We start from the raw sequence: 57,500 nt of genomic DNA on the forward strand, positions 1-57,500 counted from the left end.
AGGCGGTTCATGGCAATGGCCAGCGCCTCGTGGGCTTCCGGACTCAGAGCGCCAATACTCATGGCGGCGCTGTCAAAGCGTGGATACAGTGCCTTGGCTTCTTCTACCTTGGCCAGTTCAATGGCGGCGTCTGTACCTTTTACGCTGAAAAGGTCACGCAGCATGGCCACCGGACGCTCGTCCACCAGGCGGGCGAACTCTTTGTATTTGCTATAGTCGCGGCCATGGAGGGAGGCCTGCAGGGTGTTAACCACATCCGGGTTGAAGGCGTGGTATTCGCCACCTTCCACGTACTTGAGCAGACCGCCCTGAGGCAGTGCAACATGGGGGCGGAAAGCTGCCAGATGCAGTTGCTTCTGATCCTTGGCCAGATGATCGAAACCAACGCCTTCGATACGGCTCACCACGCCTTTGAAGCAGAGCTCAATCACGTCACGGGCAAGACCGATGGCTTCAAATTGCTGGCTGCAGCGATAAGAGGCCACTGTGCTGATCCCCATCTTGGACATGATTTTGCGCAGTCCCTTTTCGATACCGTAACGGAAGTTCAGCATCAGGGCGACCATGTCGTCGGCGTCGTTGCGCTTGGCCATATCTGCGATTGATTCATACACCAGATAGGGGTAGATGGCCGTGGCACCAAAGCCCAGCAATACCGCAAAGTGGTGTGGATCGCGGGCAGATGCGGTTTCAACAATGATGTTGGTGTCGCAGCGCAGGCTCTTGGATACCAGCATCTGCTGCACAGCACCGACGGCCATGGCGGCAGGGATCACCTGACGGTTTTTGGCCACTGCGCGGTCTGAGAGAACCAGCAGTGTGGTGCCGGTACGGGCCAGACGCTCCGCATCGTCGGTGATACGGCGGATGGCATTTTCCAGTCCTTCGGCTGGGTCGTAGTTCAGGTCGACAATATTGGCTCGGTAATAGGCTTTATCGAGCGACATCAACTGATTGAAGTCGGAGTACAGCAGTACCGGAGAGTTAAACATCACCCGGTAGGCTTTGCCCGTGGTTTCGTTAAACAGGTTTTGCTCACGGCCAACGCAGGTGGCCAGCGACATGACGTGCTTTTCACGCAATGGATCGATAGGCGGGTTGGTCACCTGGGCAAACTTCTGACGGAAGTAGTCGTACAGGGAACGCTGCTTTTTCGACAGCACTGCCATAGGGGTATCGTCACCCATGGAGCCCACGGCTTCTTCGCCCTGACGTGCCAGAACCCAAATCACCTGCTCAAGTTCTTCACGGCTGTAGCCAAACAGTTTTTGATACTGCAACAGGGTGTCACGGCTGAATTCGCTGGCACCGTGCTGCTCGCTGGTCATCTCTTCGGCCGGTTTCAGGGTGCGGCTGTTTTTCGCCATCCACTCCTTGTAGGGGTGACGGCGTTTGAGGTCGTTATCAATCTCAAATGACTGGTACAGACGGCCGTTAAGGGTATCGAGCACCAGCAGTTCGCCTGGGCCCACGCGGCCTTTTTCGACCACTTCATCGGGCTGGTAGTCCCAAATGCCCACTTCAGAAGCCAGGGTCAGGATGCGGTCTTTGGTGATCACATAACGGGATGGACGCAGGCCGTTACGGTCCACGGCGCAGGCAGCGTGGCGGCCATTGGTCATCACAATGCCGGCCGGGCCGTCCCAGGGCTCCATATGCATGGAGTTGAAGTCGTAGAAGGCTTTCAGCTCTTCGTCCATCTCTGGGTTACTTTGCCATGCGGGCGGGATCAGCAAACGCATGGCGCGGTACAGATCCATACCGCCGGAGAGCAGCATTTCCAGCATGTTATCCAGTGAGGACGAGTCGGAGCCGGTTTCGTTTACAAAGGGCGCGGCCTGCTGCAAATCGGGCAGCAGTGGCGAGTTGAATTTGTACGCACGGGCACGGGCCCATTGACGGTTGCCGGTGATGGTGTTGATTTCACCGTTGTGCGCCAGGTAGCGAAATGGCTGTGCCAGTGGCCACTTGGGCGAGGTGTTGGTTGAAAAGCGCTGGTGGAACAGACAGATGGCGCTTTCCAGACGAATGTCTGCAAGGTCTGGATAGAAGGCAGGCAGATCGGCGGGCATCATCAGGCCCTTGTACACAATCACCTGACCGGAGAGGCTGGCCACATAAAAATCTGGGTCGGCAGTCATTTGCTGCTCGAGGCGACGACGGGCCATGTACAGACGACGTTCCAGATCCTTTTCACGCCAGCCGATGGGGGCGTTGATCAGCACCTGTACAATGCGGGGCAGGCTGGATTTGCCGATATCACCCAGCACGTCCGGGTTAACCGGCACTTCGCGCCAACCGGCAATGCACAGGGTTTCTTTTTCCAGCTCACGCTCGAGCAGGAAACGGGTAGCGGCGACGCGCTCTTCATCCTGGCTTAAAAAGAACATGCCCACGGCAAATTTACGGGAAAGGTGCCAGTCGTTCTCGGCGGCAATGGCCTCAAAGAATTTGATCGGCAGCTGCATGAGCAGGCCACAGCCGTCACCGGTGCGACCATCTGAGGCAATACCGCCTCGGTGTTTCATGCGATCCAGTCCCGTAATGGCGGTACGCACAATGCGATGGCTGGCCTCTCCGTCCATCTGGGCTATCAGACCGAATCCACAATTGTCCCGCTCGAAACTGGGATGATACAAGCTCATACAAATCCCCCACCTAAAACCTCTGATTGATACTGCTCGGGGAATCACGCAAAAAAATAATAGATATGCACCCGAATCTCTCAAATTATCCTGAGAATTTACAAAGGTCAAACCTAAAGATTGCATAAAGTATGGGTAAAAAATCATGTTTCATACACTTATGATAATCAATTTACGTTAACGTCAACTGATAAGTTTGTCGTATAACATTATGAATAATAGCAATTTTAAAAATGTACACATTTCTGATTTACCAAAATGTAACAATGTGAGCCATTGTCTTTTGTTTGGGAATAGTGATTTTTTTTGCAAATACAGTCGCTCGCTGGTGCAGCTTGGTGGTTGACTAACTATTCAAAAAGCGTGATTAAGTTCCGTTTTGGGGATTTGATTTGGCGATGTGCATCACAAAAAGGTATTAAATAGGCTGTAATTGACCTGGATCCGGATCCTGTCAAGGGGAAGCGGCTAGAGTGCCCGCATATTTTCTTTGATGTGTTCTAATTAGCGGAGTTTGGCGTGGCCCAATCTGTATCTGTGTCTCCAGGCCTTGATGCACTGGTGAATACCTTTGGCAATGATTGTCGGAAGCGCTATGGCCGCCGGGTCCGAAAACTGACGCTGGATGCCCATTTCACCTGTCCTAATCGGGACGGCAATCTTGGCATCGGGGGGTGTACTTTCTGTCATGTGCCTTCCTTTAACACTGACGATGGTGAACGCTACAACATTAGCGCTCAGCTGCAGCGTCAAATGACCGGACAGGAAGATGAACTCTTCTTTATCTACTTTCAGGCTTATACCAGCACCTACGATGAAGTCTCAGTTCTGAAGGCTCGCTATGATGAGGCGCTGTCACTCGGTAAGGTGGCCGGGTTATTTGTCGGCACCCGGCCGGATTGTGTACCCGATAAAGTATTGGACTTGCTCGGCAATTACCGGGACAGAGGTATTGAGGTATGGCTCGACCTTGGTTTGCAGTCCGCCCGGGATGAAACCTTGCGGCGCGTAAATCGGGGCCATAGCTTTTCCGCCTATGAAGACGCTGTGATACGTGCCCGAGCCCGGGGTATCAAAGTTTGTACTCACCTTATTTTGGGGCTACCCGGCGAGGGACATGACGACTATCTTTTCAGTCATCAGCAGGTGTTGGAATTGGGGGTGGATGGCTTGAAACTGCATCCGCTGCATGTTGTGGAAGGCAGCACCATGGCCAAGCAGTGGCGCGCCGGCCGCCTTCAGACTCTGACGCTCCAGCAGTATGCTGACAGCGCTGCAGAGCTTATTTGCCGTACCCCTGCCCACATTATTTATCATCGGGTGACCGCACATGCCCGTGCGCCCCTGCTGCTGGCACCCGAGTGGTGTGGTCATAAGTGGTTGGGGCTGACTGCAATTACTGATCGTTTGGTAACATCCGGTGGCCAGGGCAGCCTGACTTCGTTTCCATTTCTCAAAAAGGCAGTGACGTCCGGAGGCTGAATCAAGCAAACTCATGCAATGCTATCTGACTGACCCTAAATCAAAAGTCTATAAAACAGTGGCACAGAATGATAAACGGTTAAATATTTGTTAATTTTAGGAAATAACAAACGATGTCAGGCTGCAGACGGTTGCACCCAAGGTCAGAGAGGGTATTATGTGCCCTATCAACGTTGGCTGATTAGCCGGTAAAAACTTCACTGACTTTAATAGGGGGCCATGATGGCTACTGCTGAACTGGACATGATCCTGGATCTCAATACGCTGGAACAATACTGCAGTGCTATCGGTGCCGGGACCCTGCTTAAGAGTGTTGTATTGTTTGAGCAGTTAATGCCTGAGTATGTCGGTAACCTGGTGAAAGCAAAAGAATCTGGTGATAAAGAGACTCTTTGTTCAGAGGCCCACAAATTCAAAGGTGCTGCAGGTAGTGTGGGACTTAAGCGCATTCAGCAATATGCTCAGTTGCTTCAGCATGGTGAAGATGCTGCATGGGATGCAGGCCACAATGAATGGTTACAGGCAATCTCAAACAATGCTTTTGAAGACCTTGCTGCACTGAAAAGTTTTCTGCAAACCAAAGCCTGATCAGGCTTGCATCGAGCGCTCGTCTTTGACCACATAGGGCTTGGCGGGCGCCAATTCAATCCGGCCTCTGCCATTCTCTTTAGCCCGGTATAACGCCTTATCTGCGTCTTCAATCAGTCTTGACTCTGGTTGATGGAAGCTATGAACCGTAGACGCAATGCCGATACTGACCGCACAGTGTATATTCCCTTGTGCTGTGATCACAGGTTTGGCCCGGATAGTATTGAGTATCAATTCTGCGATATGCAGCGCTCCCTGGCCGTGGGTATTGGGTAGGATAATGGCAAATTCTTCTCCGCCGTAACGGCACACGGCATCGGATGGCCGTTTAAGAACATAGTAAAGACGCTTGGCCACCACTTTCAGAACTTCATCACCCACCCGGTGGCCGTATCTGTCGTTAACCGTTTTAAAATGATCTATATCGATAAGTAACAAACTGATTGGGGTGGATTCTCTCGCGCTTCGTGAGAGCTCACTTTTAAACCTCTCATCAAAAAACTGCCTGTTTCTCAGTCCGGTGAGAAAATCGATGGCGTTTTTCTCCTGTAGTAATTTGTGTTGCAATTCCAGTTCACGTTGTTGATTTAGTAGCAATTCATAACGCTCTTCCAATAAATATGCCTCTTTATGGCGCACGATTTCTTTAAGTGTGGCTTTGGCGTTGAGTTTATGAGACGTGGGCTGATTAAGCTTTTGGCAAAGATAAAGCAATACCAACGTAGCCATTAGCAGTGGCAACGACGTGATAAAAGTAATGCTTTCAAGCTCTGGTCCAGACGACAGGGCGTTGGCAATAATAGCTGTAAGCAACTGCAATCCGGCAAGCAATAGCCACTCGCTTTCCTGCCTTTTCATAAATAGCTGCAGCAGAGCAAGTGAACTGATAAAGCATCCGGCCAATAGCACGGATAAGATTTGTGTTTGAGAAATGATGGGTAAAATCAGCGCCGCCACAGAGACTGTTATGGAGAAAAATGTGATTATAATCAGTGTTGTTCTTAATGATGGGATGAGCGCTGCACTGTAATAAAGTCGGTAATTTACCAGGGCTTGGGTGAGTGCAAGGCTTAATGGCCAAAGTGGGAGCAATGTATTGATGCTGGTTTGAGGGTACAGAAACGGAAGCAGGGCAAACAAACTTAGCAAAGCAATCGCAGTGAGTGGGGTTCGCGTCTTTGGTACCAGGCTTAATAATCCCAGTACCAGTAATAGGGCCAATTCTGAGCCGAGCAACAATAACATTACTGTGCTTTGTTGTTGGGTCCAGCTTATCCACCAGGATGTTTTCCAAAGAGTTTGGGGAAGATGTTTGCCTTGCAGATACAGGCTGACTTTTTCGCCTGCTTCAAGTTTTATGCTGACCTGATGCGCAGGCATGGGAAATGGTGCCTGAGTCATCCGTAATTCTGCAAGGTCCGTGCTATCGGCTCTGTGCAGGAAAAGTTTTGGAGTTGTTTGCCACAGTGGCTGTGTCAGTATGAAGGATAGTGTGTTCCGGGATTGATTATGTAGCGAAAGAGTTTGCCATGGTGAACCGTCCTCATTACGCAACGTATGGGATGGCAATTTGAGCGTTTCAGACTTGGGTGACGGCAGTGTTTGGTACAGTGGCGTTAAAGGCAGTTGCCTGTTGGCACCGGACAGATTGATAACCTCACCAAGTGAGGGCAAGGAGAAACACAACAGCAGCAAGGACAAAATCCCTTTCAGCCCCGACATTTGAGGATCCCTGTTCAAATAATCCCGTTAAGTCTAGTGCATCCTTATGGCTTAGCAAATTACAGGGCAGATATTGTTCACAGAACTGATTGCCGTGCTTATACAGCTGCGTTTAACTTGTGTTAGAGTTTCTTGGTTGATTCAATTCATTCCTGCGGTGGTAATCGATAAAATGAAACATCTTCCCAGTCTTAAGAATCTCTACTATCTGGTAAATCTCTATCAGGAACAAAATTTTAATCGCGCCGCCAAGATAAGTAATGTTAGTCAGTCTACGCTCTCAAGTGGTATCCAGAATCTTGAGGAACAATTGGGGCATCAGTTAATTGAGCGAGATCATAAATCATTTATGTTTACCGCCATTGGTGAAGAGGTGGTCGGACGGTGTCGAAAAATTCTTACCGATGTAGATGATTTGGTGGAGCTTGTGCGTAATCAGGGAGAGCCAATGACCGGAGAAATTCGGTTGGGGTGTATCCCTACCATAGCGCCATTTTTACTGAGCAGAGTGGTGCGCCACTGCCAACAGAATTATCCAGAGTTAGTGCTGTTGCTTAAAGAAGATACTACCGAGCGGCTGCTGGAAGCGTTAAGCAAGGGAGAGTTGGATCTCTTACTGCTGGCATTACCTGTGGACACCAGCGGATTTTTCAGCATGAAGGTAGGCATTGATCCGTTCAAAATGGTGGTTCACAGAGAACTGTCTGATGCAATGCATGACCCTGTGGATTATCAGACGTTACCCGATGAAAGCATTTTCTTGTTACAAAGTGAGCATTGCATTACTGGCCACGCAATAAGCGCTTGTCAGTTGGGGGATTCAAGTAAAATAAACCCCTTTGCAGCAACCAGTTTGCATACATTGGTGCAAATGGTGAACAGTAAGTTGGGAACCACGTTTTTGCCACAAATGGCCATAGACGCGGGTATTTTGAATGACACCGAATTGAAGGTAATGGATCCGCCTGGCAGTTCGCCTTATCGGGATATTGGCTTGGTCTGGCGGCAAACTACCAGCCGAATTCGTACTTTCCGAACCCTGGGACTGGAAATCGAGGCATTGCTGGGTAAGGAAAAGACCCGGGATTAAAATATTAATGCCATCCGGCTGATTAATCAGGCTGCCGTTTTGGTGTCACACCAAATACTTCAATGGAGTGTTGTTTGCCCTTGAGTTTTACCGGTCCCATGGCGGACAGTTGATAGTCGCTGTCTTCAGCTTCGAGTCGATTGGCAAGCGCTCCGGAGATAAGCATACGCTGCCCCAGTGGATTGCACTGATCTTGCAACCGCGCCAGGGTATTCAATACGTCGCTGAAGAAACTGATTTCCTGTTTTTGTACGCCAACCACGGCTGCTACTACCTGGCCACAGTGAGCAGCAGCCTTAAATTTTGGTACAAAACCATAGTGTTCTTCGAAATACTGCCGTTGCCAGTTGAGTTGTTGGCTAAATTCCCAATAGATGTTCATACATCTGTCGTCTTTCACCCCTTCATGGAGCGGCCAGTGAATAAGCACGGCATCGCCCATATAGCGATAAATCTCAGCTTCGTTGCTGGCAACAGTGTCTGAGAGCAGGCTGAAACTGTCCTGGATTAAACGGCTGAACCGATAATCCCCCAGCGATTCTGCATGGGTGGTACTGGCAACCATGTCCAGATAAAGGAAGAGCCGTTGTTCGTATCTGGGCTTGTGGTATTTTCCGAGTCCGATATTGAAAAGCACTCGGGGGCCTACCAGCAACGCCATCTGCTCCAGAAAGGCAAGCCCCATTCTGACTACCACCAAATAGACAATCAAAGCCTGAAATGAAGGGCTGTAGAGCACATGCACGGTCAGCATTTGCCTCAGAGTTGTCATGTGGTTCTCAATGGCCCACATATTCAAAAACTGGGTGATATAAGCAAGGGTAGTGGCGCCAAGCAGTAAAAATAGCCCTTTGAATAATACCGAGAATAAATAGGGTAAACGATTGATTGCACTGAAGTCGGCAATCAGATTCGACATCCAGTGCAGGCTACCGAAAATGATGCCCATGTAAATCGCAAGAGTCGCCAAATCGGCTGAACCAACGGCCCACTGAGGCAGATCCTGTGTTTGGGCGTATCGGAAGAAAACGAACGCAGCCATGGCAATGCCCCAGGCCAAAATGGCAAACAATAGCTTTTTAGCCTGACGACTCGCTCTCACGACAGTTTCGGTATCCGATAAAGGTATTACAAAGAAAGGGGTAGTTTATAGAAAACCTGTGCCTCATTACCAGCCTTTGTCGTGATCTTAATCAAGGCTTGCGGCTATATTGGGCATAGCGTCGGTCAATAACCAAATGCTTGGCGTAATATTGCGCTGGTGAATGGGATTTTAAGATAAAAACCCCTTGGGTTGGTTAAACCTACGGTACCATCTTCCATAATACATTCGGTTTTGGCTGCTGCATTGGCTGCTTTTGGGCGCAGTTGCAATACTTCTCCATGGCGTGCCGTGAGGGTACTGACTTGGCCCAGGGCGATTAATTCAAGAATTTCTTCCCAATCTTGCCTGAGCAGTTGTTCTTCATCTTGATTTGGGCTCCAAAGCACCGGTGTACCTACGCGTCTTGCAGCCAACGGAATGTTTCTGTCTCCTTCAACCGGGATCCACAGTACCCGTTCAAGTTTGTGTTTTACCAGACTGTGCTCCCATCTCATGCCGCTTACATTCATCAATGGGGCTACACAGACGTAAGTTGTTTCCAGTGGTTTGCCCTGTGCATCGATGGGAATGGTTTTGAGCTCAACTCCCAGATGTAGAAAATCCTGCTCCGGGCGTGATCCTGCCTGTGCACCTAACTCCTGCTCGATCAACTGCCCGATCCAGCCTTTATCACGCTTTAGATTATTCGGTACGGGCAAACCCAGACCCGCCGCCAATTGGCCAATGGAAAGTCCCGCCATTTGGTAGGCGCGGCAAAGAAGTTCTTCGAGAGTTTGTGGCGATCGTGCTGTGGTCATAGGCGGATTTTAACCCCTTTGGGGATAAGATCAATCTTGGTTGTTTTTTGTCCTCCCGTTTTCGTTGGATAAGTTTTAATGTGTGTTTTTATATTAATGTGCTGATATTAAAGAAAATAAATTTTTCGTAATAGTGTGTCGAAGAATTGGCAAAAAGTTACCCGCTGTCTGCCCCATCTTTCCTCACATATTTATCCACAGATTTATGGGATAACTTGAAATAAATCGTGCATTACCCCACTTAAAATGACCTGTCAATGAAAAAAAAACGCCATTTTGTTCTGTTTTTGACGGCTGCCAACCTTATTCATGTGTATAAAATTGACTTTGCTTCAGCTGGTATTAGTCACATTATTCAGCTGCTTTTTTTTTGTGCGATCTTCAGGGTGTGGCTGTTTCTTTATTGAGGTAATGATAAAAATAACTTTAATAACATGCAGATGAGCTTTGATTGTTGCCATTTGGATCTTTATGGATCTGGGTTAATAATGAACACATTCCGGTTTTGTTACCAGTTGCCTACAGAGATATCCACAGTTTTTGTGGATATGATCGGTTTACTGTTGCAGCCTCTGTTGATAATCGTCCCGGTCGTAAAAAATTATCCAAAGCTTTAGCCTAAATAGGAGTTTGCTGCCAGCTTGGCTTTGTGAAACAATCCTTTCATTACGATTTGTCTATTTTGGAGTCCATGTGATTGATAGCGACGGCTTTCGCGCAAATGTGGGCATCATAATCTGTAACTCTTTTGGCCAGGTAATGTGGGCCAGGCGATTCGGACAGCACTCATGGCAATTCCCTCAGGGTGGGTTAGATGATGGTGAAAGTGCGGAAGATGCTATGTATAGGGAGCTTTATGAGGAAGTTGGTTTAAGGCCCGAACATGTGCAAATTTTGACGTCTACCCGCTCATGGCTCAGGTATCGTTTGCCCAAACGTCTGGTTCGTCAGGACAGCAAGCCTGTATGCATAGGCCAAAAACAGAAGTGGTTTTTACTGATGCTCAAGAGTCCGGAAAATGCCATTAACTTCAATTCGACTGGTCATCCTGAATTTGATGACTGGCGATGGGTCAGTTATTGGTATCCGGTACGTCAGGTGGTTTCGTTCAAACGGGACGTTTACCGTAAGGTGATGAAGGAGTTTGCGCCAACCGCCCTGGCTTTACAGACCCGTGAACAGCCAAGGGGCAAGCGTATTAAGGGACGTTAGCTATAAAGGCGCGCCGACAGTCGAGGGGGATCTGCCAGTGCTCAATACGTTAAGGGATATTACACAATCTGTGGCTTCGGCGCATACGCTCGAATTGGCGCTGGAGTCACTGGTAGCTCAGACCAAGGCTGCCATGGATACAGAGTGTTGTTCTGTGTATATCCTGGAGAAGCAGCAACTGGTGTTGTCGGCCACCGATGGTCTGGAAAAAAACGCTGTTGGTCGGGTGCGAATGCCTGTCACTGAAGGGTTAGTCGGTTTGGTTGCTGAACGTGAAGAAGCTATCAACCTTGCCGATGCTCACCTCCATCCCAGATTTAAATTATTTCCTGAAGCCAATGAAGATGAATACCGTGCTTTTTTGGCTGCTCCCATCATTTATCAGAAGCAGCTGCTTGGCGTGATTGTGGTTCAACAAGCCCAGGCTCGTCAGTTCAATGAAGGTGAAGAAGCCTTTTTAATGACACTGGCAGCCCAGCTTGCCATGGCAATTCGTGGCCTCAAGCGGCGGGCTGAAGTGCATTCCCTCGATGAGCAGATACTTTTTACCGGAACCAGTGCATCTCCTGGAGTGGCTATCGCTCATGCCCTGGTGTTGGGTGGCGAGATTTCGTTACGTCAACCTGATCTCAAGGGGAAAAGCAGGGATGCAGAATCGGAACGGCTTCGTATCGCAATAAGCCGGAGCCGTGATGCGCTCTCGGCGCTTGCACAGCGTTTTGATGGTGATCAGGATGATGAACTCAATTCGATTTTTACCTCCCTGCAATCTCTGCTGGAAGACGAAAGTCTGGGCGGCGAGTATCAGCGTGAGGTAGCCAATGGTTGGAGTGCTGAATCAGCAGTCAGCAGGGTGTCCCTGCGTTACATTGCCCAATTTGAGACCATGGAAGATGCATATCTACGTGAGCGGGCAAGCGACATTCGGGAATTGGGGCAACGGGTACTACGGCAACTTATTGAGCCGGGGCGAATGGCATTAGATCCCGACAAGCCGGTTATTTTGGTGACCAGGGAAGCTGATACCGGGATCTTGGCTGAGTTTCCTCGGCAGAAGCTGGCTGGCATTGTGACAGAGCTTGGTGGTGTGAACTCGCACGCTGCGATACTGGCGAGGGCATTGGGAGTGCCGGCCATTATCGGCGTTGAACAGGTATTACAGGCTAATCTGGATAAAAAGTTATTGGTGCTCAACGCAAGTAGAGGCCTGTTGATGGTGTCACCATCTCCGGCTGTCGTGGATGAATATCGAAATCTGATCAGTGCGCAGAGGGCGCTGGCAAGGCAATATGCCGATGAGCTGAATGAGCCTGCGATAACCAAAGATGGTCATCGGATACACCTTTATTTGAATGCGGGGCTGATGAGTGGAGTGGCCACTGAAATCGCTGATGGTGCGGATGGAATAGGTCTGTATCGCAGTGAAATTCCCTTTATGTTGCAACAGCGGTTCCCCTCTGAATCTGAACAGGTCAAGGTGTATCAAAGCGTGCTGCAGTCTGCCGCGGGGCGGCCTGTAGTGATGCGAACGCTGGATGTGGGCGGTGATAAGCCCTTACCTTATTTCCCCATCACCGAAGAAAATCCGTTTTTGGGATGGAGGGGAATACGCTTGTCGTTGGATCATCCTGAGCTGTTTTTGGTGCAACTGCGCGCAATGATGCAGGCCTCGGGAGATGGTGACAATCTTAAAATTCTGCTGCCGATGGTGAGCAGTATTGATGAAATTGACGAAGCACTTTTGTATCTTGAACAGGCGTTTAATGAACTTAAAGCAGATATAAACCCTTCACTGAAACGTCCACCTATTGGTGTGATGTTGGAAGTACCTGCACTGCTGTTTCAGTTATCCGAGGTGGCAAAAAGGGTCGACTTTGTATCCGTTGGCAGTAATGATTTAACTCAGTATTTGCTTGCGGTAGATCGCAATAACCCCAGAGTCAGCAGCTTGTTTGACTCATTCCACCCCGGGATCTTACGGGCCCTCAGACAGGCCTTGGTCGATTGCCGTCAGCTCAATCTTGAGGTCAGTGTGTGTGGTGAACTCGCAGGGGAACCCATGGGGGCGCTACTGTTGGTCGCTATGGGTTACGATCAGTTGTCCATGAACCAAGGTAGCCTTGCCCGCGTCAATTATTTGCTGCGCAGGGTGGAGCGACGTGAGCTGGAGGCTTTGTTGGAATTGGTATTGCAAATGTCCAATGGCAATGATGTGCGTGAACTGGTGCGGGAATACCTGGATACCCGTAATCTGATATCCCTTCTCGGCTAAGCTTATGTGGGTTATCCGGCCAATAAAAAAGACAGAAAGGTTTGCTGGTGGATAAAGTGCTTTGGGTGGTTGGCTGGTGCGTACTCCTGGGGGGGCTTGTAGGCTTCATGGCTGGCCTTTTGGGGATTGGCGGTGGCCTGATGATTGTACCGGCGCTGCTGTATCTTTTACCAAGGGTTGGTTTCGGCGCTGAGTTTTTGCCACATGTGTCTATAGCCACTTCTCTTTGTGCGATTATTCTTACTTCCTTGTCATCAGCCAAGGCTCATCATGGCCGTGGGAATCTTGATTTTGGGCTGTTGAGAGTGCTGGCACCGGCGGTACTGCTTGGTGCTTTGGCGTCTGGATTTGTTTCCGAGAGGATCCCCGCTGACACCCTTCGGCAGGCGTTTGCTGCATTTGTGATCCTGATGGCAGCACAAATGGCTTACCCTGTAAAAACGGAGTCGATACGTTCATTGCCGAATGGTAAAGCTCTGTTTATTATTGTGTTTATTATCGCTTTGATAGCTGGGCTGATGGGGATCGGCGGTGGTGTTCTGCTTGTGCCCCTGCTCACCTTTTTTGGTGTCGTCATGAGGGTCGCAGTGGGCGTTTCCTCCGGTACGGGTTTACTTATTGCTATCGCCGGCAGTCTTAGTTATGTCGTTGCGGGTTGGAATGCAGAGGGTCTTCCGGAATATACCCTCGGTTATATCTATCTGCCTGCATTGATTGGTATTGTATGCACCTCTGTACTTACTGCGCCTTTGGGCGTCAAGGCGGCAACTCACTGGCCCACTGCAGTACTAAAAAAAATCTTTGCGTTGCTGCTGATCTTGATTGGCATACGTCTTGTGATGGGCTAACGCATTCGTCCTCTATTTGAATTTGCGTAAACAGGAAGCGCGCTGATGAAGCAATATCTTAATTTAATGCAGCACATTCTCGATAAGGGCACTGACAAGAGTGACAGAACCGGAACCGGTACCCGTTCAGTGTTTGGTTATCAGATGCGCTTTGATCTTAACGAAGGTTTTCCGCTGGTCACCACCAAGAAGTGCCATCTTCGCTCGATTATTCATGAATTACTTTGGTTTTTGCAGGGTGATACCAATGTGGCTTATCTGCGTGAAAATAAAGTAAGTATTTGGGACGAGTGGGCCGATGGAAATGGCAACCTCGGGCCGGTTTATGGCGCCCAGTGGCGCAGTTGGCCAACACCGGATGGCCGCCATATCGACCAGATAACCCAGGTGATTGAACAGATTAAGTCCAATCCTGACTCACGCCGCCTGATTGTGTCGGCCTGGAATGTGGGTGAGCTCGATAAGATGGCACTGGCGCCCTGTCATGCGTTTTTCCAGTTTTATGTGGCTGATGGCAAGCTCAGCTGCCAGCTGTATCAGCGCTCCTGCGACGTGTTCCTGGGCTTGCCATTTAACATCGCCAGCTATGCCTTGTTGACCATGATGGTGGCACAGCAGTGCGATCTGGATCTGGGCGACTTCGTCTGGACCGGAGGCGATACCCACCTGTACAGCAATCATATGGAACAAACCCGGTTGCAGCTCTCCCGTGAGCCACGTGCACTGCCCACAATGACCATTTTACGTCGTCCAGAGTCGATTTTTGACTATCGCTTCGAAGACTTCGAACTCAGCGGTTATGACCCTCATCCCCACATCAAGGCTCCAGTTGCCATCTAGTTGATTAAACTTTCGCCTGATACTTCGGAAATATCGAGGTATCAGGCAGAAACATACGATTATGTTTGTTAGTCTGATTTCGCTACACTCAGGACATTAGGTTTCTTTGGGAGTAACGAAATGGATAAGGCTATTCGTAATTTTTTGAGCCAGGAGTCTGCCGGTGGCATCTTGCTGCTGGTGGCCGTTGCACTGGCAATGTTGCTCGCCAACTCACCGCTTGCCGGCCTGTATCAGGGTTTTCTGGACACCGAAATGCAGGTGCGTTTTGGCGCGTTGGACATCAATAAGCCGCTGCTGCTGTGGATTAATGACGGCCTGATGGCGCTGTTCTTCTTGCTCATTGGTCTGGAAGTTAAACGCGAGCTGCTGGAAGGCGCGCTGTCGAGTCCGGCCAAGGCGTCGCTGCCTACCTTTGCCGCCATCGGCGGCATGCTGGTGCCTGCGGCCATTTATCTTTTCTTCAACTATGCTGACCCCGCTACCAAGGTAGGCTGGGCTATCCCGGCTGCCACCGATATCGCCTTTGCGCTGGGTATTATGGCGCTGCTGGGTAATAGGGTGCCTGTGGCGCTGAAGGTGTTTCTGTTGGCGCTTGCCATAATTGATGACCTTGGCGTAATTGTGATTATCGCGCTGTTTTACAGCACAGATTTGTCGATGTTGAGCCTCATTATTGCCGCTGTGGCCGTTACCGGTCTGGTGGCGCTTAACCGTAAGGGTGTGACTGCACTCACCCCCTACGGTGTGCTCGGTATCATCCTCTGGATTGCCGTGCTCAAATCCGGCGTACATGCGACCTTGGCCGGTGTGGTGATTGCTTTCTGTATTCCGCTGCGGGCAAAAGATGGCAGTTCGCCGTCTGAGCATTTGGAGCACAGTCTGCACCCCTGGAGTAACTTCCTCATTCTGCCTGTGTTTGCCTTTGCCAACGCCGGCGTGCCACTGGGTAATGTGGGACTCGATAGCCTGACTTCTCCCGTGCCAGTGGGCATTGCGCTGGGCTTGCTGCTGGGTAAACCTATTGGGGTGATGGTATTTAGTTACATCGCGGTGAAATTGCGTCTGGCTGAACTGCCTCAGGGCATTGGTTGGCGCCAGATTGCCCCTGTGTCGGTGATGTGCGGTATAGGCTTTACCATGTCAATGTTTATCGCTTCACTGGCATTTGAACATGGCGCAGAAGCCTATGGGGATCTTGCGCGTCTTGGTATTCTGCTCGGTTCGCTGTTTGCAGCAGTTATCGGTTACTTCTGGTTGTCTAAAGTATTGCCTCAAGCGGGAGAAAAAGCATGAAGATGAAATTAGTCTCTGTAATTACTCTGTCTTTGCTATCGGGGGGCGCCGCAGCCTCGTCTATGGATAAGTGTCTAAAAGACAGTAAGGGTGAAGCCTGTCAAAGCTACCTGGGGGGCGTGGTAGATGGAGCCCTGATGTATAAAACCAGCGCCCTTGGAGCCAGGCCTCAAAGCGATGGTTTTGAGAGCCGGGCCCTTAAATACCGAGGAGGAAGCCGCTTTCAGGATGCCAATCGACGTTTTTGTGCAGACCGAATTCCGGACCGGCAGGTATTGCTTGAAGGCCTTTCTGAGGCGGTGAATTCCGGGGAAGTACAGGACCAGAACGGTTTGACCCAGGCAATGTACAGTCTGCTTGATTGCCAGCGCCTCAAATAAGGACGCCTGATCCAGATGCAGCACCTCAATTATAACCATCTGTATTACTTCTGGATGGTTCAGAGTAAGGGGTCGGTGGCCAAGGCCGCCGAGGCCCTGTGTCTTACGCCTCAGACGGTAACCGGTCAAATCAGGGCGCTGGAAGAGCGTCTTGGTGGGGCTCTGTTCAAGCGGGTTGGCCGCCAGCTGGAGCCAACCGAGCTTGGCGAGCTGGTATATCGCTATGCCGACAAGATGTTTAATCTGAGTTACGAGCTTTTGGATATTCTCAACTATCGTAAAGATGCCGCCATGCTATTTGAAGTGGGTATTGCCGATGTGTTATCCAAGGCGCTTTCAAGCAGGGTGTTGCTCAGTGTGTTACCTACCGATGGCAGTATGCGTCTGGCCTGTTATGAAGCTACCCATGAGACTCTTATGACCCGGTTGCGCGAGCACAAGTTGGATATGATTTTGTCTGACTGCGCCGGTGAGTCGATCAAATATCCGGAAATCCTGTCTAAAAAGCTTGGCGAGTGTGGGGTTAGCTTTTTCTCTGCAATGGATTACAGTAAGCCGTTTCCTGCTTGCCTGGAGCAGGATAAGTTACTTATTCCGGGTAAGCGGACCAGCCTTGGGCAACAGTTGCATCGCTGGTTTGCAGAAAAGAATCTTGAAGTCCGTATTCTTGGCGAATTCGATGATGCCGCTATGATGAAAGCATTTGGATTTTTCGGACAGGGTATTTTTGTCGCACCTTCCATTTATAAGCAGGATATTCTCGGACACGGAATGCGGCTGCTGGGAGAAACCCAGGATGTACGTGAGGAGTACCACGTCATATTCGCTGAGCGGATGATCCAGCATCCTGCAGTGAAAAGGCTATTGGAAACCGACTTTACTGATCTGTTTGCTGGAAGGGACAGTCAGGTGCAAAAGTTTTGAGTCGCTGGTCATAGCGCCGTCGATCCTGATAGACTTAGCCGCAGTTTTTCCGAGGTTAAAGGAAGCATCAAGTGACTGAAGTTATGAGTATCGCCAGGGTTCGCTGGGCCTGTCGTCGCGGTATGTTGGAGTTGGACGTGTTGTTTCAGCCCTTTGTTGAACAGTACTACGAAGCCTTGAGCGACGCAGACAAAGCGATATTTGTGCGCCTGCTTGAGTGTGAAGACCCTGAGCTGTTTGCCTGGTTTATGGGCCATGAAAAGTGCCAGGATCCTGAGCTTGCCGCCATGGTGATCAAGGTTCGTGGACGCGAGGCGCCATAGATTTTCACTCCGAGCCTCCCGGGATCAGTATTTCAGCTTGCTGATCCTGTGGTCGCTTTTCCTTACCAGCTTGCTCGCCTGGCCTGCCTATTTATCTCTGTCTCTGAGAGTGTTGCAAATCGCTATATTTATCCTTATCAGCGGCTATTTTGTGTGCCGATTGCTTCATCTGAAGCATTGGCGCTGGCAATTCAGTCTTGATGCCTTTGGCTGCCTCGAAGACGCGCGGGGCAGGCATACTCTTAACCGTCACTGGGTGACGCCCTTTATGTGTCTGATGCTGATAAACAATCAAGACGGCGGGCGCCGTCTTGAATGTGTGTTTGCTGATATGCTCAGCGATGGCGATTATCGCGACCTGTGCCGCACCTTACTTAGCGCTCGGGGCTCAGAATAGTCGGGCCTGAGTGCTCGAGCTTTTCGGGATGATCCAGATTGCAATGCAGCCCCCGGCTCTCTTTACGTGCCATGGCGCAGCGAATAATCAGTTCAGCCACCTGCACCAGGTTGCGCAGCTCCAGTAAATTGTTGCTGACACGGAAGTTGGAATAGTACTCCTGAATTTCCTGTTGCAGCATGGTTACGCGCCTGAGCGCCCGCTCCAGGCGTTTATCGGTTCGCACAATGCCAACGTAGTCCCACATAAACAGGCGCAGCTCGTGCCAGTTGTGGGCAATCACCACTTCTTCATCAGAGTTACTCACCCGGCTCTCATCCCAGGCGGGTAAGGAGCCCGGCATAGGAATTTTCCCGATCAGGCTTTCGATATCCATGGCGGCAGCGCGGGCAAACACCAAGCATTCCAGCAGCGAGTTACTGGCCAGACGGTTGGCTCCGTGTAGGCCGGTGTAAGCCACTTCACCAATCGCATACAGACCATTGAGATCGGTCTGGCCGTGCAGGTCAGTCATCACCCCTCCACAGGTGTAGTGGGCGGCTGGCACAATTGGGATAGGCTCTTTGGTGATATCCAGCCCTAATTCCAGGCAGCGGCTGTGGATGGTAGGGAAGTGCTTGATGATGAAGTCGGCCGGTTTGTGGCTGATGTCGAGATACATGCAGTCGACACCCAGGCGCTTCATTTCATAGTCGATGGCGCGGGCAACGATGTCGCGGGGAGCAAGTTCGGCGCGCTCGTCAAAGTCCGGCATAAAGCGGCTGCCATCAGGACGGCGTAAATACGCCCCTTCGCCACGCAATGCCTCCGTGAGGAGGAAGTTTCTGGCTTCTGCATGGAACAGGCACGTTGGATGAAATTGGTTGAATTCCATGTTGGCAACACGGCAGCCAGCACGCCATGCCATAGCGATACCATCACCGCTGGCCACATCCGGGTTGGATGTGTACTGATACACTTTTGAGCTGCCACCGGTGGCTAATGCTACAAAGCGAGCCTTTACCGTTTCGACCTGCTCAAGACTGCGGTTCCACACATAAGCCCCCAGTACCCGGTTACCAGCGCGCCCCAGTTTGCGACTGGTAATCAGGTCAATAGCGTTGTAACGCTCGAGAACCTGAATGTTTGGATGAGTTGCTGCCAGCTCCTGCAGCGTCGTTTGAACAGCTTTGCCCGTTGCATCAGCGGCATGGAGAATACGTCTGTGGCTGTGGCCACCTTCTCGGGTCAGGTGATAGGGCTGTGCCTCATTGGTGATGTGCTCTTCCTTATCGAAGGGGACTCCGCACTTAATCAGCCATTGCATCGCACCTTTGGCGTTTTCTGCTGTAAAAGTGACAACTGCTTCATCGCAAATCCCTGCTCCGGCGACCAGGGTGTCGGCTACATGGGACTCAATGGTGTCACCTTCATCGAATACCGATGCGATACCACCCTGGGCATAGTAGGTCGATCCCTCACTCAATGGCCCTTTGGATAACAAAATAACCTTCGCTTTTTCAGCAAGATGGAGAGCCAAGGTCAAGCCAGCGGCGCCGCTGCCAATAACCAGAATGTCTGACTGGTGTTCAACTGCTTGTTTCATCGGGTATCATGACGGATTCAAATGTCCCGCTATGATAAACAAAGTTGGGATTTTAGGGTACTTGCCCCGATCAGGGTTTTTTTAATAAAAATTGCAGAACTTTTTCAAGACACGCTGGTCTACATAAATAGTTATGATTCGAGCGACTGAAAAATCAGTGTGTTAGATTTGGGAGAAGTCGGCTCGGATGAGTGGACAAAAAAGCGATCAAGAGCTCGTAGAGCTGGTTCAGCGCGGAGATAAAAACGCCTTTAATCTACTGGTGTTGCGATACCAGAGCCGGGTAATCAACCTGATATCAAGGTATGTGCGTAATCAGGCCGATGTGGCCGATGTAGCGCAAGAGGCCTTTATCAAAGCATACCGGGCACTGGCCAACTTCCGTGGCGAGAGTGCGTTTTATACCTGGCTGTACCGCATCGCGGTCAATACGGCGAAAAACCATTTGGTATCTCAGGGGCGCAGGGCACCTGCCAACGATGTGGATGCCGATGAAGCCGAATATTATGACGGCAGCGATGCATTAAAAGAGTTTGCCTCACCGGAGCGGCTGATGTTGTCTGACGAAATCAAACGAGTGGTGTTTGAGACGTTGGAAGAGTTGCCCGAGGAGTTGAAGATGGCCATTTCTCTGCGTGAGCTCGATGGTATGAGCTACGAGGATATCGCTAACGTGATGGAGTGCCCTGTAGGTACCGTCCGCTCGCGAATTTTCCGTGCAAGGGAAGTGATAGACAGGAAGCTGCAGCCACTGCTGGAATCCTGAGGAGCCTCGGCTCCATCAGCCATGTTTTACACCCTTTAGAGAGACTTAAAAATGGAAAAGATCGGACAGGAATGGGTATCTGCAAGTGTTGATGGCGAAACCGATCGCCAGACTCTCGCTGAGCTTGCTGCGGATACAGATTCTCGTGCTCAGTGGCAACGTTACCATTTAATTGGTGACGCCATGCGCGGTGATATACCTGAAAGCCTGCATCTTGATTTATCCTCCCGAATCGCGGCTGCCCTGGAAGCTGAACCTGTGATATTGGCTCCGCAAACTACGCAAACTAATAGTGGCGCGCAACAGCAGAAAGCGCTGGTCGTGCCCTTTATGCGCCAGCTAGGCCAGTATGGCATCGCGGCGGCTGTGGCCTTGATGGCAGTGGTTGGCGTGCAACAATATCAGGGTGCTGAGGAGACAGATCCTTTGCCCGTGCTCAACACCCGTCCGCTGATGGGGGCTGCTACCCCGGTAAGCCTGCAAACCGGCCCGGTAGTAAATCAAAGTCAGGGGGCTGGCAATGAACAACTTCTGGAGCAACGTCGCCGTATTAACGCTTATTTGCAGGATCATATGTTGCAGCAGAGATTGAACAGTGGTGTGGTTGTGGATGACAATAGCGAGGTGCCCCCAGTACCCGTTAATCGCTGAAGGAGTTAGCTTGCGATTCATTCTCCTGGCCCTTGTGGCCCTGGTTCTGCCCGCAGCGGCCGAGGACCTTTCCGCTAAAGCCTGGCTCGAATCCATGAGCCGGGCGCTCAATCAAGAACAATTCAAGATGTCGGTCATTCACCTGCAGGCAGATCATATTCGTCCTATGGTTTACCTTCATGGCAAGGTGGCTGGTGAGGAAGTGGCCTTTCTTGAACATCTGAATGGCCCTATTAAAAATGCGGTGCGCATAGGCCATACAGTGACCTTTATCGATCACGACCAACCCGCTTTCAGCGTTAATGCAGATCGGATCCAGGGGCTATGGCCCACTGTATTTGCCGGCAATATCAGCGACATCGAATCCGGATACCAGTTTGTACTGGGTGGCCGTAGTCGCATTGCCGGGCGTCCCGGGCAGCTTATCCGTTTTATTCCCAATGACACGCACCGTTATCCGTTGCAGGTTTGGCTCGATATGGAAACCTTTCTGCCGCTGCGATATGAACTGCTGACGGAAGAGAAGGAACTACTTGAACAGATTATGGTCGTCGAACTGATTGTGCTTGAGGAGCCCGCACCCTTGCTGGTCGAAGCCGTGAAGCAGGATTGGCCGCCCGTCATAAGCCAGTTGGACAGACACGATGGCCAAAACTGGACCTTCAGCTGGTTGCCGGAAGGGTTTCGCATTGTCGCGCGGGATCATCATCGCTTGATGGGCTCACAGGAGCCGGTTGAATATGTGGCACTCACCGACGGTGTCGCCAATATTTCGGTGTACGTGGGCCGTGCGGGTTCAATCCCCATGCCCGATGAGCTTCTTACACGTAATGGTCTTGGGCTGGTGACTGAAAAGGTCGGCAATGCGGAGGTGGTTGCGGTTGGCAGGGTACCCATGGCTACCTTAAGCCGCATTATTCGCAGTCTGGCACTGGATAACCCTTCATGATGGAAGAACTGGCCCGGGTAGTTCGGGTCGAATCCTCCGGATGGCTGACGGTCGAGGTGGAAGTCAAAACCGCCTGTGGCCACTGCGCTGCCAGCGAAAACTGTGGTACTGGCGCAATAGCCAGTGCCTTTGCCGGTAAAACCCAGCAGTTCGCCATCAAAAGCACTGAAGCCTTCGAAGAAGGCGAGCTTATTCGCCTCGGTCTGCCGGAATCCAGCCTGCTCAAAGCCGCAGCGCTGGTGTATATGTTGCCGCTGGCCGGTTTGCTGCTGGGGGCCGTGGGCGGAAAAATGGCTGGCTCCGCTTTAAGTTTTGGCAGCGAATCCGCCAGTGTGGTGTTTTCGTTGCTAGGGGCTATTGTTAGCTGGTTTTGGGGCAAGCGGCTTGCCAAAAATCTTGAGCATCAGACTCAACCTGTCATTCTCGCCCGCCTGGGTAAAGCGCTGGAACCCACTTGCCTGACCAAAGCTGTCTGACTTTCCCGCGGATCAGATTGGTATTGCCCCCGTTATCGGGTACAATTTCGCACCTTTGATTTTGTCTTCCATTTTTAGTTTGGTCATTACCGAAGAATGAAACACATTAGAAACTTCTCCATCATTGCCCATATCGACCACGGCAAGTCCACCCTGTCTGACCGTCTTATTCAGGTTTGTGGTGGTCTGACGGACCGTGAGATGGCCGAACAGGTCCTTGACTCCATGGATCTTGAGCGTGAGCGCGGCATTACTATTAAAGCCCAGAGTGTGACTCTGGACTACACCGCTAAAAATGGTGAGACCTATCAGCTGAACTTTATTGATACCCCCGGTCATGTGGACTTTTCCTATGAAGTATCACGTTCACTGGCTGCCTGTGAGGGTGCATTGCTGGTGGTGGATGCCGGTCAGGGGGTAGAAGCCCAGACCCTGGCCAACTGTTACACAGCGCTGGAAATGGATCTGGACGTGGTTCCGGTTCTTAACAAGATAGACTTGCCTCAGGCTGAGCCAGAGCGCGTTGCCGCCGAAATTGAAGATATTGTTGGTATTGAAGCCCGTGATGCAGTGCGCTGCTCTGCCAAGACTGGTTTGGGTGTGGAAGATGTGCTCGAAACTATCGTTGCACAAATCCCTCCGCCAAAGGGCGATCCAGAGGCGCCGCTGCAGGCACTGATCATTGACTCCTGGTTTGACAGTTACCTCGGCGTTGTGTCGCTGGTGCGTATCAAGAACGGTGTGCTCAAGAAGGGCGATAAGTTTAAGGTGATGAGTACTGGCCAGGCTTATAACGCGGATCGCGTCGGTATCTTTACACCGAAGATGCATGACAAAAACGAGTTGAAAACCGGTCAGGTAGGCTATGTTATCGCCGGTATCAAAGAGATCCACGGCGCACCCGTGGGTGACACCCTGACGCTGGCCAAGCACGGTGCTGAAAAGCCGCTGCCGGGTTTTAAGAAGGCTAAGCCTCAGGTATACGCCGGTGTGTTTACCATCTCCACTGATGATTATGAGAGTTTCCGTGATGCGCTGAACAAACTCAGCCTCAATGACGCATCTTTGCAGTTTGAGCCTGAAACTTCCTCAGCACTGGGTTTTGGTTTCCGTATAGGATATCTGGGGCTGCTGCACATGGAAATCATCCAGGAGCGTCTGGAGCGTGAATACGATCTGGACCTTATCACCACGGCGCCGACTGTGGAATACGAGGTGGTTCTGACCAACGGCGAAACCGTGTATGTGGATAACCCATCCGATCTGCCGGCAATTAACTACATCGAAGAGATGCGTGAGCCTATCGTTCAGGCCAACATTCTGGTGCCGAAAGAGTATCTGGGCAACGTTATTACCCTGTGTGTGGAAAAGCGCGGTGTTCAGAAGAACATGGTGTACCACGGCAATCAGGTGGCACTGACCTATGATATTCCCGCTGCCGAAGTGGTGATGGACTTCTTCGACCGTCTGAAGTCAACCAGCCGAGGTTATGCCTCGCTGGAATATAACTTCATTCGCTTCGAGCCGGCAGACATGGTGCGTCTGGACGTGCTTATTAACGGCGATCGCGTTGATGCGCTGGCGATGATTATTCACCGCTCTAATATCCGCCACAAGGGCATTGCGCTGGTGGAAAAGATGAAAGAGCTGATCCCAAGGCAGATGTTCGATATTGCCATTCAGGCAGCCGTGGGTAACCAGGTGGTAGCCCGCTCGACCGTGAAGGCGCTGCGTAAAGACGTAACCGCCAAGTGTTACGGTGGTGACGTGTCACGTAAGAAGAAACTGCTGCAGAAGCAAAAAGAAGGTAAGAAGCGGATGAAGCAGTTGGGTAACGTGGAGGTTCCGCAGGAAGCCTTCCTCGCGGTACTCAAGCTTAACGATTGATCACATTCTTTTGCTTGCACCTCTAAGCCCTGCTTAGTAAAACATCGACAAGGCGCCGCAGTTTGCGGCGCTTTGGTTAGCAAATCCCGGGAGATGAATGTTCAGGGGTATGCTCACCAAAGCGACTGGCTCTTCATAAAAGGCAGGTGTGCCGCTTGAAGAGTTAAGCCAATCACTTTTAACGCCAAGGAGTAACCCCTTTAATGGCTGCGTATTTTTCTCAGATTCTGGTGATAGTCACCCTGGTTTCAGGCTTGATTTGGTTGTTTGATGTATTGTTCCAGGCTCCCAAGCGTAAAGCCGCGCTGGCGGTGGCCCAGTCGTCCAATGCCTCGTTATCAGATGAAGCGGCGGAAGCAATTACCAAAGAGCCTTACATTGTTGAGACTGCTCACTCCATTTTTCCGGTAATCGCTTTTGTTCTGGTGTTGCGTTCATTTTTGTACGAGCCGTTTCAAATTCCGTCTGGCTCCATGATGCCAACCCTGCTGGTTGGTGATTTTATTCTGGTGGAAAAATTCAGCTACGGTATTAAAGAGCCTATGTGGCGCAATAAAATCATAGAGACAGGTAAGCCGGAACGTGGTGATGTTGTGGTTTTCAAATATCCCCAGGACCCCAAGATTGACTATATTAAGCGTGTAGTGGGCCTGCCGGGAGACCGCGTGTTCTATCAAAATAAAGAACTCTATATTCAAAGGGCTTGTGCCCCGGAACAAGTGTGCGAGAGTGTGCAGGCCAAAGTTGGGCGCATTGCCGAAGGTGACAGTGAATTTATGCAGGATGGTGTGCGTCTTAAGCAGTTCAAAGAGACGCTTGGCAAGGTTGAGCACGAAATTTTGATTAATCCCGCCCGCCCGGATATGCGCGGTATGTTTTATCGTAAAGGCAGCGTTGCCTCCGGTGAGTTTGTGGTGCCGGAAGGTCAATACTTTGTGATGGGTGATAACCGCGACAACAGTACCGACAGCCGTTTCTGGGGCTTTGTGCCCGAAGAAAACCTGGTGGGTAAGGCCGTGGCCATTTGGATTAGCTTTGAGTTTGACCGCAAGCCATCAGACACCCTGCCAACCTGGGTGCCCACAGGTGTACGTTTTGAGCGTGTAGGCGGTATCCAGTGAGCATGATTGAGCCGATTAAAAATCTGCCGCGACTGTGCCGGACCCTGGGCTATGAGTTCAGCGATATCAAACTGCTTGAGCAGGCGCTGACCCATAGAAGCGCCTCCAATCAGCACAATGAACGACTGGAGTTTTTGGGGGATTCCATTCTCTCCATCGTGATTTCGGATGCGCTGTTCCATCAGTTCCCCAAGGCCACCGAAGGCGACCTCAGCCGTATGCGCGCCACGCTTGTGCGCGGTGATACGCTGGCGGTGATTGCCAAAGAGTTCAAACTGGGAGACTACCTGAATCTTGGCCCGGGTGAACTCAAGAGCGGCGGTTTTCGGCGTGAGTCCATCCTCGCCGATGCAGTAGAGGCTATTATTGGTGCCGTCTACCTGGACGCCAATCTCGAGATTTGTCGCAGTTTGTTGCTGAGCTGGTATGAGAAACGTCTAGCCGAGATTAAGCCCGGAGTTGGCCAAAAGGATCCCAAAACGCTGCTGCAGGAATATTTGCAGGGTGTTAAGAAGCCCTTACCGGAATACCTGGTTACCCTGGTGGAAGGCGAGGCACACGACCAAACTTTTACCGTTGAATGTCGTGTTATCGATATTGCCGATCCCGTGGTGGGCGTAGGCAGTTCTCGCCGCAAAGCCGAACAGATGGCAGCGGCTCAAGTGTTGGAATTATTGAAACAATGAGCAAGAAACCCGAGTCAGGTGTGCCCGAGTCTGAACCCAGTTTGGACGATCTGCTGGCACGCATGAACAGCCAGAATCAGCCCGAAGAGCATTACGATGTCACCTACTGCGGTATGGTCGCCATTGTGGGGCGCCCCAATGTAGGCAAATCAACTTTGCTCAATAAATTATTGAACCAAAAGATCAGTATCACTTCCCGTAAGCCGCAGACCACCCGTCACCGCATTATGGGTATCCATACTGAAGGGCCGAACCAGATTGTGTTTATCGACACCCCCGGCCTGCACATCGAAGAAAAGCGCGCCATCAACCGATTGATGAACCGTGCGGCAGCCAGCTCGCTGGCCGATGTGTCCATGGTGATTTTCGTGGTGGACGGCATGACCTGGACCGCCGACGATGAGATGGTGCTGAACAAGCTGCGCCGTGGCGGCGAACACCGCAAGACAGTGCTGGCCATCAACAAGGTGGATGGTATTAAGGAAAAGGGAGAGCTTTTCCCTTATCTGATTGAAGTCTCAAAGAAATATGAATTCGATGAGATTTTGCCCATCAGTGCCAAACAGGGCACCAACGTCGAGCGTTTGCTTGAACTCGCCCGCGAGTCGCTGCCTGAGTCTGTGTTCTTCTTCCCTGAAGACTATGTGACAGATCGCAGTCAGCGCTTTATGGCCTCTGAAATCGTCCGTGAAAAGCTGATGCGCTTCCTCGGTGATGAACTGCCCTACGATGCCACTGTGGAAATCGAGCAGTTCAAGATGATGGAAAACGGTGTTTATCAAATCAACGCCCTGGTGTTGGTTGAGCGCGATGGCCAGAAGCGGATGGTGATTGGTAAAAAAGGCGAGCGTATTCGCACCATTGCCACCGAGGCCCGCAAAGACATGGAACGCCTGTTCGACAACAAGGTGTTTCTGGAAGTGTGGGTGAAGGTGAAATCCGGCTGGGCCGACGACGAACGGGCGCTGCGCAGCCTGGGTTACGGCGAAGATTAATCCCGGGGCGGCGATGGAAAGGGGTTACCTGCTGCATTCGCGCCCATATCGGGAAAACAGCGCCATCGTTAACCTGTTGGTGGATGGCGCAGGCCGGGTCGATGCGGTGGCACGGCTCGGCAGCGGCAAGCGCTCCAGCCGGGCGCTGCTGCAACCCTTTCAGCCACTGCTGTTTTCACTCTCGGGCAGGGGCGAGCTTAAAACCCTGAACCAGCCCGAAGCCTACGCACCTGCCATTCCGCTGCAGGGTGATGCCCTCTACGCCGCCCTGTACCTCAACGAGCTGTTGATGCGCTGTCTAAGCCACAGCCACGGTGGCGAGGGGCTTTTTTTCGATTACCACCAAACCCTGATGGCCATGGCCCGAAACTTCAGCCAGCCGCAGCTGCGCTATTTTGAGCTGAAGCTGCTTATGGAGCTTGGGGCCTGTCCGTCACTTATCCTCGATGCCAGCGGTGACGCCATTGAAGCGGGACTCGGTTATCGCCCCGGCAACGAAGGCGGCCTGGTGACCTCATTACAGGCTAACGCCATTCCCGGCCGGACGCTGCTGGCGCTCGCAGATCAGACACTGGAAAGTCAGGACTTTGCTGCCGCAAAGCAACTTCTTCGCACCTTGCTTGCGCCCTTTGTAGGTGAAAAACCCCTGGTCAGTCGTCAGCTTTTTGCCAACCGCTCCCGCTCTGAGTAGTCCTTCTGGCGCTTTGTAGGCCTTATCCGCAAAACTCTCATTGAGGCAGATGGCAAATTGCACCCTTGGCTATATCAAGTGCGGGGGCGTATTTAGTACAATGCCAGCCAAAACCGCTAATACTAAAGTGAAGGAGTACCCGATGAGCCGCATTCTTCTGGGCGTGAACATCGACCATATCGCCACCCTGCGTCAGGCCCGTGGCACTGACTATCCGGATCCTGTACACGCCGCTGCGGTGGCTGAGCATGCCGGTGCCGACGGCATCACCATTCACCTGCGTGAAGACAGACGCCACATCATCGACCGTGATGTTTACCTGCTGGCCAAGACCCTTAAAACCCGGATGAACTTCGAGTGCGCGGTCACCGAAGAAATGCTCCACATAGCCTGTGAGGTTAAACCCACTTATGTATGTCTGGTGCCTGAAAAACGTGAAGAGCTGACCACCGAAGGCGGTTTGGATGTGGCAGGGCAGAAAGATAAAATCCGCGCCGCTGTTGAGCGTCTGGCAGCTCAGGGCATTCTGGTGTCGCTGTTTATCGATGCCGACAAGACGCAAATTGATGCGGCTCACGAAGTAGGTGCGCCCTATATCGAAATTCACACCGGCCGATATGCTGATGCCCATACTGAGGCAGACGCCGAAGCCGAACTCGAGCGTATCGCCTCCATGGCGAAATATGCCCACGGCCTTGGTATTACCGTGAATGCCGGCCACGGCCTGCATTACCATAACGTCAAGCCTATCGCTGCTATTCCCGAACTGTATGAGCTGAACATTGGTCATGCGATTGTAGCCCGCGCCGCCATTGATGGGCTTGATAAAGCCGTTCGCGACATGAAGCAGCTGATGCTTGAAGGTCGCCGGGGCGAGTAATGTCAGTGCTGGGCCTGGGGACTGATATCGTTGAGATTGAGCGCATTCGCCGTCAGCTTGAGCGCGGCGGCGATCGACTTGCGCGGCGGGTACTGACCGAGTCTGAGTTGGCTATCTTTGTTGCCAGTGGTCAGCGGGAGCTGTATCTGGCCAAACGCTTTGCCGCCAAAGAAGCAGTTGCCAAAGCGCTGGGAACCGGCATAGGCCGCGGTGTATCGTTTCAACATATCGAGACCTACAGCGACGATTATGGTGCGCCCTGTGTGCGCCTCACCGACGGGGCGCTGGAGCGGATGCAGCAGCTTGGCGGCAGTCAAATACGCCTGTCCATCGCCGATGAGCGGCATTATGCGGTGGCAACCGCCATACTCTGTTGAGTGGATAAGATTAAGGGAGCCTGGCTCCCTTTTTTGTGGCTGGTGAAAGGTGGCTTGTCAGCGGCTGCTTTCTTTGCTCTACTGGCACACTCGTACCATTTGGTGCGGCGCAGTCCGCCCATCAGGCAGTAAAACCACAATAAGAACCCATGCCAAGGAGAGTATTATGAAGACCGCCGTCGAGCAGCTGACACGCTACAAGAGTGTGCATTTGAACCCGACCAACATCAAAACCCACTTTGTTGGCATTCCGCTTATCATCTGGTCGGCCTTTGTCTGGCTTGGGCTGATCCGCTTTGAGCTTGGCAGCTTTGGCCAGGCCAGCGCCGCGATGGTCTTTACCCTGATAGTGCTTGCCTACTACCTTAAGCTGCATCTGCGCCTCGCCGTAGGTATGCTGATTTTTATCCTGCCGGTGCTTTATACCTCGGATAAGATGGCGGCCGTCCCCCATGCAGGCTGGATTGCTGCGGCGGTGTTTGTCATTGGCTGGGTGTTTCAGCTTATTGGCCATCAATACGAGAAAGCCAAACCGGCTTTTATTGATGATTTAACCCAGCTGCTGATAGGGCCATTTTTTTTAATGGCCGAGCTTTACTTTGCAATGGGGCTTGAGAAAGAGCTCGATAAGGAAATCACTCCAAAAGCCATTGAAGCCCGCAGGGCGTTGGAAGCGGCCAGAAAAGGCGGTTGAAATCGCTGGCCTGATTGGAAAGGCAGTCTGGAAAGTGGTTGGATAATAGCTAAGAAAAAAGACGCTCAAGGCGTCTTTTTTGCTGCCACCGGTGCTTGGTACAGATCTGGCATCACCCGTACCGTTTTAACCATATTTTCCGCTACTTCAATCACCTCTATCGGGTAGCCTTCTAGGCGCATACTGGTGTTGGGGGAGGGGATTTCTTCCAGGTATTCGAGAATAAGCCCGTTGAGGGTTTTGGGGCCGTCGGTGGGCAAGTCCCATTTCATTTCTTTATTAAGCTCGCGTATGTTGATGCCGGCGTCAATCAGCAAACTGCCGTCATCCTGTGGGAATATCTCGTCACATGCGGCTGGCGCCATGGAGGTGGTGAAATCGCCGACTATCTCTTCCAGAATGTCTTCCAGAGTAACCAAACCCTGAATATCACCATATTCATCCACGACCAGACCAATGCGTTCTTTGTTTTGCTGGAAATTGGCCAGCTGCACGTTCAGTGGGGTGCCTTCAGGGATAAAGTACAGCTCTTTCACTGCCCGCAGCAGGGTGGATTTGCTGAACTGCTCTTTGGATTGAAGCCGTAGCGCATCGCGCAAGTGGATAAAGCCGACCGCATCGTCGATGGTGTCGCGATAAACCAGCACCCGGGTGTGTGGGCTGGTAACCACCTGGCGGTTAATGACTTTAAAATCGTCATTAACGTTAATGGCGTAGATTTCGGCGCGGGGGATCATGATGTCTTCCACCGTCACCTTCTCCAAATCCAGAATCGACAGCAGCATATCCTGGTGGCGTTGGGGAATAAGGGCACCAGCCTCGTGTACCACAGTGCGCAGCTCTTCCTGACTCAGAGCATCGTTGGTGGCTACGTTACGAATACCAATCAGTCTCAGAATACCGGAAGTAATGATATTCATCACTTTTACCAGGGGCTGCAATACCACCAATAGCCATTTCAGCAGCATGCTCGAGGGGTATGCGATACGCTCAGGATGCAGAGCGGCTACAGTTTTTGGAGTGACTTCGGCAAACACCAATACCACAACCGTTAATACGCCAGTGGCAATTGCCACACCGACGTCACCCCAAATACGGATACCGATGATAGTTGCAATCGCCGACGCCAGAATATTTACCAGGTTGTTGCCAATCAGAATAAGGCCAATCAAGCGGTCAGGGCGGTCTAGAAGCTTGAGCGAACGCTTGGCACCCTTGTGACCGCTGGTCGCCAGATGGCGCAAACGGTACCGGTTTAAGGACATCATCGCGGTTTCTGAGCCTGAGAAGTAGGCAGAGATCAGGATTAACACTAACAGAGACAGCAGCAGTGTTCCGGTCGATATTGATTCCAAGCAGGGGGCTCCATTAATGCCGGGCGAAGTTAGTAAATACTGGCATTTTAAAGGGGTGTCAAGTGAGCCAGGGAGCTAAGCCCTGGCTCTCAATTAAGTGAGGATAAGCTCTTTAACGATTCGCGCACCAAAGTAGGCGAGTGAAAGCAGGGTCGCCCCGGTCAGGGTATAGGCGATGGCAGTGCGAATACGGCAACCTACCGAGTACTGCTGCCACAGCATAATGATGTACACAAACCAGGCGATAATCGACAAAATGGCTTTGTGCCCCTTGCCTTCGGCAAACATGTCATCGAGGAAGATAAAACCGGTGGCCAAGCCAAGGCTTAACAAAATCACTCCAATAATCACCAGGTGATAAAGTTGTTTTTCCACCGTCATCAAAGGCGGCATCGCCGGACTTAACATTAACTGCTTTTGTTTGAGCTTCTTTTGGATCATTGCCAGCTGAATGGCATAGAGCGCTGCAATCATCAGGGCACTGTAGGCCATCAGCGACAGCACCACGTGTGCCAGCACCTCAGGGTTATGCTCGAAATGGGTGATGTACTTGGGCGGTACCAACCACAGCAGTGCCACCGACAGCACCGAACAGGCATAGACTACCGGCACCACTACTATCACCTTTAGGCGGAAAATCAGCACGCTGAAGGTAAAGGCGATAATCCAGTTCACCAGTGAAATTACATTGGTGAGACTGAAGTTCTGACCGTCATCGGTAAAAATAGCCTGCTGGAGTGCCGCGGCGTGCAGAACTACTGCTATCGAGGCCACGGCGGCAACCGCACGGCGATTGGGGCCTTGTGCATGAAACAGGCGACTGGTGACCAGTATCAGGGCGATACAGTAAAAAAACATGGCTGAGGCAGAGAAAAGAACCATGGGGTATCAACCTACTTAATCGTTGCTCTTGGGCTTCGCATTGCGAAAGCGGGATTAAAGATTCGGCAGTTAGAATAACACGACCCTTGCGCAAATGGGCAGTGATGTGAGTTGCAAATTTTAGCCAATTCTGATTGTTAGCTGCGCTTTATTACCATCGCGGCTTAGCAGCGCGCTTTGGCAGGTAGCATAAACCGCTGGCATCGCTATAATACAGGCCAACTTTGACAATTCTTATAGGTTAGCACTGGACGATGTTTGAGAACCTGACCGACAGACTGTCGCGTACACTGAAGAATATCAGTGGTCGCGGTCGCTTAACGGAAGACAACATTAAAGACACCCTGCGTGAAGTGCGCATGGCGCTATTGGAGGCCGACGTGGCCTTGCCGGTTGTCCGTGAATTCGTAAATGCCGTTAAAGAGCGTGCGGTAGGGCAGGAGGTTGCAAAGAGCCTGACCCCCGGCCAGGTGTTTGTCAAAATCGTTCAGAGCGAGCTTGAAAAAGCCATGGGCGAGGCCAATGAGGCCCTGAATCTGGCTGCCCAGCCGCCCGCCGTGATTATGATGGCAGGTCTGCAGGGTGCCGGTAAAACCACTTCGGTGGCAAAGCTGTCCAAGTTCCTGCGTACCCGACAGAAGAAATCTGTGCTGGTGGTCAGTGCCGACGTGTACCGTCCGGCCGCTATCAAGCAGCTTGAGACCCTGGCAAATGAAGTGGAAGTGGAATTCTTCCCATCCGATGTGAGCCAAAAGCCCATCGACATCGCCAAGGCTGCCATTGGCCACGCCAAGCTTAAATTTATTGATGTAGTTATTCTCGATACCGCCGGCCGCCTGCACGTAGACGATGCCATGATGGACGAGATCAAAGAACTGCATGCAGCGGTGAAGCCAATTGAGACCCTGTTCGTGGTCGATGCCATGACAGGTCAGGACGCGGCCAACACCGCCAAGGCCTTTAATGAAGCGTTGCCGCTTACCGGTGTGGTACTGACCAAGGTTGATGGTGATGCCCGTGGCGGTGCTGCACTGTCTATCCGCCACATTACCGGCAAGCCTATTAAGTTCCTCGGTGTCGGCGAAAAGACCGATGCCCTCGAGCCATTCCACCCTGACCGTGTAGCCTCGCGTATCCTCGGTATGGGCGACGTGCTCTCCCTGATTGAGCAGGTTGAGCGCGGCGTTGATAAAGAAAAGGCGATGAAGCTGGCTTCCAAGGTGAAGTCCGGTGGCAATTTTGACCTGGAAGACTTCCGCGAGCAGCTGCAGCAGATGAAGAACATGGGCGGCATGATGGGCCTGCTGGAGAAAATGCCCGGTGTCGGCCAGTTGCCTCCCGAGGCCATGGCACAAATTCAGGATGGTAAGATGACCCGTCAGATGGAGGCGATTATCAACTCCATGACCCCGGGTGAACGCCGTAACCCGGATATCATCAAGGGCTCGCGCAAGCGTCGTATCGCCGCGGGCTCTGGCACACAAATTCAAGACGTTAACCGTCTGCTCAAGCAGTTCACCCAAATGCAGAAGATGATGAAAAAGATGTCTTCCAAAGGCGGTATGCAGAAAATGATGCGCGCCATGGGCGGTATGATGCCAGGTGGCATGAAGATGCCAGGCCGCTAAAATCCTTTTGGTGCAGCCGGAAAAATGGCCAGTATCGGTTGCATTCGCCTGAAACTCAGGTAAAATTCTTCGGCTTTCTTACTGGGACTCTACCGCGAACACAGGGTTCCAGTTTTTATTTTTGCTTCGGCAAATCATTAGAGGAAAAAAAACGCATGGTTACCATTCGTTTAGCTCGTGGTGGCGCTAAAAAGCGTCCTTTCTACAACATCGTAGTAACTGACTCTCGCAATGCCCGTGACGGCCGTTTCATCGAGCGCGTTGGTTTCTTCAACCCACTGGCCAAAGGCCAGGAAGAAACTCTGCGTCTGGATCTGGACCGTGTTGATCACTGGGTAGGCAACGGTGCTTCTACTACCGATCGCGTAGCCAAGCTGATCAAAGACGCCCGTAAAGCTGCTGCTTAATGGCGTAAAGGTATAGATTGATGAGCAGTAACCAACAGCCGGTAGTAGTGGGCAAAATCGGCTCCTGCTATGGCGTTAAAGGTTGGCTGAAGATCACGGCCTATACCGATTCCGTTGAAGGTATTTTTGATTACTCTCCCTGGTTTCTTAACGAACAGGGAAAGTGGCGCGAAGTGAAGGTGTCCCAGTGGCGTTTTCATGGGAAGTCAGTTGTGGCTGCCCTTGAAGGCGTGAATGACAGGGATCAGGCCCAGATGCTCACTAACTGTGAGATTGGGATCCTGGCGGATCAAATGCCAGAGTTGCCCTCAGACGAGTTCTATTGGCGCGATCTCATTGGCTGTGATGTTATCAACACCAAGGGCTACAACATGGGTGTGGTTGATCAGATCCTGGAAACAGGCTCCAACGACGTACTCATGGTGAAGGCCAACGCTAAAGATGCTTTCGGCAAAACGGAGCGTATGATTCCGTTTCTTCCCGACCAGTTTGTCCTTGAGGTCAAGCTGGCGGAAAAACAGATTATTGTGGATTGGGATCCTGACTTCTAAATCGAGGTACCAAACATGTGGTTAGGGGTAGTTACCCTGTTTCCCGAAATGTTTCGTGCCATCACTGATTTTGGGGTCACGGGTCGGGCCATTAAGAATGGCCTGCTGGAGTTGCACACGTGGAATCCCCGTGATTTCACCCATGACCGGCACAATACCGTGGATGACCGACCTTATGGCGGTGGCCCGGGAATGCTGATGATGGTGCAACCTCTGAAAGATGCCATCCAGGCTGCCCGTGTGGCGGCTGGTGACGGTGCCAAGGTGATTTATCTGTCGCCTCAGGGGCGCAAGCTGACACAGCGCGGCGCGACTGAACTGGCAGGTTCGCAAAAGCTGATTTTGGTGTGTGGACGATACGAAGGTATTGACGAGCGCATCATTCAGACTGAAGTGGACGAGGAATGGTCAATAGGTGATTACGTGCTTTCGGGCGGTGAGTTACCGGCTATGACCCTGATTGATGCAGTGTCCCGTCTGGTTCCCGGCGTGCTGGGAAAACAGGCTTCGGCGGAGCAGGACTCCTTCTCCGACGGCTTGCTCGATTGTCCTCATTACACCAGGCCCGAATCCCTGGATGGACTGGATGTGCCGGCAGTGTTGCTCAGTGGCAACCACGAAGACATTAGACGCTGGCGTCTTAAACAAAGTATCGGAAGAACTTTTTTAAGAAGGCCGGAATTATTTGAAAATCTAGCTCTGACTGACGAACAAACCCGCCTTTTGGCCCAGTTTGTCGACGAAATGGATAGTCCACAGAAGTCGTAGCGCAGTTAATACTAGTATGGAGTTTACATGAACAACATCATCAAAATGCTCAACGATGAGCAAATGAAAAAAGACGTTCCTGATTTCGGCCCAGGTGATACCGTAGTGGTTCAGGTTCGCGTTAAAGAAGGTGACAAAGAGCGTCTGCAGGCGTTCGAAGGTGTAGTAATCGCCAAGCGTAACCGCGGTCTGCACTCAGCCTTTACCGTTCGTAAGATCTCTAACGGTGAAGGTGTTGAACGTGCCTTCCAAACCCACAGCCCTCTGATTTCAAGCATCGAAGTTAAGCGTCGTGGCCGCGTTCGTCGCGCCAAGCTGTACTATCTGCGTGATCGTTCAGGTAAGTCTGCACGTATCCGTGAGAAGCTGGCGACCAAGTAATCGCCTAAACAAGACGCAAGTGTTCGCACAAAAAACCGCCCTCGTGGCGGTTTTTTGTTTTTGTCGCCAGCCCAACGTTGCCGCTGCCACGCCTTTACTCCCGCCTTTTGGCGGCACCCCCACGAATTTTGAATGAATTTTTATCATCTGAGCTTGCAGGCCGCTGGCTAAACAGGCACACTGTGCCTTTAGATGTAATGGTGTAGCATTACAGTGTTACATGTTGGAATTTACAAATGTCAGCTGAGGTTGTCTATGGGGCAGTGTCAGCGCGGTTAAACACAAAAGGTGATCCCATGCAGCAAGATACCATCAACAATGTGCACATCAGCGCCGAGAAGGTGCTTATCACGCCCGAGCAGCTTAAATGCGAACTGCCATTGTCCGAGCATGGGTACCGGTACATTTTGCGCTCCCGCCGCACCGTGGCCGATATAGTCCACAAACGCGATCCACGCTTGTTGGTGGTGGCGGGTCCCTGTTCTATCCACGATATTGCGGCAGCAAAAGAATATGCCCTTAAGCTTAAAAAGCTCCATGATGAGCTTAAGGATGAGTTCTTTATCCTGATGCGGGTCTACTTTGAAAAGCCACGTACCACTGTGGGCTGGAAGGGCATGATTAACGATCCGGACATGGACGAGTCATTCGATGTGGAAAAAGGGCTGCGACTTGCCCGTGAGCTGATGATTTTCCTTGCCGAGCTTGAATTGCCGGTGGCTACGGAGGCCCTTGACCCCATCAGCCCCCAATACATTTCTGAGCTTATCACCTGGTCGGCCATCGGTGCCCGTACCACTGAGTCCCAGACTCACAGGGAAATGGCCTCTGGCCTTTCCATGCCGGTAGGCTTTAAAAATGGCACCGACGGCAAGCTGGATGTGGCTATTAATGCGATGAAATCGGCGGCCAGCGGCCATCGTTTTATGGGCATTAACCAGCAGGGGCAGGTAGCGCTTTTGCAAACCAACGGTAACCCCGATGGCCATATCATTCTTCGTGGTGGCAGCAAACCCAACTATGACACTGCCAGTGTAGCCGAATGTGAAACCCAGGTGCGCTGGGCTGGTCTTGACCCCAGGCTGGTGATCGACTGTAGCCACGGCAATTCCTCCAAAGATCATAAGCGTCAGGATCCTGTGTGCCGCGATGTGTTTGCTCAGGTTGCCGCCGGCAGTGACGCCATTATTGGCGTGATGCTGGAAAGTCACCTTAATGCCGGTAATCAGCCTTGTGACAAACCCCTGTCTGAGCTTAAATACGGCGTATCTGTCACCGATGCCTGCATCGACTGGCAGAGTACCGAAACCTTGCTTCGTGATGGTGCCAAGACCCTCGCCGGGGTTATTCCCCAGCGTTTTGCCATGCCAAGGGCTGCCAATGGCTGACAGGATATTTGATATGACCGAAAAGACCACTGCCGAACTCGAGAACTTACGGGGCCTGATTGATGGTGTCGACAGCCAGTTACTGTCGTTGCTTCGCAAGCGTCTCGATTTGGTGGCACAGGTTGGTACTGTCAAGCACGCGGCGGGTCTGCCAATTTACGCGCCTGCGCGGGAAGCGGCCATGCTCGGTAAGCGCCGGGCCGAGGCCGAGACCATAGGAGTGAGCCCACAGCTGATTGAAGATATTCTCAGGCGTTTGATGCGCGAGTCCTACATGAGTGAAAAGGATGTTGGCTTCAAGCAGGTCAATCCTGAACTTGGCCATATCGTTATCATAGGAGGGCAAGGGCAACTCGGCAGACTGTTTGCGCAGATGTTTGCTTTATCCGGCTACGAAGTTCGGCTACTGGACAAAGATGACTGGGATCATGCCGATGAGCTGTTCGAAGCTGCCGGGCTGGTGCTGGTGACTGTGCCTATTGCTACTACCTGCCAGCTCATCCGTGAGCGCCTTGGCAACTTGCCTGCGCATTGTGTATTGGCAGATCTCACCTCCATTAAGGGGGCGCCGCTTAAGGCCATGCTGGAGACTCATAATGGCCCGGTGGTGGGGTTGCACCCTATGTTCGGCCCTGATGTGGGCAGCCTTGCAAAACAGGTGGTGGTAGTTTGTCATGGCCGTGAAAGCGACAAGTATCAGTGGTTGATGGAGCAGATAGGCATTTGGGGGGCACGGCTGGTTGAAGCCGATGCAAGTCGGCACGATAAGGCGATGCAGCTGGTGCAGGCGATGCGTCACTTCTCATCCTTTGTTTATGGCTTGAATTTGTGTCGCGAGCAAGCAGATATAGACACATTGCTTGAGTTCAGTTCACCCATCTACCGCCTGGAATTGGCCATGGTGGGGCGACTTTTTGCCCAGAGCGGTGAGCTGTATGCCGACATCATTTTCGCCCAGCAAGACAGTCTGACAGCGATTTCGGATTTTCTCGATAACTACCGTGATGCACTGGAGTTGCTCAAAGCTGGTGATCGCGCCGGTTTTATCGAGCGCTTTAATGAAGTCTCAAATTGGTTTGGCAATTACTCCCAACAGTTCCTCACCGAGAGCCGGGCTATGCTGCAATCGGTTAACGATATGCGTTCGGTTTAACTCGCTGTTCCTAATCCTAAAAAAGCGCCTCAATGGCGCTTTTTCTGTTATAAATCAGCAACTACTTAAGATGATCTGCTTCAAGGATTTAAGATTTGCTGCTTTGTAAATGCAGTAATATCCGTATGCTTCGCCTCTAACATGCATAAATAAAGCATGAAAATATAAGGAGCAAAGTCGTGTTTTGTATTCAGTGTGAACAGACCATTCGTACCCCAGCCGGCAACGGTTGCAGCTATGCTCAGGGCATGTGCGGCAAGCTTGCATCCACCTCAGATCTGCAGGATCTACTGATTTATATGCTCAAAGGCGTATCAGCCTGGGCGGTAAAAGCCAATGAACTTGGCCTGCCCGCATCAGAAGCCGATACCTTTGTGCCCAAAGCCTTCTTTGCGACCCTGACCAATGTGAATTTTGATGATGAGCGCATCATAGCGTATGCCAAAAAGGCAGAGGCGCTGCGCAATCAACTCAAAGCCCAATGCATCGAGGCCGCTCAAGCTGCGGGTGTTCGCCTCGACAGCTTACCAGACAGTGCTTCTTTGCTGCTCGCCACTTCAAAGCCTGAGCTGTTGGAGCAGGCCAAGATTGCGCTGCCCAATCTGGGCAAAAGCGAGGTCCATGAGGATGTGATGGCATTAAGGCTACTGTGTTTGTATGGCCTTAAAGGGGCTGCGGCCTATATGGAACATGCCCGTGTGCTTGAGCAGCAATCCGCTGAGATTGCTGCTGAGTTTCATCGCATTATGGCCTTCCTCGGCACAGACAGCGCAGACGCCGATGCCCTGCTTAAAGCAGCCATGGATATAGGCCAGCTTAACTTCAAGGTGATGGCCATGTTGGATGAGGGCGAGACTGCTGCCTTTGGTCATCCAGAGCCAACGCAGGTCAACACCAAGCCGGTTAAGGGCAGGGCTATTCTGGTGTCGGGTCATGATATGAAAGACCTTGAGCTTATCCTTCAACAAACTGCAGGCAAGGGCATTAATGTTTACACCCATGGCGAAATGCTGCCGGCCCTGGCTTATCCGGCGCTCAAAAAGTACCCTCACCTGGTGGGTAACTATGGCAGTGCCTGGCAAAATCAGCAGAAGGAATTTGCCAATTTTCCCGGTGCCGTGGTGATGACCTCCAACTGCATTATCGACCCCAATGTGGGGCAGTATGCCGACCGGATCTTTACCCGCAGTATTGTGGGCTGGCCCGGAGTTGTGCATCTGGAAGGGGATGATTTTTCGGCTGTTATTGATAAGGCGTTGTCACTGGAGGGCTTCCTTTACGATGAGATCCCTCACCAAATCACCATAGGTTTTGCCCGCAATGCCTTGATGGCGGCGGCGCCTGCTGTGGTAGAGAATGTAAAAAATGGCAGCATCCGCCACTTCTTCCTGGTGGGCGGCTGCGATGGTGATAAAGCCGAGCGCAGCTACTTTACCGACTTTGCCAAGGCAACGCCGAACGACAGCCTTATCCTGACCCTTGGCTGTGGTAAGTACAAGTTCAATAAGTTGGAGTTCGGTGATATCAACGGTATTCCAAGACTTCTGGACATTGGTCAGTGTAACGATGCCTACTCAGCGATTCAGCTGGCCCTTGCCCTGTCAGAGGTGTTTGAGTGCGACATCAATGAGCTGCCGCTGAGTTTGGTGCTGTCGTGGTTTGAACAAAAGGCGATTGTGATTTTACTGACTCTGCTGTCGCTGGGCGTAAAGAATATTCGCACTGGCCCGACGCCGCCAGCGTTTCTGACTCCCAACCTGCTTAAGGTGCTCGAGGATAATTTTGGCCTTAAAAATACCACCACGGTCGAGGCCGATCTGAATGCGATTCTGAATGTCGCCTGAGTGGATGCAAGGCGGCGCCTGGCGCCGTCTTTTTAGGGGAAAACATCATGAGTCATAACCGGGACGCCGCGCTGCTTGCGGCCAAACCCTGGCAGGAATTACCGCAACCCAGACCCTTTCGTTTGTGCTGTATTGAGCGGATAGATGAAACCCACAATGTGGTGACATTCCGTTTTGAAGCGGCCGGTGAGCCTGTTCGTTTTTGTTATAAGCCGGGGCAATTCATTACTTTGCTGCTGGACATAGCCGGTGAGTGTTATAGCCGTGCTTATACCTTGTCGTCATCGCCATCCAGACCTTACAGCATCAGCATAACGGTTAAGCGGGTGCATGGCGGTCAAGTCTCAAACTATCTGATTGATAACCTGAGACCCGGTCATGGGTTGGATGCACTGGGGCCCGCAGGCAGCTTTAATCTGGTGGATATCCCGGCCGAAAAGTATCTGTTTTTAAGCGCTGGCTGTGGCATTACCCCCATGTTCAGCATGAGCCGCTGGCTTACTGATACCCGAGTCGGCGCCGATATTGCCTTTATTCACAGTGCGACAACGCAGGCCGACCTGATTTTTGCCAGCAAACTTGAAGCCATGGCCAATGGCCATCCGGGCTTTCGCCTGGGGTATCTGATTGAGCAGGGAGCCTGCCCCGATTGGTCCCATGCCGGTGTCCTGCCGGGGCGTTTGAATCTGCCGGCGCTTGAGACTCTGTGCAGTGATTGGCGTGAGCGAACCCTGTATGTCTGTGGGCCTGAGCCCTACATGGCAGCGGTTGCAGACATGGTACAAGCGGCCGGATTTGCCATGTCCCGTTTTCATCAGGAAAGCTTTGGTACGCCAACTGCTCAATCTGCACCAGCGGCAGGAACGGCCACGGGTTTTATGCTCAAGGTGGGGGATAAGGTGCATCCGCTGGGTGAGTCTGGGCTGCTGCTCGATGGGATAGAAGCGCTTAAACTGCCGATTATTGCCGCCTGTCGCAGTGGGGTATGCGGCGCCTGTAAGTGTCAGGTGCTGGAGGGCGAGGTTTTGCGGTTGTCGGAAATGACGCTCAGTGAAGAAGACAAGGCCAAAGGGATGGTGCTTGCCTGCTCCACGCGGGCACTTTCAGATTTGAGTCTTAAGCTTTAAGTCAGTATCGGCAAATATACTTGGGTTGTTTTTTCGGGCCTTGGTTGCGCTTTTGCCATTGGGAAAGTAAGGTTAAAACAGGGTCGTGATCACAATTTTGAAAACGGTTCGAATTATCGACTCTCGTCAGCCTTATCGGAGCGCACCATGGCCCAACTGAGTTTGCCCCACGCCACCGCCCAGGATACCAGCCTTATTCATCTGCAATATGGGCTGATGAGTGCCTTTCCCCTGTTGCTGCCGGTGTTGATTGCGCTGGCGCTGAATTTATCCCTGCGCAAAAGCGATTGCTGTGGCATTTGCGTTACTCACCTTAAGTGGCAGCGTAATTCCATGTTGGGATTGGCTTTTGGTTTTGCAGTCTGGTATTGGCTTCCAGCTGGTTGGATGGCTACCACAGCGCTGGTGGCCGTGCTCGCCTGGTTTGTGTTGCGAATCGTGAAGGGCTGGGTGAGCCTGATTGATGGTGTTGCGATTCAGTCGGCGATGCGCCGTGAGCAAGCGGCCAACTCTATCGAGTAACGGATAATTGCAGTAAGCAAAAAGGGGCCTGTCGGCCCCTTTTTCACATGGTAAGTTCACCAGGTTATGACTCAGATAAAAAACTGTCGCAGGGTATCGCTGTAATGGCTTTCTGCGATAGTGGCATCCAGCGGCACTTCCAGCATCAAGCCATCGGCACCGAGGTTTCTTACCGCCTTGGCCTGACGTGGACAGGCATTCGGCGTGACCGCATAGCTTGGATTGACCAGCACCGGCAGATGGCTGCGGGCTTTCAGCTCCACCAAGCCTGCCAGATCCAGAGTAGCCAGACTGCTGCTCTTAAAGCTGCTGACCCCTGACTCACACAGCATTAACTGCTGATTGCCAGCGCCGAGAATTACATCGGCCGCAGCCAGCAGTTCATCGATATCGGCCATGGTATTGCGCTCAAGCACCACAGGCAGGTGCAGTTTGCCAACCCGCTCAAGCAGGGGGCGGTTGAACATTTGCTTGCCCTTGATAAGGATAAGCTCGACCCGGGAGATGGCATGCTCCAGTTCCTCTTCTCTGTCCACCGCTGCCGCCGTTACAAGGCCAAACTTTTCGGCTGCCTTGACGCAGGCGTCCAGCGCCTTGGCTGGGTACGGTTGCTCAGACAGGTTATCCAATACCAGACCCGCAAAACCGGCAGTCTTCAGCTGCTTTAAGAAGGGCTCAAAGCCTTCAAGGGTTTCCGGCAGGGCAAACTGAGCCAATGCCCCCGTGTTGCCATTGCCAATCACTAATGACCCCGACTGCACTTCGCTGACGGCTTCCTTGTATTCCAGACTGTGGCGCGCAGGTACTGTATCGTCAGGCTGAGTCTGGGGGGGTGCAGGCTCATGCGGTTCGGCGCGGAAATGCTCGGGCTCTATTAGCAATTGGGCGTTGGAGAGCTGAGTTGGCGCTACTGTTTCACAGGGATAACAGCCCAGTACCTTGATAAAGCGGGTAATACGCTCAAGCTCTTTCAGCGCCAGTTGCATGGGGGCGCTGGCCAGATTGGCATCTATGTCCAGATAAAACATCTCTTCCCATGGGGTGCCGGGAATGGGGCGGCTTTCCAGCTTGCTCATGTTGAGATTGTTGGCTTTCAGAACCAGCAGAGCTTCCACCAGCGCGCCGGGCTTTTGGCCGGTGGCCATGATCAGGGTGCACTTGGCCGGCAGTTGCTCAGGCACGGCCACCGCCTTACGGGCGACTACGATAAAGCGGCTCTGGTTGACCTTTTGGTTGGCAAGCCCTTTCTCGATGGCTTCCAGCTGGTACAGGGCACCACCTTCGGCGCTGCCGATGGCGGCAACATCTTTGCTATCTGCCGCCTGCACCTTTTCCATGGCTTCGGCACTGGAGGCACAGTACTCGAGTTTGAGCCCCGGATGGCGGGCGAGGTAACGGCTGCATTGACTTATTGGCTGCGGGTGGGCGTAGAGGGTTTTGATATCACTGGCCTTGGCGCCGGGCTTGGCCAGCAGGCAATGACCCACTTCAATGGTGGTTTCTCCGACGATGGCCAGACTGGTGTGTTGCAGCACATCATAGACTTCGTTAATGGAGCCGGAGGAGGTGTTCTCAATTGGCAGGAAGCCATAGTCGGCATGGCCGGACTCAACCGCATGCACGATTTCATCGAAGCTGTGGCAGCCCAAATCCACCATATCGACCTGACGACGCTGGCAGTAGCGATTGGCAGCGAGGTAAGAATAAGAACCACGGGCACCCAGGTAGGCAATGCAATACTGCTGCTTTTGAGTCTCAGGGTTGGCGCGACCATGGAGATAGGCCTGCTGATTGAGTACAGAATCTTCGATGATGCTTTGGTAGAGCTGCATCACGAAGTGGGGGTCAAGCCCTTGTTCACGGCCTTTTTGCACCAGGCGAGACAGCAGCTCACGCTCGCGCTGGGTGTCGCGCACTGGACGTACATCCACTTCTTTGCTGCGTGCCACTTCGAGGCTTAGGTTGCGGCGTTTGGCCAGCAATTGCAGCACTGTGTTGTCGATGTCGGTGATCTGCTCCCGGGTTTCGCTCAGGGGCTGTGGTTTCTCCATGCTGACCTCTGTGTGTTAACTGCCTACGAACAAAAAAGCCCCCCGGTTTGGCGGGAGGCTTTTGAATTTTCACTTTCGTTTTTACACCGAAAATCCGCCTCCACAGGGGAAGTGAATAAAAAAGAAAGTAAAAACTGCAAATACGGGTGTTTTCATGGCCTTTAAAACTAATGGGCGAGCCTTGGGGTGTCAATCAAAAAATCTGCAAGCTGTGCAGAAAAGTAAAGCGCACCCGGAGGTGCGCTGTGGTTGAGACTAGATGCGGTCAAGCTGCGTATTCCTCCTCGTAATCATCATCCAAGTCGGCTTCTGGGGCCTCGGGGGCGGCTTCATTGCGCTTGGCTTCGGGTTTGTGGATCAGGCGATTGAGCTGTTTCTCCAGCTTTTGTCCCATGGCCGTAATGGCTGCATACAGGTTTTCGTGTTTCGCCTGGGCAAATAAATCTCCTTGAGGTACGCCAACAGAGGCTTCGATTTTAAAGAGGGCTTTCTCCTGGCTGATAATGACATGTGGGTTAATCAGCTGGACATCGTGGCGTTCAAGCTTTTCAAAGCGGCTTTCTACGCGTTCACGGATGGGAGTGGTAACTTCGAACTGTTTGCTGGTGATTTTCAACATATTGTCGAACCTCTTTTTTGTTTCCGTGGTTTCAGACTACCAATCTGCCCAGTGAAAGTCGTGAGTAAAATCACGTTTTATCAAGGATGAAATACTGTTCGCTTCATATTTGAACGCTTGAATCAAAAAGCCAAAAAAAGCCCCGGATTTGCTTGAATGTGCCCCAAAAGAGGCGCATATTCGAATGAATAACTCACCTCTGCTTACACTCATTTCCTTCTCTTTCCTCCCCGATTTGATTACTATCCGGATACTTTTTCAGGCTATTTCCTGTGTATGCGGAGGACGCAATGATGCACGCCAAGGTGTGGGATTTGCCGGTCAGGCTTTTTCATTGGTTGATGGTGACCTTGCTCGGGTTGCTTTGGTGGAGTGCTGAAGCAGGTGAGATGCAATGGCATCAGGTTTTTGCTTATAGTTTGATGGCACTGTTGCTGTTTCGGATTATGTGGGGCTTTGTTGGCAGTGATACGGCACGATTTTCCCATTTCCTGCACCATCCGCTGACGGTAATCCGGTACGCCAAAACTACTGTTACTGAAGGCGTGAAGGGGCACCACGGCCATAACCCGTTGGGTGGCTATATGGTGCTGGTACTGTTGCTATGTTTGGCACTGCAATTAGTGTCGGGTTTGTTTGCCACCGATGAAGTCTTTACCGAAGGGCCTTTGGTGAGCATGGTCAGCAGCGATACTGCCTCCTGGCTTACCTGGTTGCACAAGCGCAATTTCAATTTGCTGCTTATTCTGGCTGGCGTGCATGTGCTGGCGGTGCTGTGGCACCTGCTCAAGGGCGATAAGTTGCTCGGCGCCATGGTGACTGGTCGCAGACGCCGTGACGAGATTGACGTGAACACCGACATCAGCTTTGCGCCGCTTTGGAAAGCTGCCATTCTGTTGCTGCTGGTGGCCTTACCTGTGGCCTACTTGTTGCTTTGGCCAGCGATTCAGGGGTTGTGAGTACTGTTTGCAATAAAAAAGCCTGCATTCGCAGGCTTTTTTATGTGACAACGTCAGATCAGTCTTTCTTGTAATTGTCGTGGCAGCCTTTGCAGCTTTTGCCAGTGTTCATAAAGGCCGCCTTGATGGCGTCCTTGTCGCCACCTTGGGCGACTTCAGCCAGCTTGGCAGCGTTATTCTGGAATTCAGTCATACGGCTGTCGAAGTCGGCCTTGTTTTCCCAAATTTTGGGCAGGGCTTCGGTGTTGCCTTTGTCAGAACCATCGATAAAGCCTTCGGCAGGCAGCTTTGACAGGGCGGCTACATTGGCAGCGCGCTGTGCGAACACATCGGCGTTGAATTCTTTCTTGCCTTTGAGCATGGCACCCATATCACCGAACTGATAAGCAATCAGACCAAAAGCGGACTGACGATAATGGATGGCATCGTCGGTGTTCTCAAAGTTATTGGCGGTGGCGCTGAAGGCCAGCAGTGCGCTCAGGCAAAGCAGTGTTTTTTTCATTGTTATTCTTCCTTGTGCAGAATGATTCAAGGGATGAAATCGCACCATTCTACCCACAACCCGGGCAAACTAAACAGCGCAATTTGTTAGATTTTGTGTGGCGCCTGAGTGAGCGCCGTGGAATTGTCTGTGGCGGGGGGGCTTGATACACTCTGGGCAGGTAAGAACGCCGAAGCAAGAGGACATTATGCGGGCATCCTGGAACCTGGTATTGGAAAAAATCCTGTCGCACCCTGATAAGGGCGAACTGATGACCCTGTTTCAACTCTTGCTGACTGAAGAAGAACGCGGCGCGATTGCCAGCCGCTTGAAGGTGTTTCAGTTGCTGCTGGCTGGTGAACTCAGTCAGCGCCAGATTGCGGCTGAATACCAAATCAGTATTGCCACCATCACCCGCTGCTCCAATTACCTCAAGCATATGAGTGACGAGGATCGTGCTGCTATTGCCAAACTGATAGTGACCGACCCTGCCGATATCCGATAGCCTGCCCATCATTGAACAGGGCGCTGATGTTTTCGATAATTGGTACGACTTGCAAGCACGTAAAGGCCGTAGCTAATCAGCATCAGTGAAGGCACTATCTGCCAACCGGTACCATTCATACTCAGTAGCAGCATACTGAAAGCCAAACATGCGAATGGAAATAACTCATAGAGAAACTGTGGCAATCGTCCGTTTTTTCGCTTGCGGGCGGGGTCGGTACGTCGATTGGCTGAACGCAGTATGTAAATTCGGGCACCCATAAAAAACAGTAACAAACCAGCACTCAGGCTAAGTATCGACTGATGCCAGATTAGGGTGGCGCTTGCCGCCAGCATGCAGGCGTGGGGGAGGGGTTCGTAAAGGGCTCGACTCAACATGGGACACTCCTTGTTGCGGGTTAAGTTGGCAATCCCTGCCAACATTGAGTTTACGCCATAAAAAAAACACCGGCCAAAAAATGACCGGTGTTTTCGATGGATTTCCAACTAATGGTTGGCGCCTTAGCCCCGGCAGCCGCAACCACCGTTGCCATCACAGCCTGGCTTGGCTTCTTTTTCGTGGTCGTGTTCACAGTGACCATGTTCATGACCATGGTCGTGATCATGACCGCCACAGCAACCGCCTTCATCATGGTGATGGTGACCACCACAGCCACCGTGGGCGTGGATGTGACCATGGGCAACCTCTTCAGCGCTGGCTTCGCGTACATCAATAACTTCTACGTAGAAGGTCAGTGATTGGCCGGCCAGAGGGTGGTTGCCGTCAACAATCACGCTGTTATCCAGCACCTCGGTAACCTGAACCGGGCGCTGGCCCATTTCAGTTTCGGCAATAAAGCGCATGCCGGGCACTATGTCTTCGATGCCGCCAAAGGCTTCAAGGGGCACTTCCTGACGCAGGCCGTCGTGGTATGGGCCATAAGCCTGTTCGCAATCTACGGTCACTTCCAGGTTCTCACCGGCAGCTTTACCTTCCAGAGCAGACTCCAGACCGGGGATAAGATTCTCGGCACCGTGCAGGTACACCATGGGATCGGCCTCAAAGGAACTCTCAATCAGCTGGCCTTGCTGGTCGCTCAAGCGATAGTGGATGGTTACCGCGCTGTGCTTAGTGATCTTCATACTGCCTCCATATACGCAATGTGGCGGCATAATACCCCGCTTTTTTGGGGCTGGCGATGATTTACATCAGTGATTGTTAACTTAATCGGCTTTTTTTACCTTCCTGAAGCAGGGGCCGTTTGGCTGCAATGTTGATGCCCGGAAGATAATCAGGAGGGTGTAGGGCTTAAGCCATTTTAAATCAATTGATTAGGTTGCTAGCTGTCGTGTTTATTAACCTTTACGTTAAGTGATGGCTGTGTCAGAAAGTAACGATAAAAACTGCAGTATTTTCATCTTAAGAAAGCAATGATTGCAGTATCTGAAATATTGTTGCCAATCTGTAAAAAATACTTAATTTCGGGGCTTGACAAGGATGGCTAAAACAAGCAATTCTGTGTCCACACCTTAATCAGGACGTGAACTATTCACATGTATCAGCAGCTCGTAGTGACCACCATGATTACTACCACCACCATTACCATAATGGGGGCGGGCTGATTACACCCTGAAGAAAAATTCAAAACAAAGGCCCGCTCCCCCAAAAGGAGCGGGTTTTTTGTTTCCGGGGGCAAGCGAGGCAGATTGGAGTAGCAAAGATGAAAGTGATGAAGTTCGGGGGTACCTCGCTGGCCAACTGGCAGCGTTTCGAAATGGCGGCCAATATCGTCGCCGATGCGGCCAAAGCGTCTCAGGTGGCGGCCGTGTTGTCGGCACCCGCGACAGTAACCAACGGTCTGCTGGAAATGGTGGATGTGGCCGTGGCCGGCGGCGATTTTGAGGCCGTGCTGGCAAGGGTGAAGGGCGTGTTTGAAAGCCTGTTTGCCGATGCCTGTCGCCATCGTCCCAAGATCTGTAGCAAGGCGCTGGCCGACGCGCTCGCATCTCAGGTAGCCGTCTGGCAAACCCGCTTGCAAGGGGTGGCGCTGCTTGGGGAGTGCCCTGATGGGGTTCGCGCTGAAATCGTGGTGTCAGGTGAGCGCCTGTCCACTGAGCTGATGGTTGCCCTGATGAACGCCGATGGCCCCGGCGCCGATAAGCTAGACCCCAGAGCCCTGTTTCTGGCTCATGGCACGCCACTGGAATCTGTGGTGGACATCGCCGTCAGCAAGCCAAGATTCAAGGCGCTGGCGCTGCAAAGTAAACGTGTGTGGGTAATGCCGGGCTTTACCGCCGCTGACGAGCAGGGTCGCACCGTGACCTTGGGACGCAACGGCTCTGACTATTCAGCCGCTGTGCTGGCCGCTTGCCTCGATGCCCAAAGCTGTGAAATCTGGACCGACGTGGACGGGGTGTACAACACCGACCCCAGAGTGGTGGCCGATGCCAAGTTGTTATCGCAGCTCTCTTACCAGGAGGCCATGGAGCTGTCTTACTTTGGTGCCAAGGTACTGCACCCCAAGACCATAGCGCCCATCGCCCAGTTCCATATTCCCTGCTACATCAAAAACAGCTTTAATCCGTCGGCGCCGGGTACCCTGGTGTCCAACGCCGCCGATGAAACTGGCTTGCAGGTAAAGGCCATCTCCAGCCTCGACAACCAAACCATGTTTGATGTGTCCGGCCCCGGCATGAAAGGCATGGTGGGCATGGCAAGCCGTACTCTGGGCGCCATTGCCCGCGCTGGTGTTTCTGTGTCGCTTATCACCCAAAGCTCCTGCGAGTATTCCATCAGCTTCTGCGTTTCAGGGAAAGATGCTGCCAAGGTGAAATCGGCGCTGCAGCTCGAGTTTGAACTTGAGCTCAAGAGTGAACTGCTGGAGCCGCTGGAAGCCCGTGATGGCCTGGCGATAGTGTCGCTAATCGGCGATGGCATGCGCACTCACAAGGGCGTGGCGGCCAAGTTCTTCTCAGCGCTGGCTCAGTCGGGTGTGAACATTGTTGCTATCGCCCAGGGCTCCTCAGAGCGCTCTATCTCGGCGGTGGTGGAGCAGCGCAAGGTACAGAATGCCATCGGCGCCTGTCATCAGCGCTTTTTCGATGTGCAGCAATATCTGGACGTATTCTTGGTAGGTGCCGGTAATGTGGGTGCCGGACTGCTGGCGCAGGTGAAAAATCAGGCCGAAGCGCTCAAAGAGCTGCATATCAGCATCCGCGTCTGTGGTATCGCCAATTCCCGCAAGATGCTGCTCGATGCGCGCGGCATTGAGCTTGGCAACTGGCAGGGGCTGCTTGCTGACAGCGAAGTGGACTGCGATCTTGGTGCCATGCTTGCCTGGGCCAAAGAAAAGCAGCTGCTGAATCCGGTGCTGGTGGACTGTACCTCGTCCGCAGCCGTGGCTGACCGTTATCTTGAGGTGATGGAAGCGGGCATGCACGTGGTAACCCCCAACAAGAAAGCCAACACCCGTGATTTGGATTACTACCGGGCGCTGCGCGAAGCGGCCCTCAGACACAGACGTCAGTTCCTGTATGAGACCAATGTCGGCGCCGGATTGCCGGTTATCGACAACCTGAAAAAGCTGCTTTGTGCCGGTGATAAGCTTCATAAATTCAATGGGATACTCTCTGGTTCGTTGTCGTTTATCTTTGGCAAGCTGGATGAGGGCATGAGCCTGTCGGAAGCGACCGGTATCGCCCGTGACAAATGCTTTACCGAGCCGGACCCGAGAGATGACCTATCCGGTATGGATGTGGCCCGCAAGGTGCTTATTCTTGCCCGCGAGGTGGGAATGGAGCTTGAGCTTAAGGATGTGGTGGTGGATTCGGTGCTGCCTGCTTCCTTCGATGCCAGCGGCGATGTAAATACCTTTATGGCCAATCTGCCCAAGGCAGACGCCGAGATTGCCACCATGGTGGAAAATGCCCGCAGCGAGGGCAAGGTGCTGCGCTATGTGGGGCAAATCGATGAGTCGGGCTGCCGGGTGAGCATTCAGGCTGTTGGGCCTGAGGACCCACTTTTCAGCGTGAAAGGCGGCGAGAATGCGCTCGCCTTCTATAGCCGTTACTATCAACCTATTCCGTTTGTACTGCGGGGATATGGTGCGGGTACTGATGTGACTGCGGCCGGCGCCTTTGCCGATCTGCTGCGTACCCTGAACTGGACCCGTGAGGTGAGTTTATGAGTTTGACCGTGTATGCCCCGGCCTCCATGGGCAATGTGGGCGTAGGATTCGATTTGCTCGGTGCAGCGCTGGCACCCATCGATGGCAGTTTGCTCGGCGACAGAGTAATGATAGCCAGGGCCGATACCGGCCTGGCTCTGAACACCACAGGTGTTTGGGCCCATAAGCTGCCTGCCAATCCAGAAGAAAACATAGTGTGGCAGTGCGCCGAGTTCTTTTTGCAGCGCCTGGGCAAAGAAGAGCAGGGCATCGCCCTGACGCTGGAGAAAAACCTGCCGGTTGGCAGTGGTCTTGGCTCAAGTGCCAGTTCGGTGGTGGCGGCGCTTTATGCCCTGAATGAGTACTTCGACAAGCCGTTCGATGAACAGGCGCTGCTGGCGCTGATGGGCGAATTTGAGGGCAAAATCAGCGGCTCGGTGCATTACGACAATGTGGCGCCATGTTATCTCGGCGGCATGCAACTGATGCTGGATTTGCCCGGGCGGATCTGCGAGTCCATCCCCAGCTTCGAGAACTGGTATTGGGTGGTGGCTTATCCGGGGATTTCCCTGTCTACCGCCAGGATGCGGGCACTGATGCCGGACAGCTACGACAAGTCAGTGGTGATCGATTTTGGTCGTCACCTGTCGGCCTTTGTGCACGCCTCTTACCGTCAGGACGAAGCGCTGGCGCTGGCGGTGCTCAAGGATGTGCTGGCCGAGCCTTATCGTGCACCCGCTATCCCGGGGTACGTTGAGGCGCGTGAGGCGCTGGCACAGCTGGGTATGCTGACCAGCGGCATTTCCGGCAGCGGCCCAACACTCTTTTCTGTTACTTCCAGCCTCGAGACCGCCGAAGCGGCCAAGGCCTGGTTGGAAGCCAATTATCTTTCTGAGGGCGGATTTGCCCATGTGTGCCGTCTGGATATGCAGGGCACGCGAGTCGTAGCGAGCGAAGGTTAAGGATACGCAATGGAACTTTACAATCTTAAACATCCCGATGAGCGGGTGAGTTTTTCCCAGGCGGTAAAGCTGGGGCTTGGCAAAGACCGCGGGCTGTTTTTCCCAACCCACATTCCTGAGCTGGACGACGTTGAAGCTCTGCTGGCCTTGCCCTTTGCTGAGCGCAGCAAAAAGGTGCTGGGTGCCTGGCTCGCCGATGAACTGGGGCAAGACGCGGTAGATGGGCTGGTGGACAAGGCCTTTACCTTCCCGGCGCCGCTGGTGAAGGTGGATGACAGCCGTTACAGCCTGGAGCTGTTCCATGGGCCGACGCTGGCGTTTAAAGACTTTGGCGCCCGCTTTATGGCCCAGTGTCTGAATGTGCTTGCCGGCGATGAGCTGCTGACCATTCTTACTGCCACCTCCGGCGATACCGGCGCTGCCGTAGCCGATGCCTTCTATGGTCTGGATAAGGTGCAGGTGTGTGTGCTTTACCCCAAGGGCAAAATCAGCCTGCTGCAGGAAAAGATGTTCACCACCTTGGGTAACAACATCCATACGGTGGCGGTTGAATCCGATTTCGATGCCTGTCAGGCGTTGGTGAAACAGGCATTTGATGATGCCGATGTGCGCGAAGGTTTGCACCTTAACTCGGCTAACTCTATCAATATCAGTCGTTTACTGGCGCAAATCTGTTATTACTTCGAGGCAGTGGCCCAGTATCGTAAGCAGCACAATGATGACCCTGTGATTGCCGTGCCCAGTGGCAACTTCGGTAACCTTACGGCGGGCTTCTTTGCCAAGGCCATGGGGCTGCCGGTGAAGCGTTTTGTTGCCGCCACCAACAGCAACGACACTGTGCCCCGTTATCTGGCAAGTGCAAGCTGGCAGGTCAATCCTACGGTGGCCACCATGTCCAACGCCATGGATGTGGCCGACCCCAGCAACTGGCCTCGTGTGGAAGCCATTGCCAACGCCATGGGTTGGTCGCTCAGTGAGGTGATTGGCGAGGCGCTGACAGAAGCCGAAACCAGTGCATCTCTCAAGGGACTGCATGCGCAGGGCTATTTGTCTGAGCCTCATGCGGCCATCGCCGCCGATGCGCTTAATCGTCAGCTTGTTGAAGGCGAGCGCGGTATCTTCCTTGCCACTGCCCATCCGGCCAAATTCAAAGATGTGGTTGACCGGGAACTGGCGTTGAATTTGCCTTTGCCAGCCGAGCTGGCGGCGGTAGCTCACAAAGAAGTGCTTTCTGCTCAGCTTGCCGCCGATTTTGATTTGCTTAAGGCGCATTTGTTTGCGGTTCTGAGGTAAAACGCCACTAAAAGGCAATTGTGATAAAGGAGGCTTTGGCCTCCTTTTTTTATCTGTAATTTTGGATGCAGGGTGGCGCTGCGCAAACTGGCAAAAGTTGACTAAGCTATAAGTCAAACAAACTCCTCAGGAAAACTGGAATGGACTCTGGTACTCACAACATACTGATTGATTCCCGTCAACCTGTCTTCGAGCCTGCATTGCTTGCTGAGCTTGGGGGGCTTCAAGCGCGCTTTATCCGAGGGGAAGATGTCATTTTGCCTCTTTGTCGCACCTTATCTGAATTCAGTGAAGCTCAGGCAGTACTTCTGGTCGAACACCGTTGTGTAAACGATGAAGAGATGCCTGCATCGGCGTCCTGTTGGTGTCGTGATTCAGTGCGATATCTTACTTTGTGGAAGGATGTTCGTGATTGGCCATTTGCTCAACAGGAAGGCTTGGTTCATCACTGGCACAAGTTTGTTGTGTGGCCCGTAAAGCACACAGATTTACTGATTTTTTTCCATTCTCCCAAAGACTCATGGTTTGGCTTTTTATTGAGTTTTGGCGACTTGCTTGCCGATATCCTTATGGGCATTTTTACCAGACAGTCACTTTTATGGAGTGACAAGAAGCTGCAATTGCCCGGGACAGAATCACCACACGATATGTTTCGTGCCATTGTCAGCAACAGTGATGACCTTATCCTGGCTGTAAAACAACTTCACCAAGGCTCAAGTGAAATTGTATACGCCAATGCTGCAGCTGTGTGCATCTCCTTGTATCCGCGAAGTCAATTGGTAGGGTTGCCATTGGCTCACTTATTTCCCAAGGGGGTACAGGCCAATGGCAGTGAAGTTGACCTGTGTGCCTCGCTCAGCGCCAGCCGGGATTTCTCTGAAGAAATATATTGTCGAAAGGCAAATGGTGAACATGCTTTCTTACATCTGCGTGTAGTCGCATTGGAACAGGACAACCAGGGTGGTCTGTTTGCGTTGATAGGTCGTGACTACACTGAATTTCGGGCAATGGAACTTGCAGTTTCCCGTACTCAAAAAATGCAGGCAATAGGGCAGTTGGTAGGCGGGATAGCCCATGATTTCAATAATATATTAGGTGTTCTGAAGGGCAATTTGGAATTAATGGAACTGAAAAGCACTGATGAAAACCTGGTCGGTTATCTTGAGCCTGCACTTAAAGCATGCCAGCGTGGAACAGAGCTCACCCGTCGTTTGCTTCAATTTTCCCGACAAGAGCAATTTAATGCAAAACACTGTCAGGTAAATGAAGTTATTGAAAGTTTGCAAGATCTCTTTTCCAAGTCGCTCACCAGTCAGATACAGCTCAGATTTGAGCCAGGTGCCGACATTATGGATATAAAAGTAGATCGCGGCGATTTGGAGGATGCATTACTGAATATGGTGCTCAATGCCAAAGACGCCATGGCGGGTGAGGGGGGGTTAACTATTTCCACTGGAGTGCAAGAGCTGGCTGGATTCTTACCCGGATTGGGAGCCGGTGTTTCTGTTGAAGCAGGGCTGTACGTTTGGATTTCAATCAAAGATTCCGGTCATGGAATTCCATTGCCCTTGATAGAAAAGATATTTGAACCATTTTTCAGTACCAAAGATAAGAGTAAGGGGACCGGGCTGGGGCTTGCGATGACATATGGATTCGTTAAACGCTCAAAAGGATATATGAATGTGATTGCAACCAGCCCCGCTGGTACCGAGATCCGGCTTTGGTTTCCGGCAGTGAAATCCGGTCGCCCTGTAGCCGTGGAACCACTCGAAAAATGCACCAGCATTCCGCAAGTTTTTTCCCCGCTAAAGGCAATTTTGGTAGACGATGAGCCAGCATTACTGCGTGTAGTGTCGGATTACTGCCAATTGATGGGCATGGAAGTGGAATTATTCAATGATGCTAAATCTGTCCGGAATAAATATATCTCGGCGCCTTGTGATGCGGGTTTACTGGTGACTGATGTGCTGATGCCGGGGGGGATGAATGGCTATGAACTTGCAAGTGAACTGGGTGAGTTACATCAGATACCAGCTTTGCTAATTTCCGGATTTTTAGAAGATATCGGTATTGAAAAGCAAGACGACATGCCTTTCAAAGTGTTGCACAAACCGTTCGATCTTTTCGCATTCGCCAATGCTTTGGCTGAAGTTGGGATCAGATTCGCTGAAAAGGAGTAGAGAATTGATGGATCAATTGAATGTGTGGATAGTGGACGATGATATTGATTACTGCCATCTGATGCGGGAAGTATTGCAGCAAGATTACCAGGTGGATTTGTTTTTCAATGCTCATAGTTACAAAAAGGCGCTGAGTGATAGAACGCCTGATATTGTATTAATGGATATCAGCTTGCCTGATACTTCGGGCATTACTCTGTGTGGTGAGTTGCAGCAGGCTGGTATTGACAGTGCTGTGATTTTTGTCTCCGGCATGAATACGCTGGATGAGCGGCTCAAATCCTATGGGGCAGGCGGAGTGGACTTTATTGCCAAGCCATTTGAATTGAAGGAATTAATGGCAAAAACTCATGCCGTGGCCAACTATCAGATAAAGAAACGCTCTTTGGCAGAGGCAGAAAGTTTTTCCCGTAATATGGCATTTCAATCAATGAGTGAGTCGTCTCAGTATGGGGCTGTATTGCAGTTTTTTCGTCAATGTTTCTTGTGCATCGATTATCAAGAGCTTGCTGACGCCTTTTTTGACTTGATGAATCAGCTTGAATTGAAGTCGTGCCTTGAGATCCGCCTGGATGAACCCATGTATTTTGTTCCTGAACATACAGCCATCAGCCCAATAGAAGCCAACATATTTGAGCTGTTAGATCATCAGGGGCGCTTGTATGACTTTGGTGCACGCACCATCTGTAACGATAAGCACGTGTCATTTTTAATTAAGAATATGCCGCTTCATGATGAAGTGATGTACGGCCGTATCCGTGATGTTATTGCGGTGGTTGTGGAAGGCCTGGAAGCTCGGATCCTGGATATATCCCGTCAGCAAACGTTGAAAAAGACTATCGCCAATATCCAACAATTGGTGATAGGTCTGTCCAGCAGCATCCACGAAAGTGATGAACGCTTCAGCCAGGCTCTGACCAATGTCACCTCTGAAATCCGAGCCAGCTTTCATGTGCTGGACATGACTGAAGATCAAGAAAACTTTTTTACAGGATTAGTTGAGCGTAACCTGCGGGAAGCCAATTCAGCCAGTAATGCCTTTCTGCGGTTACAAGGGGCACTCAAGTCAATGGCGGAGGCACTTGAGCGCAGTAGTGCGTAAGCTAAAAGCTTGATCCTAATCACATTGGTCTTTTGAGAGCCTTTGCTATAGTGGTTAAGGCTCAGGCAGTTGACTACTATGTATAAGAGAAACAGACATTGGCTGGGGGAAGACCTATGCTCAACAGACTGATGAGAGATCACAAGCATATTGCCATTTTGCTTAAGATCCTTAATAAAAAACGCGCGATGCTGGAAAGCGGGAACAGCGTTAATTTTAATTTGGTGCGTGATATTGTGGAGTATATGCAGAGCTACGCTGAGCATAGTCACCATCCCCTTGAAGACGTTATATATGACTACTGTCTGCAAAAATATCCATCGGTACCCAGGCTTGAGCGTCTGAGCCGTGAGCACCAAACTTTGGTGGAGTCTTCTGCGGCGCTGATGGGCACATTAAACCTCATTCTGTGTGATGTGGTGGTGGCCAAAGAAAAGCTGATTGATGATCTTTCCGGATACGTTCGTAGTCAGGAAGAGCATATGCAGTTTGAAGAGCGAGAAATGTTTCCGGTGTTGGCCAAGCAGCTTACTGATAAAGATTGGCACGAGATAAATGAGCTTTGTCTGATTAAATTAGTTGAAGATCCACTTTTCAGTGATAATGACAATCAATTGTTTGATGAATTGAAAAATTATTTGGCACAGTCGGATTGAACTGCAAATCATAAAAAAGAGCGCCTTGAGGCGCTCTTGTTATTTTCAAGCCAGGAGGCTTTCGACATCGTAATCAAAGTTGGAGTCGATATCCTGCAATTCCTTCAGCAGACGATGCTTATCCTTCAGCGCTTCGATTTCCCTCCATTTACGTTTTTTAGTGGAGCCCTTGGAGCGACCTGGTCTTTCTACGACTTCATCTAGCGCACTACCATAATCTAAACGATCCATGGCAACCTCCTGTTGTTGTATGTTTTCTCAGCAATTAAATACCACACATGGCAAATAGGGTGCAAGAAGAATGTTTCTAATCTGTTAAGGAGGTATGACGGTTGGGTGAAATTTCCAGTTTTGCATTAAGTGTTTGATATTTGTTGAAAAACAAAAAGCCGGCAGAGCCGGCTTTTTATGTTCTGTATTCAGAATAAGGACTTAGATATGCCCTTGGCGGAACAGGTTAATCAGTGCGTTACTGGATGAATCCAGTTCGGTGGCATTTTTATCGGCACCGAGTCTGTCCAGCACGTCATTGCCCAGAGTCTTGCCAAGCTCCACGCCCCATTGGTCGAAGGAGTTGATGTCCCAAATAACGCCTTGCACAAAGGTTCTGTGTTCATAAAGCGCAATCAGGGCACCCAAAGTTGCCGGTGTCAGTTTATCCATCAGCAGGGTGTTGCTGGGCTTATTGCCGTCCATCACCTTGTGACGGGCAATAAGGGTTTTCTCATCTTCAGCAAGCTTGCTGAAGGCGAGTTCCGCCAAGGCTTCTTCAAAGGTCCGGCCCTGCATCAGTGCCTGGGTCTGGCCGAAGCAGTTGGACGCCAGCTGTGCGTGGTGTTCACCCAGCGGGTTATGGCTTTGCA

At 51.8% G+C, this 57,500-nt stretch carries 56 protein-coding genes and 1 other annotated feature (1 of these 57 running past the window's edge); of the genes, 42 read left to right on the forward strand and 14 right to left on the reverse strand.

Annotated features, from left to right (window positions below):
- Positions 1 to 2,645 (reverse strand): glutamate synthase large subunit (gene gltB, locus ABYK60_RS00005; RefSeq protein ID WP_372869647.1); only part of this gene is annotated, 2,645 nt, incomplete at its 3' end.
- A gap of 519 nt (positions 2,646 to 3,164) precedes the next feature.
- Here gltB and ABYK60_RS00010 point away from each other — a divergent pair.
- Together ABYK60_RS00010 and ABYK60_RS00015 are read left to right on the forward strand one after the other, a co-directional pair.
- Positions 3,165 to 4,127, forward strand: a complete 963-nt coding sequence (locus tag ABYK60_RS00010; RefSeq protein WP_372869649.1) for a TIGR01212 family radical SAM protein — start codon at positions 3,165 to 3,167, stop codon at positions 4,125 to 4,127.
- Between the two features lie 222 nt (positions 4,128 to 4,349).
- Positions 4,350 to 4,715 (forward strand): Hpt domain-containing protein, encoded by a 366-nt coding sequence (locus tag ABYK60_RS00015; protein ID WP_372869884.1) that lies wholly within the window; start codon positions 4,350 to 4,352, stop codon positions 4,713 to 4,715.
- Here ABYK60_RS00015 and ABYK60_RS00020 read toward each other — a convergent pair whose 3' ends face one another.
- Entirely contained in the window at positions 4,716 to 6,269 is a 1,554-nt protein-coding gene (locus ABYK60_RS00020; RefSeq protein WP_372869651.1) for a diguanylate cyclase, read from the reverse strand.
- A gap of 340 nt (positions 6,270 to 6,609) precedes the next feature.
- Here ABYK60_RS00020 and oxyR point away from each other — a divergent pair, with 340 nt between their 5' ends.
- Positions 6,610 to 7,527, forward strand: a complete 918-nt coding sequence (oxyR, locus tag ABYK60_RS00025; RefSeq protein ID WP_372869886.1) for a hydrogen peroxide-inducible genes transcriptional activator OxyR — start codon at positions 6,610 to 6,612, stop codon at positions 7,525 to 7,527.
- A 22-nt stretch (positions 7,528 to 7,549) separates the two neighbouring features.
- Here the strand turns inward: oxyR and ABYK60_RS00030 are convergent, their stop codons facing one another.
- The gene (locus ABYK60_RS00030) at positions 7,550 to 8,629 is read right to left on the reverse strand and encodes an adenylate/guanylate cyclase domain-containing protein (RefSeq protein WP_372869652.1); all 1,080 of its coding nucleotides are present in this window, start codon (positions 8,627 to 8,629) and stop codon (positions 7,550 to 7,552) included.
- Between the two features lie 125 nt (positions 8,630 to 8,754).
- Positions 8,755 to 9,429, reverse strand: coding sequence for a DNA mismatch repair endonuclease MutH (gene mutH, locus ABYK60_RS00035; protein ID WP_372869654.1), 675 nt, complete (start codon positions 9,427 to 9,429; stop codon positions 8,755 to 8,757).
- 693 nt (positions 9,430 to 10,122) lie between these two features.
- Here mutH and rppH point away from each other — a divergent pair.
- From rppH to ABYK60_RS00080, 9 genes are all read left to right on the forward strand, one after another.
- Positions 10,123 to 10,641, forward strand: coding sequence for an RNA pyrophosphohydrolase (gene rppH, locus ABYK60_RS00040; RefSeq protein ID WP_372869656.1), 519 nt, complete (start codon positions 10,123 to 10,125; stop codon positions 10,639 to 10,641).
- A 37-nt stretch (positions 10,642 to 10,678) separates the two neighbouring features.
- The gene (gene ptsP / locus ABYK60_RS00045; protein ID WP_372869657.1) at positions 10,679 to 12,913 is read left to right on the forward strand and encodes a phosphoenolpyruvate--protein phosphotransferase; all 2,235 of its coding nucleotides are present in this window, start codon (positions 10,679 to 10,681) and stop codon (positions 12,911 to 12,913) included.
- Positions 12,914 to 12,960: 47 nt separating this feature from the next.
- Positions 12,961 to 13,761, forward strand: a complete 801-nt coding sequence (locus tag ABYK60_RS00050; protein ID WP_372869658.1) for a sulfite exporter TauE/SafE family protein — start codon at positions 12,961 to 12,963, stop codon at positions 13,759 to 13,761.
- Positions 13,762 to 13,806: 45 nt separating this feature from the next.
- The gene (gene thyA / locus ABYK60_RS00055; RefSeq protein ID WP_372869660.1) at positions 13,807 to 14,601 is read left to right on the forward strand and encodes a thymidylate synthase; all 795 of its coding nucleotides are present in this window, start codon (positions 13,807 to 13,809) and stop codon (positions 14,599 to 14,601) included.
- 120 nt (positions 14,602 to 14,721) lie between these two features.
- On the forward strand, positions 14,722 to 15,897 hold the full coding sequence (gene nhaA, locus ABYK60_RS00060) for a Na+/H+ antiporter NhaA (RefSeq protein WP_372869662.1): 1,176 nt from the start codon (positions 14,722 to 14,724) through the stop codon (positions 15,895 to 15,897).
- Positions 15,894 to 16,277 carry a hypothetical protein gene (locus ABYK60_RS00065; RefSeq protein WP_372869664.1) on the forward strand — a complete coding sequence of 128 codons (384 nt, stop codon included), beginning with the start codon at positions 15,894 to 15,896 and terminating at the stop codon, positions 16,275 to 16,277. Before nhaA ends, ABYK60_RS00065 begins: the two co-directional genes overlap by 4 nt.
- Positions 16,278 to 16,292: 15 nt before the next feature.
- Entirely contained in the window at positions 16,293 to 17,201 is a 909-nt protein-coding gene (gene nhaR, locus ABYK60_RS00070; protein ID WP_372869666.1) for a transcriptional activator NhaR, read from the forward strand.
- Positions 17,202 to 17,284: 83 nt separating this feature from the next.
- Entirely contained in the window at positions 17,285 to 17,524 is a 240-nt protein-coding gene (locus tag ABYK60_RS00075) for a succinate dehydrogenase assembly factor 2 (protein WP_372869888.1), read from the forward strand.
- A 37-nt stretch (positions 17,525 to 17,561) separates the two neighbouring features.
- Positions 17,562 to 17,921 carry a protein YgfX gene (locus tag ABYK60_RS00080; protein WP_372869668.1) on the forward strand — a complete coding sequence of 120 codons (360 nt, stop codon included), beginning with the start codon at positions 17,562 to 17,564 and terminating at the stop codon, positions 17,919 to 17,921.
- Here the strand turns inward: ABYK60_RS00080 and nadB are convergent.
- The gene (gene nadB / locus ABYK60_RS00085; RefSeq protein WP_372869670.1) at positions 17,899 to 19,506 is read right to left on the reverse strand and encodes an L-aspartate oxidase; all 1,608 of its coding nucleotides are present in this window, start codon (positions 19,504 to 19,506) and stop codon (positions 17,899 to 17,901) included. The two genes, ABYK60_RS00080 and nadB, sit on opposite strands and share 23 nt — an antisense overlap.
- Positions 19,507 to 19,693: 187 nt before the next feature.
- Here nadB and rpoE point away from each other — a divergent pair, with 187 nt between their 5' ends.
- From rpoE to ABYK60_RS00145, 12 genes are all read left to right on the forward strand, one after another.
- A complete protein-coding gene (rpoE, locus tag ABYK60_RS00090; RefSeq protein ID WP_372869672.1) occupies positions 19,694 to 20,272 on the forward strand; it encodes an RNA polymerase sigma factor RpoE in 579 nt (192 codons plus the stop codon).
- Between the two features lie 51 nt (positions 20,273 to 20,323).
- Entirely contained in the window at positions 20,324 to 20,923 is a 600-nt protein-coding gene (locus ABYK60_RS00095) for a sigma-E factor negative regulatory protein (protein WP_372869674.1), read from the forward strand.
- A 10-nt stretch (positions 20,924 to 20,933) separates the two neighbouring features.
- Positions 20,934 to 21,872, forward strand: coding sequence for a MucB/RseB C-terminal domain-containing protein (locus tag ABYK60_RS00100; protein WP_372869676.1), 939 nt, complete (start codon positions 20,934 to 20,936; stop codon positions 21,870 to 21,872).
- Positions 21,869 to 22,348: a SoxR reducing system RseC family protein gene (locus ABYK60_RS00105; protein WP_372869678.1), complete on the forward strand. Its 480-nt coding sequence runs from the start codon at positions 21,869 to 21,871 to the stop codon at positions 22,346 to 22,348. Before ABYK60_RS00100 ends, ABYK60_RS00105 begins: the two co-directional genes overlap by 4 nt.
- Before the next feature lie 96 nt (positions 22,349 to 22,444).
- On the forward strand, positions 22,445 to 24,235 hold the full coding sequence (lepA, locus tag ABYK60_RS00110) for a translation elongation factor 4 (RefSeq protein WP_372869680.1): 1,791 nt from the start codon (positions 22,445 to 22,447) through the stop codon (positions 24,233 to 24,235).
- Between the two features lie 203 nt (positions 24,236 to 24,438).
- The gene (gene lepB, locus ABYK60_RS00115) at positions 24,439 to 25,356 is read left to right on the forward strand and encodes a signal peptidase I (protein ID WP_372869682.1); all 918 of its coding nucleotides are present in this window, start codon (positions 24,439 to 24,441) and stop codon (positions 25,354 to 25,356) included.
- Between the two features lie 5 nt (positions 25,357 to 25,361).
- Positions 25,362 to 26,042: a ribonuclease III gene (rnc, locus tag ABYK60_RS00120; RefSeq protein WP_372869890.1), complete on the forward strand. Its 681-nt coding sequence runs from the start codon at positions 25,362 to 25,364 to the stop codon at positions 26,040 to 26,042.
- Positions 26,039 to 27,037 carry a GTPase Era gene (gene era / locus ABYK60_RS00125; RefSeq protein WP_240589844.1) on the forward strand — a complete coding sequence of 333 codons (999 nt, stop codon included), beginning with the start codon at positions 26,039 to 26,041 and terminating at the stop codon, positions 27,035 to 27,037. Before rnc ends, era begins: the two co-directional genes overlap by 4 nt.
- Before the next feature lie 13 nt (positions 27,038 to 27,050).
- Positions 27,051 to 27,728: a DNA repair protein RecO gene (recO, locus tag ABYK60_RS00130; protein ID WP_372869684.1), complete on the forward strand. Its 678-nt coding sequence runs from the start codon at positions 27,051 to 27,053 to the stop codon at positions 27,726 to 27,728.
- Positions 27,729 to 27,870: 142 nt separating this feature from the next.
- Positions 27,871 to 28,608, forward strand: coding sequence for a pyridoxine 5'-phosphate synthase (pdxJ, locus tag ABYK60_RS00135; protein WP_372869686.1), 738 nt, complete (start codon positions 27,871 to 27,873; stop codon positions 28,606 to 28,608).
- On the forward strand, positions 28,608 to 28,985 hold the full coding sequence (gene acpS, locus ABYK60_RS00140) for a holo-ACP synthase (protein WP_372869687.1): 378 nt from the start codon (positions 28,608 to 28,610) through the stop codon (positions 28,983 to 28,985). Before pdxJ ends, acpS begins: the two co-directional genes overlap by 1 nt.
- Before the next feature lie 166 nt (positions 28,986 to 29,151).
- Positions 29,152 to 29,679 carry a DUF962 domain-containing protein gene (locus tag ABYK60_RS00145; protein ID WP_372869689.1) on the forward strand — a complete coding sequence of 176 codons (528 nt, stop codon included), beginning with the start codon at positions 29,152 to 29,154 and terminating at the stop codon, positions 29,677 to 29,679.
- Between the two features lie 65 nt (positions 29,680 to 29,744).
- Here the strand turns inward: ABYK60_RS00145 and ABYK60_RS00150 are convergent, their stop codons facing one another.
- Both ABYK60_RS00150 and ABYK60_RS00155 read right to left on the reverse strand, forming a co-directional pair.
- Positions 29,745 to 31,034, reverse strand: coding sequence for an HlyC/CorC family transporter (locus ABYK60_RS00150; protein ID WP_372869691.1), 1,290 nt, complete (start codon positions 31,032 to 31,034; stop codon positions 29,745 to 29,747).
- Between the two features lie 93 nt (positions 31,035 to 31,127).
- A complete protein-coding gene (locus tag ABYK60_RS00155) occupies positions 31,128 to 31,916 on the reverse strand; it encodes an inner membrane protein YpjD (protein ID WP_372869693.1) in 789 nt (262 codons plus the stop codon).
- A 254-nt stretch (positions 31,917 to 32,170) separates the two neighbouring features.
- Here ABYK60_RS00155 and ffh point away from each other — a divergent pair, with 254 nt between their 5' ends.
- From ffh to ABYK60_RS00205, 10 genes are all read left to right on the forward strand, one after another.
- Complete coding sequence (gene ffh, locus ABYK60_RS00160) at positions 32,171 to 33,544, forward strand: signal recognition particle protein (RefSeq protein WP_372869694.1); 1,374 nt, start codon at positions 32,171 to 32,173, stop codon at positions 33,542 to 33,544.
- A 155-nt stretch (positions 33,545 to 33,699) separates the two neighbouring features.
- The gene (rpsP, locus tag ABYK60_RS00165) at positions 33,700 to 33,951 is read left to right on the forward strand and encodes a 30S ribosomal protein S16 (RefSeq protein ID WP_011759006.1); all 252 of its coding nucleotides are present in this window, start codon (positions 33,700 to 33,702) and stop codon (positions 33,949 to 33,951) included.
- 20 nt (positions 33,952 to 33,971) lie between these two features.
- Positions 33,972 to 34,502 carry a ribosome maturation factor RimM gene (rimM, locus tag ABYK60_RS00170; RefSeq protein WP_126166023.1) on the forward strand — a complete coding sequence of 177 codons (531 nt, stop codon included), beginning with the start codon at positions 33,972 to 33,974 and terminating at the stop codon, positions 34,500 to 34,502.
- 15 nt (positions 34,503 to 34,517) lie between these two features.
- The gene (trmD, locus tag ABYK60_RS00175; RefSeq protein WP_372869697.1) at positions 34,518 to 35,270 is read left to right on the forward strand and encodes a tRNA (guanosine(37)-N1)-methyltransferase TrmD; all 753 of its coding nucleotides are present in this window, start codon (positions 34,518 to 34,520) and stop codon (positions 35,268 to 35,270) included.
- Positions 35,271 to 35,297: 27 nt separating this feature from the next.
- Positions 35,298 to 35,651: a 50S ribosomal protein L19 gene (gene rplS, locus ABYK60_RS00180; RefSeq protein ID WP_214506693.1), complete on the forward strand. Its 354-nt coding sequence runs from the start codon at positions 35,298 to 35,300 to the stop codon at positions 35,649 to 35,651.
- 296 nt (positions 35,652 to 35,947) lie between these two features.
- Positions 35,948 to 37,039 carry a 3-deoxy-7-phosphoheptulonate synthase gene (locus tag ABYK60_RS00185; RefSeq protein WP_372869699.1) on the forward strand — a complete coding sequence of 364 codons (1,092 nt, stop codon included), beginning with the start codon at positions 35,948 to 35,950 and terminating at the stop codon, positions 37,037 to 37,039.
- Between the two features lie 13 nt (positions 37,040 to 37,052).
- Positions 37,053 to 38,192: a bifunctional chorismate mutase/prephenate dehydrogenase gene (tyrA, locus tag ABYK60_RS00190; RefSeq protein ID WP_372869701.1), complete on the forward strand. Its 1,140-nt coding sequence runs from the start codon at positions 37,053 to 37,055 to the stop codon at positions 38,190 to 38,192.
- A 179-nt stretch (positions 38,193 to 38,371) separates the two neighbouring features.
- Positions 38,372 to 40,036, forward strand: coding sequence for a hydroxylamine reductase (gene hcp / locus ABYK60_RS00195; RefSeq protein WP_372869703.1), 1,665 nt, complete (start codon positions 38,372 to 38,374; stop codon positions 40,034 to 40,036).
- Between the two features lie 47 nt (positions 40,037 to 40,083).
- Positions 40,084 to 41,163, forward strand: a complete 1,080-nt coding sequence (locus ABYK60_RS00200; RefSeq protein ID WP_372869705.1) for an FAD-binding oxidoreductase — start codon at positions 40,084 to 40,086, stop codon at positions 41,161 to 41,163.
- Positions 41,164 to 41,310: 147 nt separating this feature from the next.
- The gene (locus ABYK60_RS00205; protein ID WP_372869707.1) at positions 41,311 to 41,685 is read left to right on the forward strand and encodes a hypothetical protein; all 375 of its coding nucleotides are present in this window, start codon (positions 41,311 to 41,313) and stop codon (positions 41,683 to 41,685) included.
- A gap of 71 nt (positions 41,686 to 41,756) precedes the next feature.
- On the opposite strand, the gene ABYK60_RS00210 is transcribed toward ABYK60_RS00205, so the two are convergent.
- Positions 41,757 to 43,736, reverse strand: coding sequence for a chorismate mutase (locus tag ABYK60_RS00210; protein WP_372869709.1), 1,980 nt, complete (start codon positions 43,734 to 43,736; stop codon positions 41,757 to 41,759).
- 28 nt (positions 43,737 to 43,764) lie between these two features.
- Positions 43,765 to 43,890, reverse strand: a sequence feature (Phe leader region).
- Positions 43,891 to 44,001: 111 nt separating this feature from the next.
- Entirely contained in the window at positions 44,002 to 44,355 is a 354-nt protein-coding gene (hpf, locus tag ABYK60_RS00215; RefSeq protein ID WP_372869711.1) for a ribosome hibernation-promoting factor, HPF/YfiA family, read from the reverse strand.
- Between the two features lie 290 nt (positions 44,356 to 44,645).
- Here hpf and ABYK60_RS00220 point away from each other — a divergent pair, with 290 nt between their 5' ends.
- A complete protein-coding gene (locus tag ABYK60_RS00220; protein ID WP_372869713.1) occupies positions 44,646 to 45,314 on the forward strand; it encodes a cytochrome b/b6 domain-containing protein in 669 nt (222 codons plus the stop codon).
- Positions 45,315 to 45,372: 58 nt separating this feature from the next.
- Here ABYK60_RS00220 and ABYK60_RS00225 read toward each other — a convergent pair whose 3' ends face one another.
- Positions 45,373 to 45,816: a cytochrome c gene (locus tag ABYK60_RS00225; protein ID WP_372869715.1), complete on the reverse strand. Its 444-nt coding sequence runs from the start codon at positions 45,814 to 45,816 to the stop codon at positions 45,373 to 45,375.
- 187 nt (positions 45,817 to 46,003) lie between these two features.
- Here ABYK60_RS00225 and ABYK60_RS00230 point away from each other — a divergent pair, with 187 nt between their 5' ends.
- Positions 46,004 to 46,300 (forward strand): Trp family transcriptional regulator, encoded by a 297-nt coding sequence (locus ABYK60_RS00230; RefSeq protein WP_372869717.1) that lies wholly within the window; start codon positions 46,004 to 46,006, stop codon positions 46,298 to 46,300.
- An 8-nt stretch (positions 46,301 to 46,308) separates the two neighbouring features.
- Here the strand turns inward: ABYK60_RS00230 and ABYK60_RS00235 are convergent, their stop codons facing one another.
- Together ABYK60_RS00235 and slyD are read right to left on the reverse strand one after the other, a co-directional pair.
- Positions 46,309 to 46,677: a hypothetical protein gene (locus ABYK60_RS00235; protein ID WP_372869719.1), complete on the reverse strand. Its 369-nt coding sequence runs from the start codon at positions 46,675 to 46,677 to the stop codon at positions 46,309 to 46,311.
- Between the two features lie 123 nt (positions 46,678 to 46,800).
- On the reverse strand, positions 46,801 to 47,421 hold the full coding sequence (gene slyD, locus ABYK60_RS00240) for a peptidylprolyl isomerase (protein ID WP_372869721.1): 621 nt from the start codon (positions 47,419 to 47,421) through the stop codon (positions 46,801 to 46,803).
- Between the two features lie 578 nt (positions 47,422 to 47,999).
- Between slyD and thrA the strand changes: the two genes are divergently transcribed.
- The 6 genes from thrA (at position 48,000) to ABYK60_RS00270 (ending at position 56,637) form a co-directional block, all read left to right on the forward strand.
- Positions 48,000 to 50,465, forward strand: a complete 2,466-nt coding sequence (gene thrA, locus ABYK60_RS00245) for a bifunctional aspartate kinase/homoserine dehydrogenase I (protein WP_372869723.1) — start codon at positions 48,000 to 48,002, stop codon at positions 50,463 to 50,465.
- The gene (thrB, locus tag ABYK60_RS00250; protein ID WP_372869725.1) at positions 50,462 to 51,406 is read left to right on the forward strand and encodes a homoserine kinase; all 945 of its coding nucleotides are present in this window, start codon (positions 50,462 to 50,464) and stop codon (positions 51,404 to 51,406) included. The genes thrA and thrB overlap by 4 nt, the downstream gene beginning before the upstream one ends.
- Before the next feature lie 9 nt (positions 51,407 to 51,415).
- On the forward strand, positions 51,416 to 52,699 hold the full coding sequence (thrC, locus tag ABYK60_RS00255; RefSeq protein ID WP_372869726.1) for a threonine synthase: 1,284 nt from the start codon (positions 51,416 to 51,418) through the stop codon (positions 52,697 to 52,699).
- 140 nt (positions 52,700 to 52,839) lie between these two features.
- Positions 52,840 to 54,879: an ATP-binding protein gene (locus tag ABYK60_RS00260; RefSeq protein ID WP_372869728.1), complete on the forward strand. Its 2,040-nt coding sequence runs from the start codon at positions 52,840 to 52,842 to the stop codon at positions 54,877 to 54,879.
- Positions 54,880 to 54,886: 7 nt separating this feature from the next.
- On the forward strand, positions 54,887 to 55,981 hold the full coding sequence (locus ABYK60_RS00265) for a response regulator transcription factor (RefSeq protein ID WP_372869730.1): 1,095 nt from the start codon (positions 54,887 to 54,889) through the stop codon (positions 55,979 to 55,981).
- A gap of 116 nt (positions 55,982 to 56,097) precedes the next feature.
- The gene (locus ABYK60_RS00270; RefSeq protein WP_372869732.1) at positions 56,098 to 56,637 is read left to right on the forward strand and encodes a hemerythrin domain-containing protein; all 540 of its coding nucleotides are present in this window, start codon (positions 56,098 to 56,100) and stop codon (positions 56,635 to 56,637) included.
- 45 nt (positions 56,638 to 56,682) lie between these two features.
- On the opposite strand, the gene ABYK60_RS00275 is transcribed toward ABYK60_RS00270, so the two are convergent.
- Positions 56,683 to 56,868 (reverse strand): DUF3545 family protein, encoded by a 186-nt coding sequence (locus ABYK60_RS00275; protein WP_372869734.1) that lies wholly within the window; start codon positions 56,866 to 56,868, stop codon positions 56,683 to 56,685.
- 201 nt (positions 56,869 to 57,069) lie between these two features.
- Positions 57,070 to 57,500 carry the end of a glucose-6-phosphate isomerase gene (gene pgi, locus ABYK60_RS00280; RefSeq protein WP_372869736.1) on the reverse strand. 1,207 nt of this gene lie beyond the right edge of the window, so only the last 431 of its 1,638 coding nucleotides appear in the window; the start codon falls outside the window, past its right edge; its stop codon occupies positions 57,070 to 57,072.

This window comes from Shewanella sp., assembly GCF_041630135.1.
Lineage (GTDB): Bacteria > Pseudomonadota > Gammaproteobacteria > Enterobacterales > Shewanellaceae > Shewanella.

Coding starts and splice junctions, on each gene's coding strand:
- ABYK60_RS00015 (WP_372869884.1), top strand. CDS start 4,350: ATGGCTACTGCTGAACTGGACATGATCCTGGATCTCAATACGCTGGAA.
- oxyR (WP_372869886.1), top strand. CDS start 6,610: ATGAAACATCTTCCCAGTCTTAAGAATCTCTACTATCTGGTAAATCTC.
- mutH (WP_372869654.1), bottom strand. CDS start 9,429: ATGACCACAGCACGATCGCCACAAACTCTCGAAGAACTTCTTTGCCGC.
- thyA (WP_372869660.1), top strand. CDS start 13,807: ATGAAGCAATATCTTAATTTAATGCAGCACATTCTCGATAAGGGCACT.
- nhaA (WP_372869662.1), top strand. CDS start 14,722: ATGGATAAGGCTATTCGTAATTTTTTGAGCCAGGAGTCTGCCGGTGGC.
- ABYK60_RS00065 (WP_372869664.1), top strand. CDS start 15,894: ATGAAGATGAAATTAGTCTCTGTAATTACTCTGTCTTTGCTATCGGGG.
- nhaR (WP_372869666.1), top strand. CDS start 16,293: ATGCAGCACCTCAATTATAACCATCTGTATTACTTCTGGATGGTTCAG.
- ABYK60_RS00075 (WP_372869888.1), top strand. CDS start 17,285: ATGAGTATCGCCAGGGTTCGCTGGGCCTGTCGTCGCGGTATGTTGGAG.
- nadB (WP_372869670.1), bottom strand. CDS start 19,506: ATGAAACAAGCAGTTGAACACCAGTCAGACATTCTGGTTATTGGCAGC.
- rpoE (WP_372869672.1), top strand. CDS start 19,694: ATGAGTGGACAAAAAAGCGATCAAGAGCTCGTAGAGCTGGTTCAGCGC.
- ABYK60_RS00095 (WP_372869674.1), top strand. CDS start 20,324: ATGGAAAAGATCGGACAGGAATGGGTATCTGCAAGTGTTGATGGCGAA.
- ABYK60_RS00105 (WP_372869678.1), top strand. CDS start 21,869: ATGATGGAAGAACTGGCCCGGGTAGTTCGGGTCGAATCCTCCGGATGG.
- lepA (WP_372869680.1), top strand. CDS start 22,445: ATGAAACACATTAGAAACTTCTCCATCATTGCCCATATCGACCACGGC.
- lepB (WP_372869682.1), top strand. CDS start 24,439: ATGGCTGCGTATTTTTCTCAGATTCTGGTGATAGTCACCCTGGTTTCA.
- era (WP_240589844.1), top strand. CDS start 26,039: ATGAGCAAGAAACCCGAGTCAGGTGTGCCCGAGTCTGAACCCAGTTTG.
- recO (WP_372869684.1), top strand. CDS start 27,051: ATGGAAAGGGGTTACCTGCTGCATTCGCGCCCATATCGGGAAAACAGC.
- pdxJ (WP_372869686.1), top strand. CDS start 27,871: ATGAGCCGCATTCTTCTGGGCGTGAACATCGACCATATCGCCACCCTG.
- acpS (WP_372869687.1), top strand. CDS start 28,608: ATGTCAGTGCTGGGCCTGGGGACTGATATCGTTGAGATTGAGCGCATT.
- ABYK60_RS00145 (WP_372869689.1), top strand. CDS start 29,152: ATGAAGACCGCCGTCGAGCAGCTGACACGCTACAAGAGTGTGCATTTG.
- ABYK60_RS00155 (WP_372869693.1), bottom strand. CDS start 31,916: ATGGTTCTTTTCTCTGCCTCAGCCATGTTTTTTTACTGTATCGCCCTG.
- ffh (WP_372869694.1), top strand. CDS start 32,171: ATGTTTGAGAACCTGACCGACAGACTGTCGCGTACACTGAAGAATATC.
- rpsP (WP_011759006.1), top strand. CDS start 33,700: ATGGTTACCATTCGTTTAGCTCGTGGTGGCGCTAAAAAGCGTCCTTTC.
- rimM (WP_126166023.1), top strand. CDS start 33,972: ATGAGCAGTAACCAACAGCCGGTAGTAGTGGGCAAAATCGGCTCCTGC.
- trmD (WP_372869697.1), top strand. CDS start 34,518: ATGTGGTTAGGGGTAGTTACCCTGTTTCCCGAAATGTTTCGTGCCATC.
- rplS (WP_214506693.1), top strand. CDS start 35,298: ATGAACAACATCATCAAAATGCTCAACGATGAGCAAATGAAAAAAGAC.
- ABYK60_RS00185 (WP_372869699.1), top strand. CDS start 35,948: ATGCAGCAAGATACCATCAACAATGTGCACATCAGCGCCGAGAAGGTG.
- tyrA (WP_372869701.1), top strand. CDS start 37,053: ATGACCGAAAAGACCACTGCCGAACTCGAGAACTTACGGGGCCTGATT.
- ABYK60_RS00200 (WP_372869705.1), top strand. CDS start 40,084: ATGAGTCATAACCGGGACGCCGCGCTGCTTGCGGCCAAACCCTGGCAG.
- ABYK60_RS00205 (WP_372869707.1), top strand. CDS start 41,311: ATGGCCCAACTGAGTTTGCCCCACGCCACCGCCCAGGATACCAGCCTT.
- ABYK60_RS00210 (WP_372869709.1), bottom strand. CDS start 43,736: ATGGAGAAACCACAGCCCCTGAGCGAAACCCGGGAGCAGATCACCGAC.
- hpf (WP_372869711.1), bottom strand. CDS start 44,355: ATGTTGAAAATCACCAGCAAACAGTTCGAAGTTACCACTCCCATCCGT.
- ABYK60_RS00220 (WP_372869713.1), top strand. CDS start 44,646: ATGATGCACGCCAAGGTGTGGGATTTGCCGGTCAGGCTTTTTCATTGG.
- ABYK60_RS00225 (WP_372869715.1), bottom strand. CDS start 45,816: ATGAAAAAAACACTGCTTTGCCTGAGCGCACTGCTGGCCTTCAGCGCC.
- ABYK60_RS00230 (WP_372869717.1), top strand. CDS start 46,004: ATGCGGGCATCCTGGAACCTGGTATTGGAAAAAATCCTGTCGCACCCT.
- ABYK60_RS00235 (WP_372869719.1), bottom strand. CDS start 46,677: ATGTTGAGTCGAGCCCTTTACGAACCCCTCCCCCACGCCTGCATGCTG.
- slyD (WP_372869721.1), bottom strand. CDS start 47,421: ATGAAGATCACTAAGCACAGCGCGGTAACCATCCACTATCGCTTGAGC.
- thrA (WP_372869723.1), top strand. CDS start 48,000: ATGAAAGTGATGAAGTTCGGGGGTACCTCGCTGGCCAACTGGCAGCGT.
- thrB (WP_372869725.1), top strand. CDS start 50,462: ATGAGTTTGACCGTGTATGCCCCGGCCTCCATGGGCAATGTGGGCGTA.
- thrC (WP_372869726.1), top strand. CDS start 51,416: ATGGAACTTTACAATCTTAAACATCCCGATGAGCGGGTGAGTTTTTCC.
- ABYK60_RS00260 (WP_372869728.1), top strand. CDS start 52,840: ATGGACTCTGGTACTCACAACATACTGATTGATTCCCGTCAACCTGTC.
- ABYK60_RS00265 (WP_372869730.1), top strand. CDS start 54,887: ATGGATCAATTGAATGTGTGGATAGTGGACGATGATATTGATTACTGC.
- ABYK60_RS00270 (WP_372869732.1), top strand. CDS start 56,098: ATGCTCAACAGACTGATGAGAGATCACAAGCATATTGCCATTTTGCTT.
- ABYK60_RS00275 (WP_372869734.1), bottom strand. CDS start 56,868: ATGGATCGTTTAGATTATGGTAGTGCGCTAGATGAAGTCGTAGAAAGA.